We start from the raw sequence: 55,524 nt of genomic DNA, 5'->3' as shown, positions 1-55,524 counted from the left end.
TCCTTTATTCAAATAATGCCGGAATTCCGTTCATCAAGGTATAGATTCCCATCCACGCCATAGCGACCACGATGACGACACCGAAAACAGTCATCCATAGAGGATGCTTGTAGTCGCCGACAATCTTCGCTTTATGCGCGGCAATCAGCATAACACCAAGGGCAATCGGTAAAATCAAACCATTCAAGGATCCCACAAGCACCAATACCAGAACGGGCTGGCCGATGATGACAAAAACAGAGGTGGAGATGACAATGAAACTGATGATCAATAGACGATTGTACTTTTCCAGCACCGGACTGAATGACCGGATAAAGGATACAGATGTGTAGGCAGCTCCAACAACTGATGTGACTGCAGCCGCCCACATGACGACGCCGAAAATTTTATAGCCAACGTTGCCGGCGGCCAATTGGAAGACGGAAGCAGGCGGATTGGCAGGATCCAACGAAAGGCCTTGTGACACAACGCCGAGCACCGCCAGAAACAAAATAATGCGCATGAATGAAGCGATACCAATCGCATAAATGGAGCTTCTGGTCACTTCGGGCAAGGCTGCTCTGCCGGTCAGGCCTGCATCAATCAGCCGGTGTCCGCCTGCAAAAGTAATGTAGCCGCCGACGGTTCCGCCGACGAGCGTGACAATGGCAAAGATGTCGATGGTATCGGGCACGAAAGTTTTTGCGATCGCTTCGCCGACAGGCGGCTGTGCAGTGATCATAACGTAAACGGTCAATGCGATCATGACAAATCCAAGAATTTGAGCAAAACGGTCCATCGCCCGCCCAGCTTCTTTTACAACAAAAATGCCGATAGCGAGCAAGCCGCTTAAAACAGCCCCGACTTTCGGATCGATTCCGAACAGCACATTTGTGCCAAGCCCAGCGCCGCCGATGTTGCCGATATTAAAAGCAAGCCCGCCCATGACGACCAATAAAGCCAGGAAATAACCCAGGCCAGGCAAAACGTCGTTGGCGATATCCTGCGCCCGTTTGCCGGAGACGGCGATGATGCGCCATATATTCGTTTGGGCACCGATATCAATGATGACAGAAATTAAAATAACAAATCCGAAAGAAGCCAATAAAGTTTCCGTAAAAACTGTCGTTTGTGTCAGAAATCCAGGTCCGATGGCGGAAGTCGCCATCAGGAAAGCGGCACCCAGCAAGACGCTGGCATTGGTATTTTTCATCTTCTTCGCATTCTTCATTGAAATCCTCCTCGGCTTGTATTAAACGAATTCACTCACTTTAACAATATCAATATCGGCTCCTTTCAAACATTTTGAAATCTGTCTGGCGAACTCGAGTGCGTTAACGCCGTCTCCGTGAATGCAGATGGTTTCTGCCTGCAGCTCGGCATCGCTGTTTTCAACCGTCGCCACTTTATTTTCCTTGACCATGCGAATGACCTGGTCGATGGCAATCTGTGGATCGGTGATCAAGGCGTTGCTCTGGGTCCGAGGCGTCAGCGAGCCGTCCGGTTGATAGGTGCGGTCTGAAAAGACTTCATTGGCTGTACGAAGTCCGATTTTCTCGCCAGCTTTGATGATTTCACTGCCGGAAAGCCCGAACAGCACCAGTTCCGGATCGATTTTGTAGACAGCTTCTGCAATGGCTTCTGACAAAGCCGCATCTTTTACCGCCATATTGTATAAGGCACCATGTGCTTTGACATGCTGCAACTGTCCGCCTTCGGCTTTGATAAAGCCTGATAAAGCGCCGATTTGATAAACGGTTAAGTCGTAGGCTTCCTGAGGAGACAGGGCGATATTGCGGCGGCCGAAGCCGACCAGGTCCTGCAAGCCAGGGTGGGCGCCAATACCAACATTTTTTTCGAGGGCCAATTGAACGGTTTTGCGCATTGTCGAAGGGTCGCCGGCGTGGAAGCCGCAAGCGATGTTCGCAGAGGTAACGTAATCAAGAATTTCCTCATCATTGCCCATCCGGTAAGCACCAAAGCTTTCGCCCATATCACAGTTCAAATCCACTTTATAACTCATGTCCATTCCTCCCGTTTCAACTTAATCGCGGCTTTTATTTGCCGAATCGATTGTTCTTGTTCAATCCAACGCTGTTGTGCATCTGCCAGGGAAATTTCTTTAAAGCGCAATTGCTGTCCCGGCTTCAGCTGGCTGATGAGCGGCAAGTCAACAGACGCAACCTGTCCGATCTTCGGATAGCCGCCAGTCGTTTGGCGGTCTGCCAGCAGGACAATCGGATTGCCATCCACCGGTACTTGAACAGAACCGAAAGCCACCGCTTCTGAAATCAATTCCGCCGGATTTTCAAGAGCCAGATGAGGACCTTCCAACCGATAGCCCATGCGGTCAGAATTGGATGAGACGGCGAAGGCTTCTTGGAAGATCCGTTTTTTGCTGATGTCATCGAATAAATCAAATTGTCGCCCGGCCATCATCCGAATGACGGGTTCTTCAAAATACCTGACAGGCGGCAGCAACCAATCTGAGTCATTGTCAGCTTCCTGCAATAGTGAAGAAAGCCGTTGCCTGCTGATCTGGCCAACCGGCACTTCGTCGCCTTTTTCCAGAGAGCGCCCTTGAAACCCTCCAATCCCGGCCCGCATGTACGTAGAGCGGCTGCCCATGACTTCAGGAACATCGATGCCGCCGGCAATTGCCAAATAACAGCGGGCGCCTACGCGAGGCTCACCAAAAGTCAGGGTATTGCCTTTTTTAACGGACAGCATCCTCCACATTGGAGCAGCTTGGCCATCCAGTTTCGGGCTCAAATCGCCGCCGCATAGCGCGATGACCGTGTCTTCGATGAATTCAATTGCAGGTCCGACGAGTGTGATTTCAAGTGTGGCGGTCTGTTCTTTATTGCCGACCAGTAGATTGGCCAGGCGATGAGCATAAGGGTCCATCGCGCCGCTGGCGATGACGCCATATTTCTGAAAACCGCTCCGGCCGAGGTCTTGTACAGTGGTCTGCAAGCTGTTTTTAAGGATTTTCAGCATTCGGATCCTCCTTCCATGCGTGGTAGTCTGTTTCAGAGATTTCCCAGAAGACCACTTTGTCTCCTGCCTGCAGCAGGCTCGGAATGTCATTTTCCGGCCGGAATAACCGAAGCGGCGTTCTGCCGATCAGCTGCCAGCCGCCCGGTGTTTCAATCGGATAGACACCAGTCTGCATGCCGGCGATGCCGACTGTCCGTTCCGGGATGCGGAGTCGTGGGGAATCGCGCCTTGGGGCCGCAATTTTTTCAGACATGCCTCCGATAAAAGGAAAGCCGGGCGCAAAGCCGATCATGTGGACCGAATAACTGCCGGAAGTATGGATGTCAATGACCTCGCGCGCAGTCAAGCCATTGTGTTGTGCCACGAATTCCAGGTCGGGTCCGAATTCACCGCCATAACAGACAGGAATTTCAACGGTTCTGGATTCGACAGCCAACTCTTCCCCCAGGTGCGCCAGAAGTTCCGCCAGCTCTTCTTGTACCTTGCTGTATGTTGCTGCGCAAGGATCGTAGAAGACAGCTACCGTTATAAATGCAGGGATAAATTCAATCATCCAATTGGGTGGCCGGCTTTCCAGCAAAGTGGACAGTCTTCGTATTTTTTTTTCTGTTTCTTCATTGATTTCAGTGCCCAGTTCAATGACAATCGCCTGATCACCCAGCGGCGAAAACGAAGTATTCATCTGCTCGCCTCCTTAGACTGACTATTCTTACTTTTAGTTTAGTATAAGGCTTTTGGAAGCGGCTGGAAAGGAGAGATATGGGTTCTCCAAATAACGTATTAACTGTATCGGAAAGTATTTTAAGTGAAGTGGAAAGTATTCAGGCCGAATCAGAAAGTATTTGAAGTGAAATGGAAAGTATTCAGGCTGAATCAGAAAGTATATCCACTTAACTGGAAAAATCACAGCCACCCCGCAATAAAAAAAGTTCCAAAAAAAGAAGCCGCTCAATCAAGAGGGGCTCCTTCAACAATTATTCTTCAATTTCCACTTTCTCAGTCACATCGGCACCATTAAAGAATTCTGCTGAGATTTCGGCGATTGTGCCGTCCTCCAGCATTTCTTCGATGACGCGATCCACATTCTCGGCAAGTTCGGTATTGTCTTCGTTCATCACAACACCCACTTCAGAAGGGCTGTACTTGAGGTTCGGATGGATGGTGATGTCCAGTTCCGGAAAGGCTGCAATCGCCAATGTCTGCAAATAATAATCGTTCAGAATGACATCTGTCCGTCCAATGGCGACGTCGCGGAGATAGGTTTCATTTGTCGCATTGTCATAGACAACTTCCTCAGCGCCATACTCGCGTGCGGTCTCCATGTAAACGGAAGTCGAAGCACCAGCGGCTTTTTTGCCTTCCAGGTCTTCTAAGGTTTCGATGCCGGACAAATCGTCTGAACGGACGATTGCAGTGCCATAAGAATACTTAAACGGTGTGGAGAAAAGAAAATTGTCCTTACGGTCTTCCGTGATTTCAATGTCATTGGCTGCGATGTCGACTTGTCCGGTTTGGACAGACGTCAGCATTTCATCAAATCCTAGCTCCGTAAATTCAACTTCCAATTCAAGGCGTTCACCGATTTCTCGTGCCACTTCCACTTCGAAGCCGGTCAATTCATCCGATCCTTCTTCCCGATAGGAAGTAGGAAACAAGGTGCCTGATGTGGCAACGATCAGGCTGCCTTTTTCCTGGATTTCATCCCAAGCGGTCGTTGTTTCTTCAGGAGCTGTATCTTCGTTATTTCCACAGGCACCTAAGAGCGACAAAGTCACTAGGCCGGCTATGATTGACGCATTTTTTCGGGAAAAGAATATTTTCACGGGGTCTTCCTCCTCTATTATGATTGCACCTAAAAGATAGCATTCTAAGAGGGCAGGGGCAACGGTTTAATTCACCAAATAAAAAATCAGATAATTTAGACTAATAAATTGACCAGTGTGGTCGAATGTTGTATTCTGTAGTCGACCAGAGTGGTCCAAAGAAATGAAAGAGGGCATGAACATGGAGAAATTTGAGAACCTCGACCCCAAAAAGCAACAGAAAATCCTTGATTCAGCATTGATGGAATTTGCCGAAAATGGATTTGGGCAAGCTTCAACCAACCGCATCGTCAAAAATGCCGGTATCGGAAAAGGGATGTTGTTCTACTATTTTAAAAACAAAAAGGACCTTTACGAGTACTTGGTCGACTACAGCATGAATTTCATCATCAATGAATATTTCAGCTTAGTGGATATCAATGAAAGTGATTTTATTAAACGAATGAGGGATGCGGCGCAAATAAAAATGAAGGCACAGCTGGAAAACGAGCATATCTTCAACTTTATGGGAACGTTTATGTTAACGAAAGATCTGGATCTTCCTCCACATCTTCAGAAGCGTTATGAGCATTTGCAGCAGCAGGGTTATGCATTGCTGTATGAAGGAATCGACAAAACGCTTTTCAGAAAAGATGTCGACGTTGACAAGGCATTCAATTTAATCCGTTGGGGAGTAGATGGCTACCAGCAAAATCTCCTGCAACAGCTGCAGGGGAAAAAAATGACCGAACTGGATTTGAAGCCTTACTGGGATGAATTTTACGAATATCTCGATATTCTGAAGAAAAGCTTCTATACGAATTAGGAGGGAAACTCATGGCAGTCTTGAGAACGGTTGATCTGACGAAAAAATTCGGAGATTTTGCAGCACTCGACGGCGTGAACATTGAAGTGGGCGAAGGGGAAGTTTATGGCTTTATCGGTCCGAATGGAGCAGGCAAGTCGACCACACTGCGCGTGCTGCTCGGTATTTTAAAAGCGACGGACGGACGTGCAGAAATTTTTGGGAAGGATTCCTGGAAGGATGCTGTGGAAATTCATAAACGCGTAGCTTATGTTCCAGGAGATATCAACTTATGGCCGAACTTGACCGGAGGAGAGGTCATTGATCTGTTCGTTAAACTGCGCGGTGGCAATAATCTGGACCGGCGAGAGGAACTGATCCGGAAATTCGACTTGGACCCGACGAAAAAATGCCGGACCTACTCCAAAGGAAACCGGCAAAAAGTGGCATTGATTGCGGCATTCTCGTCGGATGTGGATTTGTATGTATTAGACGAACCGACTTCGGGCCTCGATCCGCTCATGGAGCGTGTGTTTCAGGAATATGTAGTGGAAGCGAAAAAACAGGGCAAGAGCATCCTGCTGTCGAGCCACATCCTGTCGGAAGTCGAAAAACTCTGTGACAAAGTGGCGATTATCCGCGAAGGAAAAATCATCGAAACCGGAACGCTCAAAGAATTGCGGCATTTGACTGGGACGATTCTGCTGGTAGAAACCAAAGAGCCGATTGTGGGATTGGAAGAGCTGAAAGGAGTCAGTGGCATCCAGCAGAAAGGCAGCGCTTTGTCTTTCCAGGTCGACACAGCGGAAGTGGATCATGTCATCCGTTACATCAGCCGCTTTGGGGTGAGCCGCATTGAAAGTTCACCGCCGACGCTGGAGGAATTGTTTATGCGCCATTACGAGGGAACCGCTGGAGCGGTGGAATCAGGAGCAGGAGGCGAACGGTAATGACCAGACATCTGTTTGACGGAACCGGAACCTTGATCCGTTTTGTTTTACGGCGCGACCGTTTGCGTCTGCCCATCTGGCTCGTCTCATTTGCGGCCATTTCGGCAATTGTCGCCCTGGCTTTCGTTGGTTTGTATCAAAATGCGGAGGAAAGGCAGGCAATGGCTGAAACGATGCGCAATCCCGCGATGACTGCGCATGAAATGCTGCTGATGACAGCGGTTGTTGTCGGCTTGATGAATATTTTGCTGGTCATCCGCCATACACGTACAGATGAAGAGGATGGCCGCATCGAATTGATCCGTTCCTTGCCGGTGGGCCGATTGTCGAATCTGTCATCAACGTTGCTCGTAATGACCGGTGCCAACATTGTCCTGGCGTTGCTGACGGCTTTTTCACTGGCTGCTTTAGGGATTGAGAGTGTCGATCTGCAAGGGTCGCTTGTCTATGGGTTTGCACTAGGCGCTGCCGGTCTGGTTTTTGCCGGCGTTGCGGCTGTCTGTGCACAGTTATCTCCCAATGCCAGAAACACACTTGGGCTGTCGATTGCCATATTGTTGCTGGCTTATATGGTCCGAGCGATTGGGGACGTCGCAAATGAAACCTTGTCCTGGTTGTCGCCGCTTGGCTGGATTTTGCGGTCTGAGGCCTATGTCAATAATTATTGGTGGCCAATTTTGCTGACAATTGCTGGAGCCTTGCTGCTGATGGCTTTGGCTCTGTACTTGAACTCGATCCGTGACCTTTGTTCTGGCTTTTTGCCTTCGCGGGCGGGAAAAGCCAAAGCTGCCCGATCCTTATTGAGTCCGTTTGGGCTGGTATTTCGGCTTCAGCGGACTGGATTCATCGCCTGGTCAGCAGGGTTGCTATTAATCGGGGCGTCTTATGGTTCGGTTTTGGGCGATTTGGAGTCGTTTTTTGAAGACATTGACCTGATGCAGCAAATGATTGTTCAGTCGGAAGGCTTTTCACTGACAGAACAATTCATTCCGGTGCTGATGGCCGTCATGGCGATTCTCGGAACCATTCCTGTATTGATGGCGGTATTGAAACTGAAAACAGAAGAAAAAAATGACCGGCTTGAGCATATTTTAAGCCGGTCCGTTTCCAGAAATCACGTGCTGGGCAGTTACTTGACGATGGCTGTTTTGACAGGTTTTGTCATGCTTTCTTTAGCAGCACTGGGTCTTGGATTGGTCGGCAATGCCATGATGGAGGAGCAGCTTCCATTGGGGATGTTTTATGGCTCGGCGCTGGCCTATTTGCCGGCGATGTTTGCCATGGTCGGTGTGGCGGTGCTGTTGCTCGGATGGGCTCCAAATTTAACCGGTGCCGTTTGGCTGTATTTAGCTTTTTCGTTTTTTGTCATTTATCTGGGCGGCTTGTTCCAATTTCCCGAATGGGTAGGGAAGTTGACGCCGTTCGGCTATGTGTCTGAGATACCGATTGAAGAGATGAATTACCTGAACGCGGCGATGCTGACAGTTGTGGCGATTATTTTGACGGCAGTCGGCATCACCGGATTTAATCGCCGGGATATTGGAAGGTAGCCGCCAATTGAACAGCAATAAAAAGACCTCCTTTCCGATTGTGGAAAAGGGGGTCTTTACGTTTTACAAAAGCAAAAGCCAGGCAGCGACCGGTCCCAATAAAGCGCCAAATACTGCGCTTAATGTCATCGCAACAGAACTCATCGATGCTTCCTGCTGGCCGTATTCAAAGGCTTTGGCGGTCCCCATGCCATGGGCGGAAGTGCCGAGGCCGATGCCGCGGCCGATCGGCGAATCGATATGCAGCCACTTCAAGAGAGCAGGGCCGAAGATATAGCCGGTGAATCCAGCTACCATAACAAAAACTGCGGCGAGCGAAGGGATTCCGCCGAGGTTGCTGGCAACTTGCATGGCAACCGGCGTGGTCAGTGACTTCGGCAGGACGGTCAAAATCAGCTCTTCTGAAAAGCGAAAAAGCTGAGTAAACAAAATGCCGCTTGCCATGCCGACAACAACACCCGCAGCAATACCTGAAAGAATCGGCAGCATATTGTTGAAAAGCAGATCCCGTTGTTTATATAGTGGAATCGCGAGTGCGACTACTGCCGGCCCCAGCAATGTGCCGATCCAGTTGCCGCCCATCATATATGTATCGTATGGGATATTGCCCAACACTAAAATAAGGACGAGGATGGCTGTAGATGCAAGCACTGGATTCAGCAAAGTCTTTCTGTACTTTAAATATAAAATATTGGTCAGCAAATAAATACTGACCGTCAAAACCGCAAAAAAAGCAGCAGTCAGATTGAATTCCATGGTCAAGACCTCTCCTTTCGGTCAGTGCTTGCCTTGGCGGCATACTGGCTGACCCTGCCCGCAACCGCCATTGTCAGAAACGTGCTGGCAATGACGATTGGAATCAACAGCATGCCTTTGCCGGAAAACAATTCCCCGTATTCAACAACCCCGACGGTAGCCGGGATAAAGTAAAGAGATAAAAAAGCCAATAGGAAATGAGCGCCTGACTCAATCCATTCAAGCGGATAGATTTTCAGCATAAGTGCAATAAACAGCAGAAGAAAACCGATGATGCTGCCCGGCAATGGAATATTGAAAACACCTTGCAACGCTTCGCCTAATAAATAAAAACCCGTAATAACGACAAGCTGAAGAATGATTGAGATTATTTTCAAAGAGAACACCGCCCTCCAAATAGATGCAAAAAGTAAATTCGGCTCTTTCCATATTAAGTTATTTTACAGGATTCCAGTCTAAAAGCGAGAGCGGATTCGGATATCTCTTGCATTTTCAGAAAATAACAGAAAATTTTCCGTACAGTCTTTTTAACTTTGGGCAGTGGGGTATAAGAAGGGAAAAGCAGCAGTCTGTGGCAATGATGCATAAGCAGGACCTCTTGCTGGTTCTGTTATTGAAGAGAGGTGAAGTTATATGGACAGCGAAAAGAACTTGGCTGAACAGCTGGAGCAACAGGCTTTAAAAGGTCTCAACAAACAAATAAAAAGAATCCAGCAAGCTGGCCAAAGTTTATACCATTACACGAGCTTGACCAGTTTAATGGGTATGATGGAAACCAACCGTTTATGGATGAGCAAAGGGACTTTTCTGAACGACTCCAGCGAACTGGTCTATTTTTTTGGCATTTTAAAAACTGTACTGGACAAAATGGAAGTTTCGGACAAAGGGAATCTATGGGCTATGTTTATTGAACAGCTGCAGCAGGCTTTGGATCATTTTATGAAAGAAATTGAAGAAAGCGGTTTTGAAGTCTATGTTTTTTCAATGTCGCAAACAGAAGATTCATTGGCTCTTTGGTATAACTACGCAAAAGGTGATGGCTATAATATCGGCTTTTCTGCAGAGGAGCTTCTTGGGAAAATCAATCATTATTTAGTGGATGCCGGCTTATTGCATGGTCTTGTGGTCTACAGCAGGCGGGAGCAGGAAACCATCTTGGAGGATTTGCTCGTGGAAAGTTTTGAACTTATCAGCGAATATGAAGAGGAACAGATGAACTCGGTATTAGCCGATCATTTCTTTTCGGTGATGGCATCATGTGCAATCTTTTTTAAAGATGCCGCTTTCAAGAGTGAAGAGGAATACCGAATTGCAATCATCAGCCGAGGAGAACTGGACGGGAAAGTGAAATTCCGGGCACGGAATGGGGTGATTATTCCTTATATTGAGGTATCGTTTGAAGAGAAATTACCCATCAGCCATATAACGATTGGCCCTAAGAACAATATCGATATTGCCAAAAGCGGCATTGAACATTATGTAAGGAGCAAGGGGTACGACCTGGAAACCCTTACCGTCAGTAAATCCGTTGCGGCTCTCAGGTATTAAAAATAAAAGGGAGTGTTAGTATGTATCCGGAATTAGCAGGAAAGACAGCGATTGTGACAGGGGGATCAAAAGGGATCGGCAAAGGCATCGCAGAGCGTTTCGGCAAAGAAAAGATGAATGTCGTAGTCGATTACCTGACAGATGCTGAAGGGGCGGAAGAGGCGGCCCAGGCAATACAGAGGCAGGGTGGGAAAGCGGTCACGGTGCAAGCGGATGTCTCGACAGAAACAGGCATCAAAAGCTTGATCCAAACGGCACTCGATCATTTTGGCTCGGTAGAGGTATTGGTGAACAATGCAGGTTTCAGTGAACCTGCACCTTCTGATGAATTGGCATTGGAAACGTGGCAGCGCGTACTGGACGTCAATCTTACAGGAGCTTTTATTGCCAGCAGGGAAGCGTTGAGCTGGATGAAGGCAAATAAAGTCAAAGGCAGCATCCTTAATATTTCGAGTGTTCATCAAGTCATTCCCAAAGTGGAGAATGTTCACTATAGCGTCACAAAAGGCGGTTTGAAGATGTTGACAGAAACATTGGCGCTGGAATATGCAGAACAAGAAATACGGATTAATAGCATTGCACCTGGAACCATCACGACACCAGGAAATCCGACACAAGAACAGGATGCAGAAGAAAAAGAGAAGACGCTGCAGAAAATCCCGATGAAAAAGATCGGGAAACCGGAAAACATCGCCGCAGCCGCAGCCTGGCTTGTTTCTGATGAGGCTGCTTATGTCACCGGAACTACCTTATTTGTAGATGGTGGCATGACATTATATCCTTCTCAATTGTTCTAGCAGTAATTGCTTACCGCACAGGGGGACTTAGTCTGTGCGGTTTTTTATGCACGCTTAAGTATATATACTATATTGAAAAAATAACCATTTAACTCCGGATTTCGAAATAGACAGAATTTAAAAAAATCTTTGATTATAATGCTTGCATTTTAAGCTAATTGTTGTATTATTACTTTATGCAATATATCGCATACATTTTTTTAAAAGAGAATGTATTATACTAAAATTATAGATACAAGTACACGAGCCAACGGATTTAGAATTTAGGAGGAAATAGGAATGGATAGTAAATTGTCGTTTAAATCATATGCAGTTGTAGGGATGATGTTGTTTGCGCTGTTTTTTGGAGCAGGAAACTTAATCTTTCCCGCGCAGCTTGGACAATACGCAGGAACAAACGTCTGGATCGCGATATTCGGATTTCTGATTACAGGTGTCGGTCTGCCATTGCTAGGTATATTAGCGATCGGTTACTCGAAAAGTAATGACTTACAAGATCTTTCAAGCCGTGTTCACCCTGTCTATGGGTTGGTCTTTACGGCAATGCTTTACTTAACGATCGGACCCTTCTTCGCTTTGCCAAGAACAGGCGCTGTTTCATATGAAGTTGGAATTGCACCGTTTGTTGGAGAAGGAAATGCCACAATTGCTTTATTGGTCTTCTCTTTAGTCTTCTTTGCAATATCATTGCTCGTATCATTGAATCCGTCAAAAATGGTCGACAGCATCGGCAAGATCCTTTCGCCTGCGATTCTTGTGACCTTGGGTGTTTTATTGGTTACATCGTTCGTTAATCCGATGGGAGCTAAAGAAGCGCCACAGCCGGCTTATGCAAACGATGCCTTCTTTACAGGCTTCACTGAAGGCTATAACACCATGGACGCACTCGCTTCCTTGGTTTTCGGGATCATTGTCATTTCTGCAGTCCGTAAATTGGGTGTGAATTCGCCTAAAGGCGTCTTAACCGCGACTTTAAAAAGTGGGGTTGTAGCTGCTGCTCTTTTGGCCATCGTCTACACAGGAATTGCTCTGCTCGGTTCAACAAGTACGGCAACTTTAGGACTGATGGAAACAGGGGGACCTGTTTTAAGCGGCGCTTCGGGCCATTATTTCGGTAATTTCGGTTCCAGTTTATTGGCCGTCATTATCATTCTGGCGTGTTTGACAACTGCTATCGGCTTAACTGTTGCTAACTCGGAGTTTTTCCATAAGTTGACGCCTTCCATCAGCTATAAAACGTATGTTGTGATTTTCTCTGTCTTTTCGTTAGTTGTCACTAATGCTGGGCTTTCGAATATCATCACTTATTCAATCCCGGTATTGATGTTCCTTTATCCACTGGCAATTGTCTTGATCATCCTGGCTTTCTTGTCGCCATTATTCAGACATGCTCAGTTGGTGTACGTATCGACAATCGTTGTCACATTCTTTATCAGCATTGTTGATGGATTCAAAACCCTAACTTCTTCGTTGGGAGTCGATAATCCCGCTTTGCTTCAATCAGTAATTGACTTCTATGCCGCAGTCCTGCCTCTTTACGACAAAGGGCTTGGCTGGTTCTTGCCAGCGTTGATCGTCATTGCCGTCACCACGGTAATCGCACGCAGCAAAAAAGAAGTGAAAGTTCAAGTTGCTCAAAACAACGCCTAATATCAATAACTATAGGCCGTTCCAAAAATCGGATCGGCTTCCATATAAAAAGCTGTTACAAAAGCGAAGAGGCTTTTGTAACAGCTTTTTTCAATTAATTTAAAAGCTTTTTTCGGTAGTCAATTCTTCGATGGTCCGGATCCAATTGGATTTCATCAGCTGAGTCACTTTTTCCGGATCTTTCTCTTTTAATGTCTGGATAATCTGGACATGCTCGTCATATGAGCTTTTCGTCAGCATCAGCGAGTGATGAAAAAACTGTCTTCTGACATGTGATTGGAGGCTGCCGAGCATGGTATGGATATATGGATTTTGAGCGGTGTCAACGATGATCTGGTGAAACTCCTGATCAATTTTCAAAGCTGAAAATCCATCCTGGCTGTCGATGGCTTTAATGAATCGCTCATTGGTTTCTTCCAATAAGTTGAAAATGTCTTCATCAAGATTTGGAATGGCCAATTCTGCTGCAAGTGCCTGCAGAACAGCGAGGGGAGGCAATAAGTTTTTGAGATCGTCTTTTTTCACATTCGTGACGCGTGTCGCTTTTCCGGGAAACATCTCGACAAATCCTTGAACTTCCAATAATTGAAGTGCTTCGCGGATAGGGGTACGGCTTAAACTCAATGCCTGGGCCAAGTCTGTATCAACCAACTTTTCTTCGGGCTGTAAGGTGCCATCGATGATCCACTGCTGCAATTGAAGATAAGCGCTTTCCTTCGCTGAGACGCGGACAGGCTTCGTATAATTTACGGGAATAGGCATTGCAAGCTCTCCTTTTTTACTGCAAAATTTATGACACGGAAACACGCAATGGGATTGGGAACCTCCCAATGAATGAATATCTCTTAATACCATTATACACCAATTCAGACTATCTATGAAATATTTTATGCAATATATCGGTAAATGACATCGAAATACCTCTATCCCTTCGTTTGTCAGATTTCAAATAGGGAATAAGGAGTGCAATAGCAGATATACCAATGGAAGAGGAGGAATTAGGATGCTGACGTTCATTCCGAGTCAGGATTCACAGACTATTGCTTTCAAAATTGAGGGAACAATAACCAAGGAAAATCTGCAAGAGCTGGAGCGGGAGATCAGTGAACGGTTTTCTAAAGACCAGCCCTTCAATGCTTATGCCGTGATTGGGCAAGTGAAGGTGCCGACGATCAACGCATTGATGGAAGAAGTGAAAATCGATATGAAGCGTTGGAGCCAGTACAATAAGTTGGCTGTTGTCAGCGAAAAAAATTGGCTTGTCACCATCACCGATCTTGGTGATTTGTTGCTGGGCATCGAAGCAAAGCATTTTAAAGCGAGGGAAGCCGAGCAGGCTTGGAACTGGATCAGAGCCTGATCAGCTCCACCACTAATTAGAGGAGGGGAACTATGTTATCATTTGTGCCAAGTAAAGACATAGAAACCATTGCGATTGAATTTGAAGGGGCGGCTACAAAGGAAGATGCATTGAAGATCAATAAAATCATTCAGGAAAAGTTTGCCGATAAGGGAAAGTTCAATATTTATGCCATTATAAACGAAACGGACGGCATTCCTTTCACAGGGCTTGAGCAAAGTATGCAAGTGAATATGGATGCCTGGAATCAATTCCATAAATTCGCTGTCATCAGTTCTGCGCATATGCCGGGCCATGTAGCGGAAATGGAAAACCTGCTTCCGAAACTTGAAATCAAGCATTTTCAACTGGATGAAATGAACGAAGCCTGGGATTGGATTCAGGAATAGGAAAAAAGCGTTTTGCAGATTTTGTGCAAAACGCTTTTTTAGGAGGAGAAACATGACGTTATTCCTCCACATGAATCAAATCTGCTTTGACGATATGAAAAATGCTCAAAACGATTGTTTTTCCATCCATATTTTCTACAGGGAAGAGGCTCAGAGCAACACCGGAAAAATGGTCTTCAAGAGGCCCTTCAATGCGGATGTTCTCCAAGTATTCCCCTGTTGTCAACAAAATATTGTAGACATGGAACTTCTGCTTCATGGCAATCCCTCCTATGCGCAGTTTTGGAAAAATCACATGGCCAGGGTGGGAATCAGGACAGCTATCGTATACACTAATTATAAAGCAAAACGGTGTTTTACAGATAGGATGAGAGACGATGAAATCGGAAATTTCAATTAAAGTAACGGATAAATACAAGGCGGAATATGCCAAAGGCTACCCCTTGATCACTAAAGAGGCCCTGGAGAATCCGGAAGCCTTGCAGAACGAGGGAAGCATTTTAAAGCTGACCGATAAGCAAGGGCGCTTTTTGGCGAAAGGCTATTACGGCCTGCAAAACAAAGGTTTTGGCTGGATTTTGACGCATGATGAAAGTGAAACCATCGATCAGGATTTCATGGAACGCAAGCTGGCGACGGCTATCGGCCGCAGGCAAGCATTCTACAGCAATCTGGAAACGACGGCTTTCCGGGTGTTCAACGGTGAAGGCGATGGGTTTGGTGGACTGATCATTGATTATTACGCCGGCTTTTATTTGCTCAGCTGGTACAGCGAAGGGGTATATACCTTCAAAGACGAGATCATTGCAGCGCTGCAGAATGTCACGGAATGCAAAGGCATTTACCAGAAAAAACGATTTGATACAAAAGGCCAGTACATCGAAGAAGACGATTTCGTGACAGGCGAGCGCGGGGAGTTCCCGATGATCGTCAAAGAAAACGGTGTGAATTTTGCTGTTTACTTGAACGATGGGGCGATGACCGGCATATTCCTGGACCAGCGGGATGTCAGAAATACCATCAGGCAGAAATATGCCAAAGGCAAGACCGTGCTTAATACGTTTTCGTATACCGGTGCTTTTTCGGTAGCGGCGTCACTTGGCGGTGCTGCTAAAACGACGAGTGTCGATTTGGCGAAAAGAAGTTCGAGCAAGACAATCGAGCAATTCAGTGTCAATGGCATTGATTTTGAGACACAGGACATCCTGGTCATGGACGTGTTCAATTATTTTAAATACGCCAAACGAAAAGAATTGAAGTTCGACGTGGTCATTTTGGATCCGCCAAGCTTTGCACGTTCAAAAAAATACACGTTCAGCACTTCCAAGGACTATACGAATTTAATGAAAGAAGCGATTGCCATTACTGAAAGAAATGGCGTCATCGTCGCTTCGACCAACAGTGCCTCTTTTGGAATGAAAAAATTCAAAGGCTTTATCGATAAAGCCTTTAAAGACCTTGGAAAGAAATACAGCATCGTTGAGGAATTCACTTTGCCAAGTGATTTCCGTGTGCAAAAGGAATTCAAAGAAGGCGATTACCTGAAAGTGCTTTTTGTGAAGTTGGGCTAAGAAAGCCAGAATGGGATTTGTGTTTGTGACGAAAATTTGCGGGTGATGCGAAACGCTTCTCCATTTCTTCCCTTAATCCCTGTACAGTCATCTGCTGCAATTCTATAATAAAAGCAGATTGTGAGGGATAGTGAATGTTTAAGAATGCGTTAGGGACATTTCGTTTCATGGGCGTGCTGGAAGGCAGCTCTCTATTGATTCTGCTTTTCATTGCCATGCCGTTAAAATACTTTTTTGAGTTTCCGGAAGCCGTCAGTGTCATCGGACCGATCCATGGAGCTTTGTTCAGCATCTACATCTTGATGACTGTCTATATGACCTTCATCTACAGATGGCCTTTCCGTTTCTCGGTTGGTGCCGTCGCTTCAGCGTTTTTGCCGTTCGGCAATTTCATTTTAGACAAAAGGCTTGAAAATTGGCAGCAGTTGAAAACAGCGACTGTGTAATTGCTGATGTAACTCGGGCACCAAACACCTGCAGGTTTTTCCTGCAGGTGTTTTTATTTGGGGTTATCGAAAGACGTTCAACTCCTCTATAATGAAACTATTGAAATTTACAGATTTGCATTGGAGGTCACATCATGGCGAAAGCGATAAGTTCTTCTTCTTTAGCCGGAAATCCTGTTTATCCGGTGATGTTTGCGATTGGCGGCTGCCATTTGCTGAATGATTCTTTACAGGCCGTGATTCCTGCCATGTTCCCAATACTTGAAGCGGATCTTGGTTTGACGTTTACGCAACTGGGTTTGATTGCGTTTGTACTCAATATGGTAGCCTCTGTCCTCCAGCCGGTTGTAGGGTTCATTAGTGACAAGAAACCAATGCCCTACGCGCTGCCGCTCGGCATGACGAGTTCATTTTTCGGAATTGCAGGGTTGGCGTTTGCGCCGGAATATTGGATGATTCTTGTTTCAGTTATTTTCCTGGGGTTGGGTTCGGCTATTTTCCATCCGGAAGGCTCACGTGTTTCCTATATGGCAGCCGGCTCCAAACGCGGCTTGTCACAATCGATTTATCAGGTGGGAGGAAACTCCGGCCAGGCACTGGCCCCATTGATCAGCGCATTCATCCTGGTTCCACTCGGCCAGATAGGAGCGGCTTTGTTCCTCTTTGTTGCAGCGATCGGCATTTTTATCCTATCGAAAATCTCCATTTGGTATAAGCAGCAACTGGAGAAGGAAAAGCTGCAGAAAGTGAAGAAAGTATTATTGTCTTCATTGCCTGAGATGACCAAAAAACAAGTGGGCGTGGCGTTGGCGCTTTTGATGATCATTATTTTCGCCCGTTCATTCTACGTCACCAATATGACGAGCTTTTACATATTCCATTTGATCGAGTCTTACGGGCTGACAATCCAGCAGGGACAGCTGTATGTCTTCCTATTCCTTGGCGTCGGGGCAGCAGGCACGTTTTTCGGAGGGCCTATGGCAGACAAAATTGGACGGAAGAACGTCATTCTTCTTTCCATTTTGGTGCCGATCCCGCTGGCCGCTTTCCTGCCGTATATTCCGCTTTACGCTGTACTGATTTTCCTGGCATTGATCGGTTTTTTCATTATGTTGAGTTTTTCCGTTACGGTTGTCTACGCGCAAGAGCTTGTGCCGAGCAAAATTGGCACGATGGCTGGTTTAACGGTTGGTTTGGCCTTCGGGATGGGCGCAATCGGCGCAGTAGTCATTGGGATTTTAATGGATGCCATCGGTGTCTACGAAACAATGGTCGTCGTTTCATTCCTGCCAATCATTGGAATAGTTGGCCTATGGCTGCCGCGTGACCGGAAAATAGTCTCGGCTTCATAAAAGAGAAATTTAAATAAGGGGGATACTGTATGACGATGAAATTGCCGGAAGTGCCGACAGCAATAAGAACGGAGCGTTTGCTTTTGCGGATGCCGATGCCTGGAGATGGAAAAATTGTGAATGCAGCAATTCAGGCCTCACTTGATGACTTAAAGCCATGGCTTGGGTTTGCGCAGGCGGAACCTTCTCCGCAGGACACGGAAATCAATCAGCTGGAGGCGCACTTGAACTTTATAAAAAAGGAAGTTTTGCGTTACCTGGTTTTTGATAAAGAAACAGGGAGCTTTATCGGCTCCACTGGCTTCCATGCTATTGAATGGGATGTGCCGAAAATGGAGATCGGCTATTGGCTGGATTCGAGAGCTACTGGAAAAGGCTATATGGCAGAAGCGGTTTCTGCATTGACTGAATTGGCTTTCTCAACTTTTAAATGCAAGCGCCTTGAAATTCAATGTGACACAGAAAATCGGAAAAGCCGAGCGATTCCAGAAAAACTGGGCTTTGTACTGGAAGGTGTTTTGCACAACGATGAACGATCAGTAGACGGCAAAAGGTTAACGGATACATGCATTTACGCTAAATTCACTTAACCCAAAACGAATAGGGGCTTTAAAGATGAAGAAGAAAGACAAAAATCAAGACGCCGGTCTGAAACCATTCATTTCATTGCTGTTGTCACTGAAGATTCCAAAGCTTGCCCTGACAATTGGGTTGCTGACAAGTTTAATCACCACACTCGTGGGCCTTGTAGTACCGCTGTTGACGAAAAACCTGGTTGATGGCTTTTCCTTTGATTCGTTGAGTGTGCCGCTGATTTTCGGAATCGCTGCGGCATTTATTGTTCAAGCCGTCATCAACGGGGTTTCGATTTACTTGCTGAGTATGGTCGGACAACGTGTGGTAGCGGGCTTGAGGGAACGGATGTGGGCACAATTGATCCGTTTGCGTGTCAGCTATTTCGATCAGCACTCGAGCGGCGAAACGGTAAGCCGTGTGGTGAATGATACAGGGATCGTCCGAAATTTAATCACAGACCACTTCCCGTCCTTCATCACAGGAATTATTTCAATTATCGGGGCAGTGATTATTTTAATCATTCTGGATTGGAAAATGACCTTGGTCATGATGCTGTCGGTACCGCTGACGATTGCTGTGATGATCCCCCTAGGCCGCCAAATGGCCAAGATTTCACGGAACCTGCAGGATGAAACCGCTCAGTTTACAGGTCATGTCCAGCAGACTTTGGGAGAAATCCGTTTAATGAAATCTTCGACAGCTGAAGAAATTGAAGAAAACAAAGGGGTACAAGGCATTCAAAAGTTATTTGCTCTTGGTATGAAAGAAGCGAAAATCTATGCGTTGATAGCACCTTTGATGTACCTGGTGGTTATGGTAGTCATTGTATCGATTATCGGCTATGGCGGGATCCGTGTGGCCAATGGCGAAATGTCGACGGGATCGTTGGTGGCGTTTCTATTGTATCTCTTTCAGATTATTGTTCCGATGGCAACCTTTGCCCGGTTTTTTACAGAGCTTCAAAAAGCCAAAGGCGCTACTGAACGAATCATTGGAATTTTAGAGTTGCCTTTGGAAGAACAGCAACAGAAGCCCGCGCTGGATATTGCCGGGAAAGCGCTGCAGGTGGAAGGAATAAGTTTTGCCTATGAAAACGGGGAACAGGTTCTAGAAGATGTATCGTTTGAAGCGCAGCCAGGGGAAATGATTGCCTTTGCAGGGCCAAGCGGCGGCGGAAAAACTACTGTGTTTGGTTTGGTCGAGCGATTTTACGAACCTTCATCCGGACTCATTTCTATTGGGAATATCCCCATCAATGAAATATCAATCGCTTCCTGGCGAGATCAGATCGGCTATGTATCTCAGGAAAGTGCCATGATGGGCGGCACAATCCGGGAAAATCTCACCTATGGCCTGCCGGATTCAGAAACGATTCCAGCCGAAGAACTTTGGCGGGTGGCTCGCATGGCTTATGCGGAAGATTTTATTCGCAGCTTCGCCGACGGATTGGATACGGAAGTCGGAGAACGCGGCGTCAAGCTATCCGGCGGACAGCGCCAACGGATTGCCATCGCACGAGCGTTTCTGCGTGATCCGAAAATCCTCATGATGGATGAAGCAACGGCCAGCCTGGACAGCCAATCAGAAGGGATTGTGCAGCAGGCATTAAGCCGATTGATGGAAGGGCGGACGACGCTGGTGATTGCTCACCGGCTGTCGACGATTGTCGATGCTGATAAAATTGTTTTTATTGAAAAAGGGCATGTGACAGGAATCGGAACACACCGGGAACTGACCGCTTCACACTCACTTTACCGTAAATTTGCTGAGCAGCAATTAACTTGATTGAACCGCTTGACCTTGACGCAACGTTAAGGTGTATGGTGGATGTATCAGGAGGTGTAGAAATGGAATATACTGTGCAAAAACTCGGGAACCTGGCAGGAATCAGTACCAGGGCTTTACGTTATTACGATGAAATCGGACTCTTGAAGCCGGCAAGAAAAAGCTCGTCGGGATACCGGATCTATGGCCAGCCGGAAGTGGATAAGCTGCAGCAAATCCTTTTCTACCGCGAACTTGGGCTGGAGCTGGAACAGATAAAGAACATCGTCAACGATCCCGGTTTCAACGGTTCTCAAGCTTTGGAAGAGCACCGTGAAAAACTTCTCGCCAAACGCATGCAATTGGACCTCTTGATCATCAATGTGGAAAAAACCATTTCCGCAAAAGGAGGAGAAAGCATCATGGCCGATAAAGAGAAATTTGAAGGATTTAAGCAAAAGCTGGTAGATGACAATGAACAGCAATATGGCGACGAAATACGCGATAAATACGGCGACGATGTAGTCGATCAATCCAATGCCAAAATGCTGAACATGAGTGAAGAGAAATACCAGGCGTTTACACTTCTGGAACAGCAGGTGTTGGACCGTTTAGCAGATGCAATCAAAACAGGTGACCCATCGAGTGAGCTGGCGCAGCAAACAGCTGAATTGCATCGCCAATGGCTTGGGTTTACATGGCCATCCTACAGCAAAGAAGCGCATATGGGGCTGGCGGAGATGTATGTGGCAGATGAACGGTTTGCAGCATACTATGACAAAGTGCAGCCGGGAGCCGCACAGTTCCTTAGGGATGCCATTGCTGCCTACACGGCTCAGGATCAGTGAACATCAAAACACAGCCAATCCGACGGAATCGGGTTGGCTGTGTTTTTTCGTCTAGATTTAATGAACGTGCGTAAATGTTGCCGAGTGTGCACAAAGTTGCTTTAACGTGCACAAGTTCTGCTGAACGTGCACAAATCCAATGAAGCGTGCGCATATTTTCTCAAACGTGCATAAGCCTATAATGAGCTGAACGGCCGACCCCACTTTTCATGATGTCCAGCTCCAGCGCTACATGGGCGCTTCCGCTTTTCTGGTTTACAAACTATTAACAAACCTTTACACCCCTGTTATAGCTAATCCTTCTCAGCTTGGTATACTGAAACCAATTAAAGCTGCTACCGACGATTCGGTTTAAACGAAAAGGAGAGGTTTGCATGCAAGGTTCGAAAAAGAAAGCACCGATTGTGAAAGTCATGTCATTTAACATTGCTCATGGATTAGGGATGGATGGAATAGTAGATCTGGAGAAGACCGCTGAAGTCATTGAGGATTCCTGTGCTACAATCATCGCTTTACAGGAGGTTGACCGTTATTTTTCCGACCGCAGTTCGTTTGTGGACCAAGTAGATTGGTTGAGCCAGAGATTGAATATGCATGCAGCCTATGGCGCCAACATGAATTTTGCTGCTGAAGATTCAGAGCGCCCGAATCGCCAGTACGGCAATGTGATTTTAAGTAAGTATCCGATCAAGTACGTCGAGAACCATCTGCTGACACAGGTCTATTGTCCGTTCGGCAATAACGAACAGCGGGGAATTTTAGAGACCGTCATTGAAGTAGATGGCATTTATTTAAGTGTCTTCAATACGCATTTGGCATTGAAAGACGATGAATTGGCTGTCAGTATCGATGAAATTCTGGCGATTACCGGGAAAAGCCGTTTCCCGCGCGTACTCGCTGGAGATTTCAACGCACCATCTTCAAATGTTCACATGCAAAAGCTGAACAAACAGTTTAGAGATGCTTTTCTGAAAATGAAGAGAGGGGATGCTTATACATATCCTGCTCCTTACGTGGACAAAGAGACAACAGAAGTTTTTTGGCCAGCAACGCGAATCGATTATATTTTTTCGGACAATGATGTAGAAGTCGTCCAAGTAGCGGCTATTGAAACAGCGGTTTCTGATCATTTGCCGATTGTCGCAGATATGGTTCTGGCAGATGTGAAAGTGGGCGTCAAAGGCCGTAGCCAGAAAGAACGTGCCAAAGTCTAAGCAATTGCCATCATAAATACATGTATGTAAAAACCGGAAGCTCTAGTGGAGAGCTTCCGGTTTTTGGTGTCCGTAAATTTGTTTGCCGGACTGGAATTCGCGCCTGCAAAGTTTGACCAGTAAATAAACCAGCGGCGTATCGGCTGCGGCAACGAGCCATTTAAACACGTATTGTGTAGCAATCATCCCGAGCAATGCACTGGTCGGCATAGTTCCGTAAAATGCGATGGTAATGAAAATGGTGGTGTCCACCAATTGGCTGGCCATCGTTGAGGCGTTATTGCGCACCCACAATTTAGATTCGCCATGACGCTGTTTCAATTTATGGAAAATGGTGACGTCCAGGTTCTGGCTGATGAAATAAGACACAAGACTGGCTAAGGTAACGCGGAAACCTGCAGAAAAAATGGTTTCAAACGAAGCCTGGTCTGCAAAAAATGGAGCAGAAGGCAAATGGATGGCAAAGAAAATAAATGCTAATGCGCAAAGCTGTGTGACGAAACCGGCGGTGACGGTCTGCCGTGCTGCTTCTTTGCCATATACTTCTGCAATGGTATCGGTGATTGGAAACGTAAAGACATAGACGATGACGGCGGCCGGCAATACAGCCCATTCACCGATGCTGAACAATTTGACTGCTAAAATATTCGATAAGATCAATAAGCCGACAAAGGCGCCGTTCAAATAAAGCAACATGTTCGGTGCCTCCTACCGGTTGGTGATCGTTTCAGGATTCATGTCATGATTCATCATCCGGTACGATGCCATTTCTTCGTATTTTGTTCCTGGCTTGCCGTAGTTGGTGTAGGGATCGATGGACAATCCGCCGCGCGGCGTGAATTTTCCCCATACTTCGATATAGCGGGGGTCCATCAATTTGATCAAATCATTCATGATGATGTTGACGACATCTTCGTGGAAATCTCCATGATTCCGGAAGCTGAATAGGTAAAGTTTCAATGATTTGCTTTCCACCAATGCTTTATCAGGGATGAAGCTCAAGTAAATGGTGGCGAAATCAGGCTGTCCCGTTTGGGGGCAAAGCGACGTGAATTCGGGACAATTAAACTTCACAAAATAATCGCGGGTATGCAGATTATCGATCGGTTCGAGAATATCCGGATCGTACTCAAATTTGTACTTGGTTTGTTGATTGCCGAGCAATGATAGATGCTCAAGTGTGTCTTCGTTTCTTCCTGCCATGAAAACGGCCTCCTTTTAGATGGCCGGCTTGAAAGAGGGCTATAAAAAACGGACAAAAGAAAAAGCCAAATCGCATGTGGATTTGGCTGAGTTTCGACAATCCATAGTTTTTTATAGAGGGTGAAATGCTATGAACCTCTCCCGTCGCCGGGTTATTTACTTATACTAACCTATCCTATAAGACTTGCTATTCGTTGTCAAACAGCTCTTTTTGGTAAAATAGCAGCAAGAAGACGGAGGCGAATGTGAAATGGGACACGATCATAACCATAATCATTTTGAAACAGCCAGGAGCGGCAACAAAAAAGCATTGATCCTGGCGCTCGGCATCACAGCGGGCATCATGCTGCTGGAATTTTTCGGCGGTCTTTTTACCAACAGCCTGGCGTTGATTGCCGACAGCGGCCATATGCTTTCGGATACGGTTTCGCTGGCGCTCAGCTTGTCCGCTATCTGGTTTGCCGGCAAAGCGGCTTCTGCGAAAAAAACCTATGGGTATTACCGCTTTGAAATCATTACAGCCTTTATCAATGGCGCGACTTTATTTGTCATTGCCGGTTTTATCATTTATGAAGCCATCGGGCGTTTTTTTGAACCACCGGAAGTACAGGGGGGCTGGATGCTGGTAATTGCGGCAGTAGGCCTTCTTGCCAATCTATTGAGCGCCTGGGTGCTGAACCGCAACGCAGATGTCCATGGCAACTTGAACATGAAGAGTGCTTATATGCACGTCATTGGAGACGCACTGGGCTCGGTAGGCGCGATGGTGGCTGGGATATTGATTCTTCTGTTTGACTGGACAGTGGCCGATCCCATTATTTCAGTAGTTGTTGCTTTATTGATTTTGCGGAGTGCCTGGGGCATCATCCGGAACAGCCTCCATATTTTGATGGAGGGAACGCCTCACACCATCGATGCCAAAGAAGTGAAGGCATTGCTTATTGAAATTGAAGGGGTTTTGGATGTCCATGATCTTCACGTTTGGACGATTACGTCGGGCCTGGATCTATTTACTTGCCATATTGATGTAGCGAAAGAAACTGACGAGCAGCAGGTCCTTCAGAAGGCATTGAAACTGGTCCATGATCATTGCGGAATCGAGCATGCCACTATTCAAATTGAAAAGGCGGAGTCAATGCATCATTCATTGAAAGTTTGAATCTTGTCGGCTGGCTGGTCTGAATAGCGGGTATTTGTAGTGATAGAAAATATGATTTTCTCGGCAATTTGCCTCATCTCACAGTGAGGCCCTTAGATGTTCATGGTACACTAGAGCTAAAATAGTGGGCAGAAAGGAGCGGTAAGGATGTCAGCAGGTTATGGCAATGAATTGCAGGCGCAAGCTTTGCAATGGGTACAGACACAGCTTGGAAGCACTGCAGAAATTATGGGCGTCAAGCCGCTGACAGGCGGAACTTCTTCCATATTGTTTGAACTGGCTGTCGAAGAAAACGGCGTTTCGCTTTCGTATGTATTGCGGCTTTTCCATAAAATAGATTGGTTGGAGAAAGAACCGGATTTAGCAAAACACGAAGCGGAAAGCCTTCAGTTTGCTGAACAAGCTGGCCATCCGGTCCCTCATTTAATTACTTACGATGAAACGGGCGAAAAAAGCGGATTGCCGGCAGTCTTGATGACGAAAGTGTCTGGTTCTGTCATATTGCAGCCGTCTAACGATGAAAAATGGCTGGATGGCCTGGCAGCTGCTTTAGCTGAAATCCATCAAACCAAGGCAGAGGGCTTTCCTTATGAATATTTTTCCTACAATAATGCATTTTTGCTGGAAAAACCGACCTGGTCCAAGATCCAGAACGATTGGATGCGTGCTTTTTATATTGTGGCAGAAAGCCGCCCTGAAGCTCAGGAATGTTTTATTCACCGGGATTTTCATCCCGCTAATGTACTGTGGGAAAACAAAGAAATCAGCGCTATCGTAGACTGGGTAAATGCTTGCCGGGGGCCGGCGGGAATTGATGTAGGCCATTGCCGTGTCAACTTGGCGCAGCTTTACGGAATTTCAGTCGCCAATGATTTTTTGGCGGCTTACCAGAGACATGCCGGGAATTCATTTACTTATGATCCGTATTGGGACCTTTTATCGCTGATTGATACATTAGATGGATCACCAGTTGTGTATCCCGGCTGGAAAGCCTTTGGCATGAAGGGCTTGTCCGATGAATTAGTCCGCCACCGTCTGGATGATTATTTAATGAGTCTTCTCGACCGTTTCGACGATTATTGAGCTGCAGAGCGGCAGCGACCAGTTTACTTCCAGGTTTGATTTCTCCGATAAAGGCAATATATAGGATAAGTGAGTTTTTTGAGGAGGAAATTGGATGAAGGATGAACAGCTGAAGCAATTAAAAAAACAATTGGAAGAACAAGTGGCATCGCTGGAAGAGCGCGTTGAACAAGATGAAGAGTTTGAGACAACGGAACTTTCGAATTATGACAATCATCCTGCAGATAACGCCACCGACCTGTATGACCAGGAACGTGGAATGGCGTTGACGCAGTTTAAAGAGGAAGAGCTGGAAGAAGCGAAAACGGCTTTGGCAGCAATTGAAGACGGCACGTATGGCAAGTGTTCGGTATGCGGCAAAGAAATACCATTTGAGCGGCTTGAAGCATTGCCGACCGCATTGACCTGTATCGATCATGCAGATCAGGAGGTCGATTTGGAAAGCCGTCCGCCGGAAGAAGATGTGCTGCAAGCTTCTACAGGACAGCCAGTCAAGAAAGAAGACGATGGCATCCGTGATTACCAGGACAGCTTTGAAGATGTAGAGGACTTTGGCTCCTCTGACACCCCGCAGGATCAGCCTGATGAAGATCCGCAGGATTTCTTTAAAGACGACAAATAAAATAACGTAAATTTGCCCCCTGCCTTTATTGCCAGGGGGTTTATTTCCCGGGAAATGAGCGATGAGGAGAATGGATATGGACAAATTAACTCAGCAATTCTATGAATTGGAATCCAGCCACCTGAAGCCGGAAGTAAGGGTTTCGACAGACAAGCTCGGCGAAATACTGGACGACGAATTTTATGAATTTGGCAGTTCAGGTGGACTGATTAAACGCTCGCATTACGATGAAGACCATCCCTTAAATCCGGATCCGATGGAAATAAAATCTTTTACCGTACATGAGCTGGGTCCGGCTGCTGTTTTGACTACGTATCAAATCCATAATCAAAAGACGGGAAAGTTGACCAACCGCAGTTCGGTCTGGAAAAAAAGAGAAAGTGGCTGGAAATTATTTTTCCATCAAGGAACGGTTTCGACAAACGAAGTGTTTCAATAAAGGAAAAAGAGGATATTTAGGTAACAGAACTATTTTTGGTGGAGGAGGAAATAGATATGGAACATGCCATTGTGTTATTTGATGGAGATTGCAACTTTTGTGATTCAAGCGTTCAGTTTATTATAAATCATGACCCGGCCGGCTATTATCAATTTGCTTCATTGCAAAGTGAAATTGGCCAGGAACTTTCCAAGAAGTACAAAGTGCCAGATGATGTGGATAGCGTAGTCTTGATAAAAGATGGTCAGGCTTACGTGAAATCCGAAGGTGCTTTAATGATTTCCAATCATTTGACCGGCCTTTGGAAATTGGCCTATTACCTGAAACCATTCCCGCGCGCAATCCGTGATGGGGCTTATGATATCGTAGCCAAAAACCGTTACAAGGTATTCGGCAAGTTGGACAGCTGCATGTTGCCGCCGCCTCATATCCGCAAGCGATTTTTAGATAAATAAGAAAAGCGGAAGCGCCCGTGTAGCTCTGCCGGGCATAAGACAGACCAGCAAAGTGGCGTGTTTTCAGCCGCACAGCACGAAAAGTGGAAGTGCCTATCCAGCTCTGACAGGTGTAAGACGCTCTGGCGAAGCAGCATGTTTTCAGCTGCATAGCCAGAGTGGTTTACATCCCGAAGAGCTAGGCACTGCAACTGGACACGGGTTGGCTTATGACCCAAAGAGCTGGTCGCTGGAGTCTGGACAATCAGAAAAGCGCAAGCGCCCGTGTAGCTCTGCCGGGCATAAGACAGACCAGCAGAGTGGCGTGTTTTCAGCCGCACAGCTGGGTTGGCTTATGACCCAAAGAGCTGGGCGCTGAAGTCTGGACAATAAGAAAAGCGCAAGCGCCCGTGAAGCTTTAAAGAGCATAATTAAAGATACCCCGAAGCGGAGGTACTGCGCTTCGGGGTATCTTTGGGTATACGGGAATAATGGGAACAATATTAATGGAAGTTGGATATCCGCCAATATTGGCTGGCAATCGGTCCGGCCATATAGGCAAGACCTTCACTTTCAGTTAAGTGAATTCCGATCCATTCGCCATCGTCGCTGTCCTTCAAATACACTTCGTGGTTTGGTGATTGGTCGTGGATTCCAATGATGTCATATGTGCCATCCCGGTAAAAGGCAGCGGATACTTCGTAATCGATATTCGGTGACGTGGTAATGGGATTGCCGACGCTGTGTTTTAAAGTGATGGACACTTTATGGCCCGTTTCCTCTATCTTTTCCAACTCGATTCCTTCAGCAGAGGCGACATCCGCTTTGCTGAACTTTTTACGCCAATTGTATCCAATCGTCGGACCGACGTCTTTATCGTAGGCAAATGATGACTCTTCTTCTTTCAAGTCCACCGTGAAATTGACCTGCGTCCGGTAATGAAGGGAGTCAGGATCAAAGTCTCGGCCATCTCCTTGGAAATATGGGAAAGGAGACAAGAGGTTCGGGTTTTTCAATATCAGGTCCGGCAGGAACGTATGATAGCGGAAGTGCCAAACCGGATAAGCTTTTGGTTTTTCTTTATCAGAAAGCAAATTATCCAATGGGGCGATTATTTTGGTCAGCCAGAAATCTTCCATCGCTGCTTTATCCCGTGAGGAATTCCAGTTTAATGCACCAAAGACTTTTGCCACTGTAAACTTTTCTTTCCTAAAACTTTCTTCTGACTTGGCTACTGGACGTTTGCCGCGGATCCAGTAAGTGAACTCCTGGTCCATCGGGACTTGCCGGTCCGTGTATTGGTTTTTTTCCACCGTTTCTAAAAATATGCCATTCTGATAGATGTCGAATTCAGTAATGCCTTCAATTTCTCCCCATGCTAAAGAAATCCGGTTTTCAGAAACAATCGCCGTCAAGACAATTTCTTCAAGACGGTTGATGCTGTCCTGTTTGCGGTTTTCTGTTCCGGTATGCAACTTGATTTTATCGGTCCATTTCCCTGAAGAATCCAGTCGTTCAATGGTGTAGGTGTACAATTCGCCTTTCTTTAATCCTTCGTCCTTGAACAAATTTTGAGTGCCGGTATAAACGACTTGATCTTCTTTCTTAACGCGGCAGACGTCCTCTGTTGCTGTCCATCTGAAATAAATCATGGTATCGGATTGTTCCAACACCAGAATATCCAATTCATTTGCCATATTCCCACCTCCACATGCTATTGTTATGCATATACCCGTTTTGAAACAAAGATGAACCCATGAGAAAGCGGCCAAGATATTTGTTACACAAATTAAATATATACAAATGGGGTTTAACTGTATAATTAAGGTAGGTATTCATACATATTTGAGATAAACTGGTTTTTGTTGGATAACTTCTGAAATCCTAATCGATATAAAAAATAAATAAAAGCATTCGTTTTCCTATAGTAATAGCTTTAGAATTTAGCTCACTGCACTAGATAGATTGAATAAAACGGATGGGGGAATGAAGGTGGAAAACACTCAAAAAGAGCGTAATTTTAGTAACTTCGATGAAGCGGCGGCATACATACTTCAGTTGTTAAGCAAGCAGATCGGAATTAATTCCTTATTTATCGCGAAGAATGACGGAATCACCAATCACATCATTAAAGCACTCAACAGCGATAAGGCCTTAATTGAAGAAGGCAGTTCCATGCCGCTCCCTCATTCCTTCTGCAGTTTGAGCATCAATCACGGCCCGAAGGCTTTAGTGATTGAGGATGTTTCTGAAAATGAGCTGACACGTTCTATGGGCATTGCGGCGAATTACGGACAAGGAACGTTTGTCGGTGTTCCGGTGTATTACAACGATGGTACTGTCTACGGAACAATATGTGGACTGGACGATCAGTATTACAAGCTCTCTGAAGAGCAGCTCTATACGTTTGAAATGATGTCGACATTATTGACCTATGTACTGGAACTGGAAAAAGCGAACCACCAAATTCAGACATTAACAGCTCCAATCGTCCCAGTAACAAAAGGAGTGGCGATTGTACCGGTAATCGGCGAAATTACAGCTCCGCGTGCGCAAGTCATCATCGAGCATGTACTTGAAAAATGCAGCCACGAACCGATGGACTATTTGATCATTGATGTGTCAGGGGTTCTGCAAATCAACACTGTCGTAGGGGAATACTTGCTGAAGCTCGTGAATATTCTTAAAATAATTGGCGTGACGCCAGTTATTACAGGCATTCAGCCGTTCATGGCAATAAAAGTTCCGCATTTTGCGGCGGCGCTGAAAGGCGTTTTGATCGAAGCTAATCTTGAATCGGCCTTAAAGCAGTTAGGATTTGTTTTGATAAAAGAATGTAAAGAAAAATCAGACCTTCGTTGAGGAGGTCTGATTTTTTGGAGATAAGTTGCGCAAGTTAACTTTCTTTGTCAAAAAATACATGTTTCAATTCCCAGGAATCGCCGATTTCGAGCAAGCCAAAGGAATATTGTTCTTGTCTGCGCTTATCGGTTGGAGAACCTGGGTTGAACAAAGTAATGCCTTCAACTTCACGCATGATCGGTGTATGCGAATGCCCGAAAACGATGATATCGACGTCATCATTAGCGAAGGTATCGAATGCCTGCTTCTCTGTAGGTTTGCGGTCACTGTCGCCATGAACGACGCCGATTTTTAAATCGCCGAAAGTGAAAATCTTTTTGCGGCCGAACTTGTCGAGAATATCCCATGGATCGACATTGCCGGTGACGCCATCGATGTCTGCATAGGCTGCCAGCTCGTGATAAACATCCATCGTTTGCCAATCGCCTGCATGGATAATAAAGTCAGCTTCCTGACAAGCATCCACCAGTTTTTGCGGCAACTTCTTGGCGCGGAATGGAACATGTGTATCTGACACAATAACGATTTTCTTCATCTGAACGCCTCCAGTCTATTTCTTTCTTTCACTTTACCAAATAAACTCTCCCGCGTCGAAACCCAACCGATAGCCAGCCAGGGTTAAAATTTCAGTAAATAGGGAAGTGAATACAATAAGCCGAATTCGAAATGCTGAAGACAAACGGAGGGATAACCATGAAAAAAAGTACGACAAAAAAGTTTTTTTATACTGGAGCAGCTATGGCCAGTAGTTTTCTTTTAATGACTGTCTACAAAAAGAACAAATCTAAAAAGATCTGGGTTTACGAAGATAACGATATGAGAAACAGTGCAACGGTAGACACTGAAGAAAGCGTCAATGCCGACACGGATGATGCAGAAATCGGATTGACCCAATTGGATTCTGCCTCTCGCTCTGAATGGCAGGCGAATGGATTTCCTCAAACGCATAAAGAGCTGGCAGAATTGGAAAGTAAATAACCGTGTGGCCCCAATGCAAGTGCTGGGGCCATTTTTTGATAGAGCTTTATAAAATCTAAAACTTAAGGAGGAAGAGGGGTATGGAGAACAAAAGGAAAGTCGTTTGTTACATCGCTGAAAGCCTTGATGGCTATATCGCGACAGAAGATGATTCTCTCGAGTGGCTGTTTAAATCGGAAGTGGAGGGTGGCGGAGATGCTGGATACGCTGAGTTCATGGAAAACATCGATACGGTCATTATGGGGCGCCGAACTTATGATTGGGTAATGGAAGCTGAAAACGGCAACTATCCTTATCAGGAATTAACCAGCTATGTCTTTACTTCTTCAACTCCTCAAGAAAATTCAAACGTGATATTTACAAACCAAGAGATCCCAAGCTTTTTGGAGGACCTTAGAAAAAAACCTGGAAAAGATATATGGGTAATTGGAGGCAGCAAGCTGCTCCATGAATTCATAAAAGAGGATTTGATTGACGAATGGATTATTTCAATTGCTCCTGTATTGATTGGAAAAGGCATTCCTTTATTTCAAACATTCGATTTTGAACTCCGTTTACTATTAAAAGAAGTAAAAATGTATGGCCAGTTTGCCCAATTGCATTATGAAAGAGCATGAGCATGGTTGAAAGGGCTGCAGCGAGCAGCCTTTTTTAGTTTCATTTTTTTATGTGTAAATACCTAATATTTAGAAAAGATAATGCCTCTTTTTTTATCAAACAACAATAAACTACTACTTTTGGCTATTCTTTCACTAAATAACAAGTAGTTACGAGGGATTGAATTCTTACTATTCCAATTATATACTATTAAAAGGAATCATTTGTTGATTCCTGGAATAGAAGGGAGAGAAAGCATGAAGAAGTTAAAAGTAGCAATATTCGCCTTATTCACGATTTTATTCTTAGGTTTTTCTCAAACCTCGGTAGAAGCACATTCTCCAGACCTGCATGAAGGAGTTTCCGGACAGGACGTAACAGAACTCCAGTCCACCTTGAAAAAGTTAGGCTACTTCCAGACAACTCCAACAGGTTATTATGGATCGATAACTAAAAATGCAGTTATTCAGTTTCAGCGTGATTTCAATGTTCCGGCTACAGGATTTACTGGATCATTAACACGGGCGAAACTTTCAGATGTTGATATGATGGCGCGTGTTGTACACGGAGAAGCGCGCGGTGAAAATTACACAGGACAAGTTGCGGTAGCGGCTGTTATATTGAACCGCATCGATTCTTCGTTATTTCCCAACAGTACATACAATGTGATTTTTCAGCGTAATGCATTCACTGCCGTAAACGACGGACAGTATGGATTAAAACCGAACTCGACAGCTTACCAGGCAGTAAAAGCGGCTGTTAAGGGCTGGGATCCTTCACTTGGAGCCACTTATTATTACAATCCGAGCGGTGTTACGGACACGTGGATTTTCTCGCGTACAACCATCACCAAAATCGGAAAACATGTTTTTGCAAAATAATTTCCAGCATCGCCCTGAAAAAACAGGGCGATTTTTTTATGGTGTAAGTATAAAAGAAAAAAAGCGTTATACTTAGAAAAGGAACATTGAGAGGTGGAAGAAGAATGACAAAAGAAAATGCACAGCAATTGCCGCCAAAAACCTGCACGATCGAAAAGCTGGTAACGAACAAACGGGATGTAGAAAAAGTCTTGTCAGGTACGAAGTCTGCTACTCGCCGAAATGGCCGTTATGCCGATATCGGTGAGACTACGGTATTGAATGATAAAAAGATTATGGTGGATGACGTATATCAGCAAACGCTTGGCGAATTGACAGATGAAATGATCATCCGGGAAGGCTATGCGACGGTCGAAGAATACAAGCAATCCATCTTGTCTTTCCATCCCGGAATGCCCTGGCTTCCGGAGATGACAGTTTGGGTTCATGAGTTCCATTTGGTAGAAGAGTAAGTATCCCATGTACACATTCGTTCTCTATGCCCATATTTTAAGTGCCGTTTTGTCGATCGGCCCATTTTTTGTTTTGCTTCCTTTAGTGAAACGAATGGAGGCGGCAAGCGGCAACGTATTAGACGCGCATATCATTACGTTTAAGTCAGCTACACGGCTTGTAAAACATGCCGGACACGTGCTCGTTGCTACAGGCATCCTGCTGATTTGGCAAGGGCCGTGGCAGTGGTCGACTTCATGGATTGTGTGCACGCTGGTGGTTATGGTCGCATCGATCTTTTTCCTAGCCCGTGCCTTTACACCGATTCTTCGCCAATTCGGCGGAGGTGCAGATCACACGTTGCTGGTTAAAAAATTAAACCGCTCGTTGTGGATTTATATTTTATTGTTATTATTAATGCTCTGGTTCATGGTCGGCAAGCCGATGTTTTGGTAACGAAAAGGACGACCCCGCTCATTTAAGAGCAGTGTCGTCCTTTTTGTCAGCCTTTGACAGCGCCTGCCGTCATACCGGCAACGAAATAACGCTGCAAGAAGACATAAGCGATGACCATCGGTGCTGAAGCGATAATGACGCCTGTAAAGAGCATCGGGTAGTTGGTTGAGTATTCGCCCTGGAACTCCAGCAAAGCAAGCGGCAGGGTCTTGTAGGCGTTATCGGTGATGAACAGCAACGGATAGAGCAAGTCGTTCCAGTGCATCACAAACAGGAAAATGGCTGTAGCTGATAAGGAAGGCAGCGACAACGGAATCGCCACTTTGGTGTAGATTTTCCAGTTGCCGGCACCGTCTATGGTAGAAGCTTCAAATAATTCCCTTGGCAAGGTCTTCATGAATCCAGTCAGAATAAAGACTGCAATCGGCAACGTGGTAGCGATATTGACGAGAATGAGCCCCAGCAAACTATTGGTCAGGCTGAGATCAAGCATCAGCGAATAGAGCGGAATCATACTCACTTGTGCCGGTACCATCATGCCGAGTGTGAACAAAATGAACAAAAAATTGCCGAGCCAATTATTGAGGCGGGTGATGCCATAGGCAATCATCGAAGCAAAGAACAGCGTCAAAGACACCGAAAACAAGGTGACGATTGTGCTGTTCATAAAATAGCCGGCCATCGTCTGTTCCTGGAAAATCGCTGCATAATTCTCAAACTGAAGGCCGGACTCGGGCAACCCAAGTGGATTTCTAAAAGTTTCCTGAATCGTCTTCAAAGAAGTCAAAACGACGATCAGCAAAGGAACCAGAATCAGCAGCGCATAGATGAGTAAAGAAAATCTACGGAAGAACAAGCTGTTGTCCTCCTTTCTTAAAGCTTAGAAGATAAAACATTTACGCAGAATTTAGAAAAAGTTTCTCGGGCCATAAGCCACTCTGTTTGTGCGGCTGAAAACATGCCATTTCGCTGGTCTGTCTTATGTCCGTCAGAGCTACACGGGCGCTTCCGCTTTTCTATGTCCAGACTCCGGCAGCCAGCCCCTCGAGTCGCTTCAGTCTTACCAGCAATGGCAAAGAACGCCATTACCGGTAAGACTTCCAGCGCTTGTCGGAGGCCCCCAGGATGCGGGTCAGCTAACCGTTGCGACAGGAAGTCGCATTCTTAGGTTAGCTTCTACTGACGGCTGCCTTCGCTTTTCTAGTAAGAAATCCTATCAGAACGCAATGCTTTAAATTGCAGGAACGTAATGATGGCGATGATGATCATGAAGATGACCGAGATCGCACTAGCGTAGCCGAATTGGTAACTTCTGAAGGCGATATCGAAAATGTAAGTAGCCACAATTTCAGTTGAATTATTAGGGCCGCCTCCGGTCATCGCAAAAACCAGGTCGAATGCTTTGAACGATTGGATGGTGGTGTAGGCCACAACAATCGTTGCAGAAGGAGCCAGCAACGGCCAAGTGACTTTGCGGAAAGTCTGCCATTTGGTGGCGCCTTCGATTTTTGCCACTTCGTAAAGTTCGTCCGGAATCGCCTGCAATCCTGCCACGAAAATGATGAGCATTTGCCCGGCGTGGAACCAAATTTGCGTAACTGCCAAGGAATAGATGGCGATATTTGAGTTGCCGAGCCAGTTTTGTGCTAGGAAATCAAGGCCGACGAGCTCCAGCGTCTGATTCAGGATGCCAAGGGAGGGGTCGTAGATGAACGACCAGATAAAGGCTACTGAAACGGACGACAGGATGGTCGGAAAGAAATACAGGGCACGCAAGAAAACCGTAGTCTTGTTATTTTTTAGGACAATCAAGGCGAATGCCAGTGCAACGAGCGTCTGGAAGACAACAACCACGAGCATGAATTTCAGGTTGTTTCCGATGGTTTTCCGGAAAATGGTATCTCCTGTAAAGGCGCGCTCGTAATTATCGATTCCGACAAATTGGAAGCTCGAGCTTAGGCCGTCCCAATCCGTAAACGAATAGAACAAGGCGCTGACTGTCGGATAAACAAAGAAAACTGCATATAGGAAAAGCCCGGGCAGAAAGAATAAGTAGATGGATTTAGAAATTTTCATCCCGTTATTCCCTGTTTTCGTCTACGAGTTGTTGTGCTTCTTCAGCAGCCGTCATCGGGTCTGCTCCACCCAGAACATTTTCGATCGAGCTGAGGACAGCCGCTTCGATTTGGGCATTGGTGATCAAGAAGCGCGGCTGGAATCGGGTTTTTCGTTCATCAATCCAATATGCAGTGTTTTTCAATACTTCAGATTCGTATTCAACATCGTTGACTGTCAGATGCTGGCCGGTTTCATTGGCATATTGGGAAGCAATTTCAGGCTGGCTTAAAAAATTGATAAACTCTTTTGCCTGTTCTTTTTTCTCCGATTTGCTGTTGACTGCCAACATGAAAGTTGCTGTATTGATGCCTTCATACACGGCTTCGCTTTCTTCCACAGTGATTGGCGCCATCAAGTCGAGCTGAAGGTCCGGGTTCAACCCAAGCAAGGCCGACATGTGATAAGAACCTGTAGCGAGCATAGCGGCTTCTTCATTGGCGACCATGGCCATCGCCGAATCCTGGCTGGTACCAAGTGCGTCCGCTTGAATATAGCCTTTTTGCTCAAGCAGCTGGAAATCTTCTAAAGTCTTGACCCACCATTCGTTGGTCAGGGATTCTTCACCGTTTTGAAGCTTTTCAAAAATATCTTCATCCGGTGCATTATTCATCATCATGCTGTTCATAAATTGGTTGGGGCCAATATCTGCTCCGGGAAACGCGATAGGTGTGATGTCGTTTTCCAAAAGAGTGTCGGCCATTTCCTGGAATTCAGTCCAGCTTTTCGGCACTTCCAAGCCAAGCTCTTCAAACATGCCTTTATTGTAAACCGGCATATTGAAAACCAGCTGATAAGGAAGGGCGAATTGGGTGCCGTCTTTTTGTCCAACGCTGATCAGTTCTTCATCGAAATTGGAGACGAACTCCTCATCGCTTAAATCTTCGAATAACCCTGCACTGGCAATAGCTTCAAATTGAGCGCCAGGGAAAGAGGTGAAGACGTCACCTGTTGAGCCGTCCTGTAATAGGCGCTGTCCCGTAGCCTGATATTGCTCGGATGGATAAATCGTCATCTCTACAGTAATATTAGGGTTTTCGTCTTCGAACTGGGCAATGATATCATCCAATACTGCTTTATCTTCGCCTCTCCAATGGATAAAGCTGATCTGGGTGCTGTCTTCGCCACTTTCATTGCTGGTATCGCTGGTGCTTTCACCTGCACATCCTGCAAGCAACAAACTTAAAGATAAAACTCCTGATGACAACAATGCATACTTTTTCATCGTCCGTTCTCCTCCCTCTATTGTGAAAGTTAAAATGCTTACTTCATTTATACCCCAATCTATCCTGTAAATACAGAATTATCTAATTAAGGGCTGTTTTTAGTTGACAAAACCGGCTGGATTGCATAAGATAGGCACAACCTTTTTTGTACGGATTGCGGTTGAAGGCGTCGGGAGCGACTCCGCCGAATTCCAGTTGAGCAGAGTATAGCAGAGCTAAATCGATGAATAAGAAAAGTAGCGCAGATCAACCTCTCAAAGAGAGCCAGTGGCAGGTGGAAACTGGCGGGGTATCTGAGTGAATGGGCTTATGAGTGATTCTTTGAACAAGCAGTAGAAGAATCCGTCTTCCCCACGTTATCGGGGTTCAAGTGAAAGCTGTGTCAGCTTTAACATGAGGTGGTACCGCGGTCAATCCGTCCTCTGCAAGGAACAATTCTGTTCCTGCAGAGGGCTTTTTTGTTTTCAATTAAGGTAAGCGCATTAAAAGTGTAAGCAGGGCAATCTCGCAGTCTAGAAGATTGCCTGCGCTTTTCAGAAAAGGAGACGAGCCGAGATGAGTAAAAAGATGAAGAAGAGAAAGATCAATGGAGATTCTTTGACGCCGATTGCGGTGTTTAACCGATTGGCAGGAGAACGCAAATGCCTGCTGGAAAGTTCATTGAAGACCAGTGTTACAGGACGTTATTCCTTTATTGGAGCAGATCCTTCAACCGGCTATATTGGCCACGGCCAAACTTTGAGGGAAATCGATTTTCACACAGGTGCCGAAACCATGCACCAAGGAAAGCCACTTGAGCTGATCAAAGGACTCATGCCCCGCTATGAAGCGGAAGTGGAGGGGCTGCCATTTACCGGTGGGGCTCTCGGCTATATTGGCTATGATGCCATTCAGGTATACGAACCGATCCAGGCGCCGAAAGAAGACAGCCTGCAAATGCCGGATATCCACTTGCAGGTCTATGAAACCATTGTGGTATTCGATCATGTAAAAAACGATGTGACCATTTTATCGTTTGAAGACAAGCTGGATGAAATTGAACAGCAATTGTCGGTGCCGGAACAATCGGCATCAACCGACCAGCAATCCCTGCAATTCAATTCCGGAACCACAGACGCCCAGTTCCGAGAACAAGTGGAACTGGCAAAAGACCATATCCGCAAAGGCGATGTTTTTCAGCTGGTCTTGTCACAGCGATTGTCAGCGAGCTATAAAGGCGATGCCTTTACGCTGTACCGTACATTGCGTAAGCAAAATCCATCTCCTTATCAATTCTTCATTGATTTCGACGGCTACGCCATAGTGGGAGCTTCGCCTGAGAGCCTATTGACGATCCGGGGCAGCCATATGGTGACCAACCCGATTGCCGGAACCCGTAAGCGCGGAAAAACGGCAGTTGAAGATGCCCGCTTGGCTGAGGAACTGGCTGGCGATGAGAAAGAACAGGCGGAACATAAAATGCTGGTGGACCTCAGCCGAAACGATGTGGGCCGGGTCGCGCAAATTGGATCTGTGGAAGTGCCGAAGTACATGGTTATCGAGAAATACCAGCATGTTATGCACCTGGTTTCAGAAGTGACAGGTGAACTTGACAGAAAAATGCATCCGCTCGATGCCTTGGTATCCTGTTTGCCGGCTGGGACAGTCTCAGGAGCTCCCAAAGTGCGGGCGATGCAATTGATTCAGGAATTTGAAGAAGAGCGCAGAGGGGTCTATGGAGGAGCAATTGGCTATTTTGGCTTTAATGGAAATTTAGATGTCGCATTGGCGATCCGCACTTTCGTGGTCAAGGATAATATGGTCCATGTCCAAGCGGGAGCGGGCATCGTCTTTGATTCGGATCCGCAGGCTGAATACGAGGAAACGCTCCATAAAGCGCGTTCACTGACGGAGGTGTTCGGATGATTCTCCTCATCGATCACTACGATTCATTTACTTATAATATTTATCAAGCTGTGGCTGCCATGGGAGTGGAAGTCGAAGTAGTGCGCTATGGTGTTTTGACACTTGATGAAATCAAAGCAAAAAATCCGGAAGCCATCATCTTATCGCCGGGGCCGGGCCATCCGCTGGAATTGCCGGAATCAATCGAATTGATTCAGCAGTTGCATCGCTCACTCCCGATTCTGGGTATTTGTTTGGGCCAGCAGCTGATTGGAGCGGCGTTTGGCGGAAAGGTTGTTCAGGCGCCTTTTATCCGCCATGGCAAAGTCTCACAAGTTTCACACAACCAGCAGGAATTGTTCAGATCCATGCCGTTGCCCTTGCCGGTCATGCGCTATCATTCGCTTGTATTGGAAAAGGAAAGTTTGGCAGGTTGCCTGGAGGTCCAATCACGCGCACTTGATGACGACACAATCATGGCCGTCAAGCATCGGGATTACCCGGTATTTGGGATCCAATTCCATCCCGAGTCCATCGGCACCCCGGATGGTGTGGAATTGATGAAGGAATTTGTTGCGCAGGTACGCCAAAAAGCAACCAGTAACCGATAGCATACAAAAACCCCCAAGCGCTGCAGCTTGGGGGTTCTGTTATGTCTTCATGAGCCACATTTATAAGCGGATCAATGGCATTGTGCAGCAGCGGAACGCACCGCCTGATTTGATGATTTCAGAAAAATCAACTTCAATCACATGAAATCCGCGTGCCGTCAATTGTTTGTTGACCTGGTGGTTCTGTGGTTGGCTGAAGACTTTGCGGTCACCGATGGACAATACATTGGTGCCAAGCGCAAATTGCTCTTGTTCGTTGACCCGAATCAACGTATAACGTTCAGCGAGCATCTGGACCGTAGCCATATCGAGTGCCTCCGGGAAAATTAGAGCTTCTGTCGGCGACAAAACATTGAATACGCAATCAAGGTGCAGGTACTTCTCGTTGAAAGAAATAGGAATGACTTCGAAGTCCGGCAACTCTAGCTGCAGGTCGCGGATGGCTTTTTTGGAAGTCCGGCTGCTGACGCCCACAAACACAGTATCCCGGTCGATGATGACATCGCCGCCTTCAATGCGGTGGCCCGCCAATTGCTTGAAGCTGATTTCATGTGCTTCCATCCATTTCTGGAGTTCCTGTTCTTCTCCTTGGCGGATTTCAGAAGCCATTTCACTGATAAAGACGGCAGAGCCCAAAGTGAATCCGATATCCCGTGTAAATACCTGTTCAGGATACTTTTCGGAAGGCTCGATCAAATCCGTGTGAATGCCTTGATCCTTTAATGCCTGAATAAATGCATTATGCTGATGGAGTGCTTTATCCACGTTGATGTTTTCGTCCTTGTAACGTTTTTGGACATCATTGATGACATCTTTTATTTCCATATAGCGCGGCGGACAAAGCAGGACGTGCCGGAGCGGATCGTATTCACTTTGGCATTGTGCAGATGAATTTTCGATTATAGATGATGACATATTGGCTCCTCCAAAAAACATAGTTGTTAATCTGTATTCCTGTTTACTGGAAAATCAAAACATTTTTGCTTTAGCGTTAGGCAAAATCGTGAGAAAATAAAAGTGGTGAGGAGAGGAAGGGGATCAAGTGATGAAAATCATTCAACAAGAAGTGGCCGAAGATCGTGACTTTATCCGAAAAAAAGTCATTGAACACAATAATGCAAGTCTGCCAAAGGAAAAAACTTTTCCATTCGAACAAATAAGCTTTATCGTTCGCGATGAGTCAGAAGAAATCATTGGTGGATTGACGGCTACCGGCTTTTGGCGCCATCTGCATATCGATTTCCTTTGGGTGGACCCGGAAGTAAGAGGGCAGCGAATCGCCGCACAGCTGATGGCTAAAGCGGAGGATTATGCGCGAAGCAAAGGGCATCGCTTGATGATTGTTGATACATTGAGCTTTCAAGCTCCGGAGTTTTATAGAAAACAGGGCTTCACGGAATTTGGGGCAGTCAACGATTTCCCCGAAGGCCATAGCCACTATTTTTTCGAAAAATGGCTGGTGGAACCAACTGCCTAACAGTATGCAAAGAAAAAAACGGAAGCCCAAGGGCCTCCGTTTTCCTTATTGTTCTTGATAAAATACTTTGTCTACATTGTATTTGGCTTTTTCAGTGTTGATCAAATACGTTTCGTAGATATCGCGTTCCATTGGATCTTCAACGATCGAAATGGTGATGCGGTATACTTCTTCACGGTGATTTTTCAATGGTGATACCGAATCTTCAAAATGTTTTTTCACGCGTTGGCGAAGTTTGCGGGCTTTTCCGACAAACAACAATTCTCCGCTATGATTGAAAAATTGGATGATGCCGCCTTTATCACGTGGAATCTCGTGCAGATCGATAAAGCCGTATAGCGGTTTGATGACGGCTTCGTCTCCTGTAATTTCCTGTTTGCGCTGTGTAATCGTCACATCAGCTTTTGGTGGTTGGATATTAATCATGCTTATCACGTCCTCTATTATCGTATTGCCTATTTTAACACAAAAAAGAGCGGAAATCCATCCGCTCTTTTTTATCTGCCATTCGGGTCTTTCTTTAAATAGTGTTTAATTGGTCGCTTGCAGACTGATCGCCTTGCAGCACTTCAAATACTTTGTTGTAGGTGTTGCGGCGATCTAGGACATCGACCAATACATGGGCGACATCTGCTCGTGGAATCGATCTTCCTTCCATAGAAGAAAAGCCTTCAAGAGACACTTCGATCTTCTCGGACTTTTCTTCATCTGACAGCGCTCCGGGACGGACGATCGTATAATCCAAGTTGGTTGTCTGCAGAAGCTCATCCGCTGTGCGTTTTGCGACAAGATATGGTTTCATCGATTCACCGCCGGCGTCAGGATCGTTCGAACCCATGGACCCCAACTGGACAAAACGTTTGACGCCTTTGTCCTGTGCATATTGAGCTGCTTTGACGGAACCCCATAAATCGATGGTCAAGGTTTTGTCAGCTCCTGTTGATGGGCCGGATCCTGCCGCGAAAATGACAGCATCCACGCCTTCGAAGGCATCGCTGAAGTCTTTTTCCAAATCTCCCAGCACTACCTTGGACGCACCAAGTTCCTTCAATTTATCTATTTGTTCTTCTTTACGGACCATAGCAGTCGCTTCGTGGTTTGACTCGGCTAATTCTTTGACAATGTTGCGGCCGACTTGACCGTTTGCTCCGATTACTAGTACGTTCATTCGATATCCACTCCTTTAATTGTCTCGACTCTTTTAAAGTTCCCTTATTGGAGTACATTAAACGTTTTTTCGTCATTGAACTGTCCAAAAGGGACCAGACAAGCTAGAATAGAAGAACGGAGGTGTTACAATGCAAATTACAGATTACGTATTTCACAAAATTAATGATCCTACAGGAATTATGGTGGGTGACCGCTACGAATTTTCGTTGAATGTTGAAGTGGATGAAGATGATGAACTATATACGGAAGGCGGTTTGGAACTGCGCGTCATTATTGCTGCAGAAGAAACCGGAGCCCGCATAGCACATTATAATTTTATCGATAAACAGACAAGAAGTGCATTGGAGTTCGGACTTGAAGACGAGGAAGAGGAAGAAATCCTCGCTTATTGTTCAGAAAAACTGGCATGACGAAAAAACATCCCACTCAATTTTGAGTGGGATGTTTTTGATTAGATTTTAACTTCAACTTCAGCAGTTTCTTTCAATTCTTCAATGCGGCTGAATACCGCTTCCTGAGTTTTTTGCTCTTTCAGGGACTGGCGGATTGTCGCTTCCATTTCTTTAAAAGCAGGAGCTTCTTGTTCAGAGGTCTCGACAAAGCCGTCATAAGCTTCTCTTACCTCCTCGTCAGTAACTTCAGCTGCTTCTACTTCTTTTGCAATATATTGTTCATACAGTAATTGTTCGCGAAGCTGGCCTTCCATATCGTCCAATGTGAATCCTGTTTGCTTCAAAGCATCACCCATCGCTTCTTCCGATTCAAACTGGCCTTTAAGGTCTTCCAAGCGTTCTTCAACTACTTTTTCATCAGCTTTATACCCTTTTTCTGCAGCATCCTGCAAGATCACTTTATTGCCCACCAATACAGCCAGTGCCTGCTCTTTTACAAGCTCGGCTGTTTCGCCCGATGTCCCGTGCCCTTGGGTTGCCAATGAAGTTTCCAGCTGGCGCGCCACACTGTTATAGACTTTTCCCAGGATTTCTTCTCCGTCGACAACAACCACAACTTCTTCTTTAGCTGGATATTCTATGGGAGATTCTCCTGGAGCCTCATCAGCCGTTTCCGGATTTTTGTTTTCTTCCGGTGCAGTTTCTTCTTTATCAGAACAGGCGCCCAATATCAGCAATAAAAGAACGGGAGCGAATGCGAATTTCATTTTCTTGAGCATGTTAAGTCTCCTTTTTCAACGTATTCTGTGTATCAGTAAACCATATTTCATTATATGGCACAAATAGTTAGTTAGCGGTGTTTAAATAATTCCGCAATTCTGTATAATGGAGAAGAGCAGCTGCCATCCCAGCGATGCGTTATAATAGCTGCAATGAAAAATCATGTACTTAAAACCCGCTAGCTACTTTAAAGTGAACCGAAAAGTGGCCAGATTTGGACATCTGGATAGTTTGTTCGGTTGATATGAAAGTGGATGGTGGTATAATTATGGGAATATATAAATAATGATGCATAACTTACATCTTTTGGAGGAATCCCCGATGACCAAATCAACTACTATTAAAGCACGTAAAACTTTAGACAAAATCCAGCCGTACTCGCCTGGAAAGCCTATTTGGGAAGTACAGAAAGAATTAGGATTGGATCGTGTCATTAAATTGGCTTCCAATGAAAATCCGCTCGGCCCTTCTCCAAAAGCAGTAGCTGCCATCCAACAGGGATTGGCGGAATTGAATCGCTATCCTGATGCGGATGCCAGCGATTTGAAAAAGGCTATTGCCAAGGAGTTCCAAGTAAATCCTCAGCAAGTCATCCCGACAAATGGAGCAGACGAATTGATCACCTTGATTTCGGAAGCATTTCTTGAAGCAGGCGATGAAGTGATCGTTCCTTCGCCATCTTTCAGCGAATACGATTTTGGGGCACACATTATGGGTGCAACCGTGATGCCGGTGGAATTTTCGAAAGGCTTCGAGTTCGATGTGGATGCAATGATTGCAGCTGTGACGGATAAGACCAAAATCATCTATGTTTGCACACCGAATAACCCGACAGGCACGTATATGTCCAAAGCAGATCTGGATAAATTGGTGGAAGCGATTGATGATGTATTAGTGGTCATTGATGCGGCTTACAGCCATTTTGCAGATGCTGTAGATTACACGAACGGCATCGAATACATAAATGCGGGCTACCCGGTGCTGACCCTGCAAACTTTCTCGAAAATTTATGGCATTGCCGGAGTGCGTGTCGGATTCGGGATTGCTTCCGAATCCATCATCCAGTCGATTTTAAAAGTGAAAGAGCCGTTTAACGTCAACACATTGGCTCAAATTGCAGCAACTGCTGCCATTGAAGACACGGAACATGTAACGACTTCACAGAATGCCAATAAAGCTGGCCGTGAACAATTGTACAAAGCCTTCAATGAATTAGGATTGCCGTATATCGAAAGCATGGCCAACTTTGTATTGGTGCAAATCGGTGAAAACGGTGAAAAACTCTACAAAGAGCTGATGGCGAAAGGTGTTATTGTCCGCCACGGAAAAATTTGGGGACTGCCTGATTACGTAAGGGTTTCTGTTGGAACGCAGGAAGAAAACCAATTCTTTATCGATACCTTAACAAGCTTAGTCGCTAAACAAGCTTAAAAAGGGGCTGTCCCATAAGTCTCTAAAATAAAACAGCCGGAGAGAAAGGCTTTCTCTCCGGCTGTTTTTTTGATGGGGGAATACGTTTTCTCAGAGCAGTTGGCTGATGAGAATGGAGGCGGCGACTCCAGCGGCAGAAGCCGTGCCCGCGGAACGCGTCCGCCGCAATGGACATCAGCCGGGTCTTTTGGGACAGCCCCTGTTTGTGGACAAACTCTAAATGATGGAAACGCGTGTTTAAGGAAGAGGATAAACGGGAATTTTTGGAGAAAATGACAGTAAGGGATGGATGCTATGCTTTATGATTGCGCAATAATAGGAGGGGGTCCTGCGGGGCTGAATGCAGCATTGGTACTAGGGAGATCCAGAAGAAAGACTTTGCTTTTTGATGATGACAACGGACGCAATCTGGTGACTCGGGAGTCGCACGGCTTTATTACACGGGATGGAATTGAGCCGGAAGAATTCAAGCGCCTTGGCCGAAAAGACATTGCCAAATACGATTGCGTTGAAATCAAAGAGCAGCGCATAGTGAGCGTTAACCGAATAACCGAAACCCATTATGAATTGGTTACAGAGAATGGAGATATATTTCACAGCATCAAGATCATCATTGCAGCCGGTTTGAAAGAAGAGCAGCCGAATATACCGGATATAGAGAAATTTTATGGCACCAGTTTATTCAGCTGCCCGTACTGCGATGGATGGGAACTGCGCGATCAGCCGCTTGCCGTGATTGCGGATAAGCAAGTATTCGAATTGGCTAAAAAAATTTATACCTGGAGCCGGGACCTGATCGTCTTTACAAATGGAGAAGGGCGATTGGAAGAAGAAGACAAGCAAAAATTGCTTCGGAAAGGAATAAAAGTAGTGGAAGACATCATTGATGGACTGGAAGGCGATAATGGACAGTTACGCAGCGTCAGGCTTGAAGACGGTACATTGATTGATCGAGTGGGGGGATTTGTCACACCTTTATGGAGCCATGCTACTCCGTTTGCAAAAGACTTGGGCTGCAAGTTAAGTGAACATGGCGGCATCTTAACGGATGACTATGGGCGCACAAATGTCTGGAACGTTTACGCAGCAGGCGATGCATCCTTAATCGTTCCTTCCCAGCTGGTGATTGCAGCGGGCGAAGGAAGTGCAGCTGCTATTGGCGTGAATGGGGATTTAGTGAACGAATACTTCGACACAGAGTAACAAGTTTAAGAGATCTTTATGAACTTTTGGAATGCTAAGTACTGGAGAATAAAAAGAGCCAGTGCAGTCAGGCACAAGTTCATGTAATACCATAGGCCGTTCCCAAAGAAATCCAATGGTGACGCAGTTGTTGGGCGCTGCATCAAGTAAAGGTAGTTGGAGTCGGTTAAAGGGTTGATATAAAACCCGATAAATGCTGCATAAACAAGAAGCAGTGCATAGACGGAAAAGACGGAGCGTAAGTGAATGGCAGTGGGATTGGATAATGCCAGAAACAGGCAAGCCCAAGGAATAGCGGTATGGTGGACAAAGAACTTCCAGAAGCGGAAATGTTGATAGTCATAAGGCAGTTCAGGGGTGATCAATGCTAAAAAGGCTGGAAGGATGCCAAGATAAAATGAGAGCTGTATCCATAAAGGCCGCATGGTCAACAAACCGATCATGGCTGTGATGGAAGCGATCCCGCACAAATGCAAAGGCATTTGTCCGCTGAAACTCCAGACGCCATTGGTGATTGCCCAATAATGGTAAGAGAATTCAGATGCCAAAAGAAGGGCCAGCAATACCCACCGCAGTGATTGAAACAGCCGTTTTTTTTCTCTTAACAAGGCTCTGGCAGAAACGAGTGTAACCAGCCCAATAGCAGCAATCGCTAATGCCAGCAGGTGGCTCAGGGAAAACGGTACAAAAGAATAGACGGATGTCGCGCCAAACCAAGTTTCCATAGTAGCCCTCCTGGATAGAGAAATTATTTTGCGAATAGTTTAGCATGCTGCTGGCCAACTGGTCCATTTTCTTAAGGACAAATAACCGTATGTTTTGCTTAAAACCCTCTCTATACGATAAACTTCAAGAAAAGGATCTGTAGGAGGAATGCCGGCTTGGACCAAACAAATTTATTGTCGTCCATCACTTACATCGACACGGAGCGCTCTATTGAGGCTGGCGAAATGAAAATCATCGAAACTGAATGCAATATCCATTTGTACGAAGATATACTGGTGACTTCTGCGACGAAATTTCAAGTTTCGAATGTATGGGACATTTCCTATAAATCATTTTCTGCTGAGACCAACTTACTGTATCTGCATACGCATCGGGGGGTCCTGACTTATAAAGTCTATACAGACCCGGATAAATTCGTGAAGACGTTTAAAAAACTGAAAAACGAGAATTACTAAAGAAGACAGGTTTTTCCTGTCTTCTTTTTCAACCTCAGAATGCTGAACAAAAGTATGGCTAGTTCTAGAGGAAGGGAGAAAAGAAAATGGAGGACACGATTAACATTGCGGATCAGTGGACGGATAAAGTAAATCAAAGAGACATTAATGGCGTACTGGACGTCTCAGATCCCCATATCGAATTGATTGGCCCAAGAGGCATCGCAGAAGGGCATGACATTTTGCGGCAATGGATCACGGAGTCCGGCATCAAGCTGGAAACTCAAGGGCATTATGCCAAAGGAAACGAAGTAATCTCCGTTCAGAGAGCGACCTGGGAAAACCAGAATGGCCACGTTACAATTTACACGTTCATGGAAATCAAAAACGGTAAAGTGCATCGTCTGGGCAGATACGACACCCTTGATGATGCATTGGGGCAATGCCAGTTGAATGAAGAAGATAAAATTAACTAATGGAAAGGACGGGGAATTTCCCCGTCCTTATTTAATATAAAATTCTTGCTAAAAAAATGGCGAAGGAAAGGGCATGGGAGCTAATTGGCAGATAAGGAATGCTGATTTACAAGCTGTCGGAAATGATCTGTCTGCTTAAAATTTGGCGGCAGCCAACGGAATTGATTTTTAAGTTTTCGGACTATTAAATAAAATTTTCTGAAAAACCATTGATTTTTCAAAAAAATTGAATTATACTTTCCTCAAACCACTTACTAAACCGGTTTAGTGCGAGGAGATACAATGAAAAAAATAACAATGCAAGACGTAGCTTTAAAAGCGGGAGTGTCTAAAAGCACTGTTTCCCAGTATATAAATAATCGTTTTGAGTTTATGGGGGCGTCGACAAAACTACGAGTTGAAGCCGCTATCAAAGACTTAGGTTATATTCCAAATCAGGTAGCGAAAAGTTTGAAACAGAAAAAAACCGGAACTATCGGAGTGATCGTAGCAAACATTCTGCACACGTTCTCAACTGAAATTATTCGCGCCATTGAAGACGAATGCGAAAGGAATGGATTTCACCTTTTCGTCTGTAATGCCGACGATCAGCCGGAAAAGGAACGGGCTTATATCGACATGCTGGTGGCAAAGCAAGTGGACGGCTTGATTATTTTTCCGACCAACGGCAATTACGATTATTACAAGCAATTAAAAAATGCAGAGTTCCCCATTGTCTTCGTCGACAGAATGATCAACGAAGCGATTTTTCCGACCTTGTTGCTCGATAATGAAAGCGCTTCAAGAATCGCTGTAGACCAATTGGTCAAAAAAGGGAAGAAGAAAGTAGGTTTGGTTTCCACTTCCATCACACAACATGTAACACCGCGGATTGAACGCATCAACGGGTACAAAAAAGCGATGGCAGAGTACGGACTCGAAATTGAAGAAGACTGGATTATCGCACAAGATAAACAGGAAATCGGCAATCGGCTCCAGCATTTGTGGGATTCCGCTAATCGGCCTGAAGCATTTTTTGCGACTAACGATTTGGCTTTGATTGAATTGCTGAAATTCATCAAGAAAAATGGACTGTCTATTCCAGCGGATATCGGTGTGATTGCTATCGATGATTCACCGTTTCTGGCAATTGCAACGCCGCCGATTTCTGTTATCAGGCAGCCGACTTTTGAAATTGGGCAAGATGCTGCACACACCCTTCTCGAATTGATTGGCAGCAAAGATTTTAAAGAAGAATATGAAGAGCGGCGTTATCTTCCAATTTTGGTTGAAAGAGAATCTGTATAAATTAAGGGAGGTGAGAGTTTGCCTAAAGAATTTGGCGTATTAACAATTGGGGATGCCATGATTACCATGAATCCTTCTAGCACAGGGCCGATGAAATACGTAACACAGTTTGAACGCAAGGTCGGCGGTGCTGAAATGAACTTTGCAATTGGCTGTGCGCGATTGGGGCTTAACAGCAAGTGGATCAGCAGGTTAGGCAAAGATGAATTCGGCCGGGTGATTTATAATTTTGCTCGCGGCGAAGGCGTTGATGTTTCGTCAGTGGATTTTGTAGAAGGCATACCGACATCAGTGAACTTTAAAGAAATTCATGCTGATGGATCGGGGAAAACATTTTATTACAGAGACCCTTCTCCCATTTCGTTTCTTTCAGAAGAAGACATCACGGAAGAATTATTCGAAGGCATCCACGTAGTTCATTTAACGGGGGTTTACTTAGCTCTCAGAGAACAGAATATGGCAATAGCCCAAAAAATTCTGGCTATCGCGAAACGAAAAGATATCCTCGTTTCTTTTGATCCCAATATCCGTTTGAAACTATGGACCATCGAGAAAGCGCGTGAAGCTTACGAAACCATTTTCTCGGACGTGGATATCCTGCTGACAGGACTGGATGAAATCCAGATGATTTCGGGGAAAGAAACGCTAGAAGAGTTAGTCGGGTATGCAGAGCGCTTTAAGATCCGGGATTTTGTCATTAAAGACGGAGATAAAGGATCGATGCTCTACAGAGAAGGGCGATGGATTAAAGCACCTGGATTTTCTGTAACACCTGTCGATACGGTAGGAGCAGGAGATGGCTTTGATGCAGGTTATATATACGGAACGCTGAATCAGTTCGACGAAGAATCCTTATTGCGCTTTGCCAATGGAGTTGGAGCTCTCGTCACTACAGTCACTGGAGATAATGAAGGCTTGCCGTATTTGGAGGAAGTCGAAAACTTAATCGGCAATATAAAATCCGTAGAACGATAGGAGGAAGTCCATGGCAACTGTAACGGTGGCTTTTACAGAAGTCCAACAGTTAATCGGAGAAAAACTTGTAAGTGCAGGCGTCAGTGAAGAACAAGCTGCCAAAATTGCTGCCATTCTTATCCACGCGGATTTGCGTGGCGTGAATTCGCATGGGGCATTGCGAACAGAACATTACATGAAACGGCTCAAGGCCGGCGGAATTAATCCAACACCCGATATTTCATTCAACAAGACTGGTCCAGTGACGGGTGTGGTTAATGGAGACGATGGTTTTGGGCATGTTGTGGCAGATATCGCCATGGACCATGCCATCGAGATGGCGAAAGAAAACGGAGTGGGCATGGTGACAGCCATGAACAGCAGCCATTGCGGAGCGCTCAGCTATTTTGTTCAAGAGGCGACTGAACAGCAGCTGATTGGCATCGCAATGACGCATACCGATAAAATTGTCGTCCCATTCGGAGGAAGAGAATCTTTCCTCGGAACGAACCCAATTGCATACGGTGTTCCCGCCAAAACTGAGAAACCATTCATTTTGGATATGGCCACATCAAATGTTGCTTTAGGGAAGATTCTTCAGCACAAAGAGGAAGGCAAGGCTATTCCGGAAGGCTGGGGAGTGGATAAAAATGGAGCAACGGTGACCGATCCTGCTGAAGTGGTTTCTTTGATGCCATTCGGGGGTCCGAAAGGCTCTGGTTTATCGATGATTGTAGATATTTTTTCTGGTCTGCTGGCAGGCATGGCATTTGGCCCTCATATTAATCCGATGTATGAAGAGTTGGAAAAGAAACGGAAATTGGGCCACTATTTCTGTGCAATCAATCCTTCTTTCTTTACAGATTCCGAAATCTTTTTGGAGCAGATGGATAAAATGATCCAAGAGATTCGAGAAGTTCCGGCTGCTGAAGGTTTCAGCCGTGTCCTGGTTCCGGGAGAAATTGAACAGGAAAACGAAGAGCGTAATCGGAAACAGGGAGTTCAGATTGCGGCAACTACTTATGAGTATTTGAAAAACCAATAAAAAACAAAGGGGAGAATAGAAATGAAAAAGAAATGGTTAACAGGTGTATTTGCATCGGTACTGGTATTGGGAGCTTGTGGATCAAATGATGGGGCAGAAGAAGGCGGCGGTTCAGGTTCAGGAGATACAATCGAGTGGCGATTCGGCCATTTAGCTGATGAAAATCATATTTGGCATCAAACAGCTTTGAAATTTGAAGAATTGGTTGAAGCAAATTCAGATGGCCAAATGGAAATCACTATTTATCCCAATAACTCACTTGGCGGCGAAACGGATACTATCAACTCTATCCAGGCAGGAACAGCCGACATGGTTATTTCAGGGGAAACCCTCCAAAACTGGGCTCCTAATGCCGCATTGATGGCAGTTCCTTACGCGTTCCGCGATCTGGATCATGTGAAGTCAGTGGTTGAAGGGGACATCGGTGAACAAATCAAACAAGAAATCAGTGATGAAGCAGGATTGACGGCTCTTTACTACCATACACGCGCTCCACGTAATTTAACATCAAACGAGCCAATTACTTCTCCTGATGACTTGAGCGGATTCAGCATGCGTGTGCCAAACGTTCCTTTGTTCCTGGATGTATGGCAGGCTGCTGGCGCTTCTCCTCAAGTAATGGATTTCAATGAAGTCTTTACAGGCTTGCAGCAAGGGGTAATCGATGGCCAGGAAAACCCGGTTGATTTGATTCAAAGTGGTGGATTGGCTGAAGTACAGGATTACGTAAACCGCACTGAACATGTCTATTCTTGGATCTACATCCTAGTAGGCAACGAGCAGTATAATGCATTGTCTGATGACTTGAAAAAAGTGGTTCAAGATGCTGCTGCAGAAGCTCAGGCTATGGGTGAAGAATTGTATGAAACTGAAATTTCGACAATTGAGCAGGAATTGACAGATGCCGGCATGGAATTTGTTGATGTCGATCAGGATGCTTTCCGCGAAGCCATGACACCGGCTGTCGAAGCTTCATTGTCTCCGGAGCAATTGGAATTGTACGAACAGATCCTTGCAGTTGAATAATATATAAGCATGGCATGTTTGGCTATAATGGCCGAATATGCCTTTCCATTAGGGAAGGAATGAATTCAGATGACAAATTTCCGGAAATTAATTGACGCCACACTCGCCTTTTTGACAGTGCTCAGCTTTGCTGGCGTTATCATTATTGTCACCATCCAGATTATTTCACGTTTTGCACCGTTTTCCTTCATCTGGACCGAAGAGCTGACGCGCTACCTTTTCTTATACGGCATTGCTTTCGGTGCCCCCTTGGCTTTAATGAGAAATGAATTTATCAATGTGGATATGATTCTCAACAGAATGCCCGATAACTTTCGGAGATACTACGAAATCATCATATATTTGGCCATCATCTTATTAAGTCTGGTAATGGTCGTTCAAGGATATAGTTTTACATTGTTAGGGGATAATCAACGATCGGCAACTATGCCTTTTCAAATGTCAGTTGTGCATGCTTCTCTATTGATCATGAGTGTATTCCTGGTGTTTTATGCAGTTTTGAAAATTATCGATTTGATCAAAAATAAACAGGATTACAGCCAGAACTTTGGAGAGGATGATTTCTAATGGCTACTTTACTTTTTGTATCCTTCATCGCATTAATTTTTCTGGGAGTTCCAGTGGCTTTTAGTCTTGGACTGGCTTCCTTTATCTATCTGATGTTGGCAGGTATCCCTCTCAACATCATTCCTCAACGGATGTTTGGAGGGCTCAACTCATTTGTTCTGCTTTGTATTCCAGGATTTATCCTGGCAGGCAACTTAATGAATGCGGGCGGCATAACCAATCGGATCATCAAGTTCGCCAACGACCTTTTTGGGCATATCCGTGGCGGTTTGGGACTTGCCAACGTCGGGGCTTCAATGGGCTTTGCAGGGATCTCGGGAACAGCACTTGCGGATACCGCAAGTATCGGTTCTATTCTAATACCTGCGATGAAAAAAGAAGGATACGGAGCAGGATTTTCCGCTGCTGTAACAGCTTCTTCTTCTACTGTGGGCCCTATTATTCCGCCTTCTTTGCCTATGATCATCGTAGGTACATTAGCTTCTCTATCCATTGGCGATCTATTTTTAGCTGGTGCACTTCCGGGCATTCTATTGGGGCTGGGGTTAATGATTCCAACGTATATTATTTCAGTAAAGCGGAACTATCCGAAAGGTGACCGTCAATCTATTAAAACCATTTGGAAAAGCTTCACTGGTGCTTTTTGGGCATTGCTGATGACATTCATCATTCTTTACGGAATTTTAGGCGGTTTCTTTACGCCGACAGAAGCTTCAATTATTGCTGTTCTTTATGCCTTTGTCATTGGTATTTTTGTCTATAAAGAATTGCCGATTAAAAAAATACCGGAAATTATGCTTTCTTCCATGACGGCGACAGCATCCATCATGTTGCTTGTCGGATTTGCCAACTTGTTTGGCTGGATTATGGTGCGCGAACAGATTCCACAGCTGGTCGCGGAATCGATTCTTGGCATTTCAACGAATGCCATCATCGTTATTTTATTGATTAATTTGCTGTTGCTTTTTGTAGGTACGTTTATGGAAACAATTGCGGCATTGGTCATCCTATTCCCTGTGTTATTGCCGGTCGCACTGACAGTCGGAATGGATCCAATCCAATTTGGTGTCATGATGGTATTGAACTTGGTAATTGGCTTGGTGACGCCACCTGTAGGCGTCTGTCTCTTCGTCGCTTCCCAGATCGGGAAGGTATCCATTGGGAAAACAGCAAGGGAATTGGTGCCTTTCCTCGGAGTCAGTTTAGTCGTGCTTATGCTGGTCGCTTTTGTACCGCAAATTACATTGTTCTTACCAAGTCTATTTGAATAGGTGGTTGTTAAAATGAAAGCAGTACAAGTTCCAGAAGCTCATAACATGCAAATTATCGATCAGGAAACCCCGAAAATTCAGAACAGCGACGAGGTATTGGTTAAAGTGAAACGCGTAGGAATTTGCGGCTCTGATATGCATATTTACCATGGAACAAACCCTTTGGCCACCTACCCCCGTGTCGTTGGACATGAAGTGGCCGGCGAAGTGGTCAAAGTGGGAAGTTCTGTGGAAACGCTGGAAATTGGAGATCACGTAGTCATAGAGCCGATCAATTACTGCGGTGAATGTTACGCTTGCCGAAAAGGCCGTCCGAATGTTTGTGAAAAATTATCGGTTTTTGGTGTTCATGAAGATGGAGGCATGCGCGAATTTATAGTGTTGCCTGAAAAGCAGCTCCATGCCGTCGATAAAGAGTTGGCCTGGGATGAAACGGTCCTGGCAGAGCCCTATACAATCGGCGCGCAAGCGGTATGGCGTGGAGGGGTTGAAAAAGGGGATACGGTTCTGATTCAGGGCTGTGGGCCTATCGGCATCTGTATTTTGAAATTGGCTAAAGTCGCAGGAGCCACAGTTTACATGACAGATCTGAGTGAAGAACGAATGGCTTTTGCGAAGGAAAGCGGTGCTGACGAAGTCATCAATGCGGGCACTGAATCCGTCAAAGAGCGCGTACTTGAGCTTACGTCGAACGAGGGGGCCAATGTCGTCATCGATGCGGTATGCCTGCCTGCTACTGTTGAACTTAGCATCGACCTTGTTTCGCCTGCAGGCAATGTCGTTATTCTGGGGTTTGATGAGCGGCCATCGGCAATTCCGCAATTGCCGATTACCAAAAAGGAAATCACCATTGTCGGTTCAAGACTGCAAACGAATCAGTTTGGAAAAGTGGTAAGCCTCTTGAACAGTGGAAAACTAACGTCGGGTGGTTTAATTACGCATAAGTTCTCATTGGACGAGGTACAGGAAGCATTTACATTTGTTGAAAATAATCCGGACAAAGTGAGAAAAGCATTAATTGTCTTTGAATGAGGAGAGTTGCAGATGATTCCAAAAATGGAAGTATATCAACAAATACTGGATGCTAAAATCGTTGCTGTAATACGCGGCAAGGACGCAGAGGAAGCGATAGCTGTGGCTGAAGCTGCAGTGGCTGGTGGCTTAACGGCCATCGAATTGACCTACACGACACCGAATGTTTCACGGGTCTTCGAAAAACTGGCGGGTTCGCAGGCGCTTATTGGCGCAGGAACGGTTCTTGATGCAGAGACCGCTCGCCATGCGTTGCTGCACGGTGCTGAATTTGTCGTCAGTCCAAGCTTTAATTCGGAAATTGCCAAAGTCTGCAATCGCTACAATGTGCCGTATTTGCCGGGTTGCATGACGATCAAAGAGATGGTCGAGGCGACTGAGTGGGGCTGTGACATCCTGAAGCTGTTTCCAGCCAACGGATTCGAACCTTCCTTTATTGGTTCGGTCAACGGACCATTGCCGAAAGTGCGCATCATGCCAACAGGCGGCATCAATATTAAGAACATGAACGCCTGGCTGGATGCCGGAGCTGTAGCAGTCGGCATCGGTACTGATTTAACGAAAGCGCACCGTTCATCTGGAGAACAAGGCGTTACTCAATTGGTTGAGGACTATCTCAAAGAATTGGCTTAAAGAAGGAGGGCTCTTATGAATATCACATTTCGCTGGTATGGCCGCGGCAATGATAGCGTGCAATTAGAACAAATCAAGCAGATTCCAGGAACCAAAGGAATTGTTTGGGCGCTTCACCACAAGCCGGCTGGAGAAGTTTGGACAAAGGAAGAAATCGATTCAGAAGTTGAGTATATTAAATCTTATGGTTTCCATGCTGACGTGGTAGAAAGTGTCAATGTCCATGAATCCATTAAATTGGGCAATGAAGAGCGCGATCAGTATATTGAAAACTACAAAGA

64 protein-coding genes, 1 riboswitch and 1 other annotated feature (1 of these 66 cut by a window edge) are annotated in these 55,524 nt (G+C 45.6%); of the genes, 43 read left to right on the top strand and 21 right to left on the bottom strand.

The window, feature by feature from the left end:
* Window positions 1-4 precede the first annotated feature (4 nt).
* The 5 genes from QMA04_RS13515 to QMA04_RS13495 form a co-directional block, all read right to left on the bottom strand.
* Window positions 5-1,210: an NRAMP family divalent metal transporter gene (locus QMA04_RS13515; protein ID WP_191715170.1), complete on the bottom strand. Its 1,206-nt coding sequence runs from the start codon at window positions 1,208-1,210 to the stop codon at window positions 5-7.
* A 21-nt stretch (window positions 1,211-1,231) separates the two neighbouring features.
* The gene (locus QMA04_RS13510) at window positions 1,232-2,002 is read right to left on the bottom strand and encodes a LamB/YcsF family protein (RefSeq protein WP_290186375.1); all 771 of its coding nucleotides are present in this window, start codon (window positions 2,000-2,002) and stop codon (window positions 1,232-1,234) included.
* Window positions 1,999-2,979 (bottom strand): 5-oxoprolinase subunit C family protein, encoded by a 981-nt coding sequence (locus QMA04_RS13505; protein ID WP_290186374.1) that lies wholly within the window; start codon window positions 2,977-2,979, stop codon window positions 1,999-2,001. The genes QMA04_RS13510 and QMA04_RS13505 overlap by 4 nt, the downstream gene beginning before the upstream one ends.
* Entirely contained in the window at window positions 2,963-3,661 is a 699-nt protein-coding gene (gene pxpB / locus QMA04_RS13500) for a 5-oxoprolinase subunit PxpB (RefSeq protein WP_290186372.1), read from the bottom strand. The genes QMA04_RS13505 and pxpB overlap by 17 nt, the downstream gene beginning before the upstream one ends.
* 292 nt (window positions 3,662-3,953) lie before the next feature.
* On the bottom strand, window positions 3,954-4,796 hold the full coding sequence (locus QMA04_RS13495) for a transporter substrate-binding domain-containing protein (protein WP_483313722.1): 843 nt from the start codon (window positions 4,794-4,796) through the stop codon (window positions 3,954-3,956).
* 187 nt (window positions 4,797-4,983) lie between these two features.
* Here QMA04_RS13495 and QMA04_RS13490 point away from each other — a divergent pair, with 187 nt between their 5' ends.
* From QMA04_RS13490 to QMA04_RS13480, 3 genes are read left to right on the top strand one after another with little or no spacing between them, the layout of a single operon-like run.
* Window positions 4,984-5,607: a TetR/AcrR family transcriptional regulator gene (locus QMA04_RS13490; protein ID WP_290186370.1), complete on the top strand. Its 624-nt coding sequence runs from the start codon at window positions 4,984-4,986 to the stop codon at window positions 5,605-5,607.
* A gap of 11 nt (window positions 5,608-5,618) precedes the next feature.
* Window positions 5,619-6,536 (top strand): ABC transporter ATP-binding protein, encoded by a 918-nt coding sequence (locus QMA04_RS13485; protein WP_290186369.1) that lies wholly within the window; start codon window positions 5,619-5,621, stop codon window positions 6,534-6,536.
* Window positions 6,536-8,086: an ABC transporter permease gene (locus QMA04_RS13480; RefSeq protein WP_290186368.1), complete on the top strand. Its 1,551-nt coding sequence runs from the start codon at window positions 6,536-6,538 to the stop codon at window positions 8,084-8,086. The genes QMA04_RS13485 and QMA04_RS13480 overlap by 1 nt, the downstream gene beginning before the upstream one ends.
* Window positions 8,087-8,149: 63 nt before the next feature.
* Here the strand turns inward: QMA04_RS13480 and QMA04_RS13475 are convergent, their stop codons facing one another.
* Together QMA04_RS13475 and QMA04_RS13470 are read right to left on the bottom strand one after the other, a co-directional pair.
* The gene (locus QMA04_RS13475; RefSeq protein WP_290186367.1) at window positions 8,150-8,842 is read right to left on the bottom strand and encodes an LrgB family protein; all 693 of its coding nucleotides are present in this window, start codon (window positions 8,840-8,842) and stop codon (window positions 8,150-8,152) included.
* A gap of 2 nt (window positions 8,843-8,844) precedes the next feature.
* Window positions 8,845-9,228: a CidA/LrgA family protein gene (locus QMA04_RS13470; protein WP_290186366.1), complete on the bottom strand. Its 384-nt coding sequence runs from the start codon at window positions 9,226-9,228 to the stop codon at window positions 8,845-8,847.
* A 247-nt stretch (window positions 9,229-9,475) separates the two neighbouring features.
* On the opposite strand from QMA04_RS13470, the gene QMA04_RS13465 reads away from it, so the two are divergent.
* The 3 genes from QMA04_RS13465 (at window position 9,476) to brnQ (ending at window position 12,837) form a co-directional block, all read left to right on the top strand.
* Window positions 9,476-10,390, top strand: coding sequence for a DUF2971 domain-containing protein (locus tag QMA04_RS13465; RefSeq protein WP_290186365.1), 915 nt, complete (start codon window positions 9,476-9,478; stop codon window positions 10,388-10,390).
* A 20-nt stretch (window positions 10,391-10,410) separates the two neighbouring features.
* A complete protein-coding gene (locus QMA04_RS13460) occupies window positions 10,411-11,187 on the top strand; it encodes a glucose 1-dehydrogenase (RefSeq protein WP_290186364.1) in 777 nt (258 codons plus the stop codon).
* A gap of 279 nt (window positions 11,188-11,466) precedes the next feature.
* Window positions 11,467-12,837, top strand: coding sequence for a branched-chain amino acid transport system II carrier protein (gene brnQ / locus QMA04_RS13455; protein ID WP_191715182.1), 1,371 nt, complete (start codon window positions 11,467-11,469; stop codon window positions 12,835-12,837).
* A gap of 99 nt (window positions 12,838-12,936) precedes the next feature.
* Here brnQ and QMA04_RS13450 read toward each other — a convergent pair whose 3' ends face one another.
* The gene (locus QMA04_RS13450) at window positions 12,937-13,599 is read right to left on the bottom strand and encodes a GntR family transcriptional regulator (RefSeq protein ID WP_290186363.1); all 663 of its coding nucleotides are present in this window, start codon (window positions 13,597-13,599) and stop codon (window positions 12,937-12,939) included.
* A gap of 241 nt (window positions 13,600-13,840) precedes the next feature.
* Between QMA04_RS13450 and QMA04_RS13445 the strand changes: the two genes are divergently transcribed.
* Together QMA04_RS13445 and QMA04_RS13440 are read left to right on the top strand one after the other, a co-directional pair.
* Window positions 13,841-14,197 (top strand): SpoIIAA family protein, encoded by a 357-nt coding sequence (locus QMA04_RS13445; RefSeq protein ID WP_290186362.1) that lies wholly within the window; start codon window positions 13,841-13,843, stop codon window positions 14,195-14,197.
* A 32-nt stretch (window positions 14,198-14,229) separates the two neighbouring features.
* Window positions 14,230-14,586, top strand: a complete 357-nt coding sequence (locus QMA04_RS13440) for a SpoIIAA family protein (protein WP_290186361.1) — start codon at window positions 14,230-14,232, stop codon at window positions 14,584-14,586.
* 58 nt (window positions 14,587-14,644) lie between these two features.
* On the opposite strand, the gene QMA04_RS13435 is transcribed toward QMA04_RS13440, so the two are convergent.
* Window positions 14,645-14,845 carry a hypothetical protein gene (locus QMA04_RS13435; protein ID WP_290186360.1) on the bottom strand — a complete coding sequence of 67 codons (201 nt, stop codon included), beginning with the start codon at window positions 14,843-14,845 and terminating at the stop codon, window positions 14,645-14,647.
* A gap of 118 nt (window positions 14,846-14,963) precedes the next feature.
* Here QMA04_RS13435 and QMA04_RS13430 point away from each other — a divergent pair, with 118 nt between their 5' ends.
* From QMA04_RS13430 to QMA04_RS13400, 7 genes are all read left to right on the top strand, one after another.
* Window positions 14,964-16,157, top strand: a complete 1,194-nt coding sequence (locus QMA04_RS13430; RefSeq protein WP_290186359.1) for a class I SAM-dependent rRNA methyltransferase — start codon at window positions 14,964-14,966, stop codon at window positions 16,155-16,157.
* A gap of 134 nt (window positions 16,158-16,291) precedes the next feature.
* Entirely contained in the window at window positions 16,292-16,603 is a 312-nt protein-coding gene (locus tag QMA04_RS13425) for a DUF3817 domain-containing protein (protein WP_203340663.1), read from the top strand.
* A 134-nt stretch (window positions 16,604-16,737) separates the two neighbouring features.
* Window positions 16,738-17,955: an MFS transporter gene (locus QMA04_RS13420; protein WP_290186358.1), complete on the top strand. Its 1,218-nt coding sequence runs from the start codon at window positions 16,738-16,740 to the stop codon at window positions 17,953-17,955.
* Window positions 17,956-17,984: 29 nt separating this feature from the next.
* Window positions 17,985-18,545, top strand: a complete 561-nt coding sequence (locus tag QMA04_RS13415; protein WP_290186357.1) for a GNAT family N-acetyltransferase — start codon at window positions 17,985-17,987, stop codon at window positions 18,543-18,545.
* Window positions 18,546-18,570: 25 nt separating this feature from the next.
* Entirely contained in the window at window positions 18,571-20,316 is a 1,746-nt protein-coding gene (locus QMA04_RS13410) for an ABC transporter ATP-binding protein (RefSeq protein WP_290186356.1), read from the top strand.
* A gap of 62 nt (window positions 20,317-20,378) precedes the next feature.
* Window positions 20,379-21,143 (top strand): MerR family transcriptional regulator, encoded by a 765-nt coding sequence (locus QMA04_RS13405; RefSeq protein WP_290186355.1) that lies wholly within the window; start codon window positions 20,379-20,381, stop codon window positions 21,141-21,143.
* A gap of 374 nt (window positions 21,144-21,517) precedes the next feature.
* Window positions 21,518-22,357: an endonuclease/exonuclease/phosphatase family protein gene (locus QMA04_RS13400; RefSeq protein ID WP_191715193.1), complete on the top strand. Its 840-nt coding sequence runs from the start codon at window positions 21,518-21,520 to the stop codon at window positions 22,355-22,357.
* A 42-nt stretch (window positions 22,358-22,399) separates the two neighbouring features.
* On the opposite strand, the gene QMA04_RS13395 is transcribed toward QMA04_RS13400, so the two are convergent.
* The gene (locus tag QMA04_RS13395) at window positions 22,400-23,053 is read right to left on the bottom strand and encodes a queuosine precursor transporter (RefSeq protein ID WP_290186354.1); all 654 of its coding nucleotides are present in this window, start codon (window positions 23,051-23,053) and stop codon (window positions 22,400-22,402) included.
* 12 nt (window positions 23,054-23,065) lie between these two features.
* Entirely contained in the window at window positions 23,066-23,560 is a 495-nt protein-coding gene (queF, locus tag QMA04_RS13390; RefSeq protein WP_290186353.1) for a preQ(1) synthase, read from the bottom strand.
* Window positions 23,561-23,657: 97 nt separating this feature from the next.
* A riboswitch (PreQ1 riboswitch) is annotated at window positions 23,658-23,705 on the bottom strand.
* A gap of 105 nt (window positions 23,706-23,810) precedes the next feature.
* Here queF and QMA04_RS13385 point away from each other — a divergent pair.
* From QMA04_RS13385 to QMA04_RS13365, 5 genes are all read left to right on the top strand, one after another.
* Complete coding sequence (locus tag QMA04_RS13385; RefSeq protein WP_290186352.1) at window positions 23,811-24,719, top strand: cation diffusion facilitator family transporter; 909 nt, start codon at window positions 23,811-23,813, stop codon at window positions 24,717-24,719.
* Between the two features lie 147 nt (window positions 24,720-24,866).
* Window positions 24,867-25,802: a phosphotransferase family protein gene (locus QMA04_RS13380; RefSeq protein WP_290186351.1), complete on the top strand. Its 936-nt coding sequence runs from the start codon at window positions 24,867-24,869 to the stop codon at window positions 25,800-25,802.
* A 94-nt stretch (window positions 25,803-25,896) separates the two neighbouring features.
* A complete protein-coding gene (locus QMA04_RS13375) occupies window positions 25,897-26,424 on the top strand; it encodes a TraR/DksA C4-type zinc finger protein (RefSeq protein ID WP_191715198.1) in 528 nt (175 codons plus the stop codon).
* 76 nt (window positions 26,425-26,500) lie between these two features.
* Window positions 26,501-26,863 (top strand): nuclear transport factor 2 family protein, encoded by a 363-nt coding sequence (locus tag QMA04_RS13370; protein WP_191715199.1) that lies wholly within the window; start codon window positions 26,501-26,503, stop codon window positions 26,861-26,863.
* Window positions 26,864-26,919: 56 nt separating this feature from the next.
* A complete protein-coding gene (locus QMA04_RS13365; RefSeq protein ID WP_191715200.1) occupies window positions 26,920-27,318 on the top strand; it encodes a thiol-disulfide oxidoreductase DCC family protein in 399 nt (132 codons plus the stop codon).
* Between the two features lie 482 nt (window positions 27,319-27,800).
* On the opposite strand, the gene QMA04_RS13360 is transcribed toward QMA04_RS13365, so the two are convergent.
* On the bottom strand, window positions 27,801-28,994 hold the full coding sequence (locus QMA04_RS13360) for a DUF3238 domain-containing protein (RefSeq protein ID WP_290186350.1): 1,194 nt from the start codon (window positions 28,992-28,994) through the stop codon (window positions 27,801-27,803).
* A gap of 289 nt (window positions 28,995-29,283) precedes the next feature.
* Here QMA04_RS13360 and QMA04_RS13355 point away from each other — a divergent pair, with 289 nt between their 5' ends.
* Window positions 29,284-30,159: an STAS domain-containing protein gene (locus QMA04_RS13355; protein WP_203340651.1), complete on the top strand. Its 876-nt coding sequence runs from the start codon at window positions 29,284-29,286 to the stop codon at window positions 30,157-30,159.
* A 34-nt stretch (window positions 30,160-30,193) separates the two neighbouring features.
* Here QMA04_RS13355 and QMA04_RS13350 read toward each other — a convergent pair whose 3' ends face one another.
* Window positions 30,194-30,694, bottom strand: a complete 501-nt coding sequence (locus QMA04_RS13350) for a metallophosphoesterase family protein (protein WP_191715203.1) — start codon at window positions 30,692-30,694, stop codon at window positions 30,194-30,196.
* Window positions 30,695-30,852: 158 nt separating this feature from the next.
* Between QMA04_RS13350 and QMA04_RS13345 the strand changes: the two genes are divergently transcribed.
* The 5 genes from QMA04_RS13345 to QMA04_RS13325 all read left to right on the top strand — a co-directional run bounded on the left by QMA04_RS13345 (window position 30,853) and on the right by QMA04_RS13325 (window position 33,503).
* The gene (locus QMA04_RS13345) at window positions 30,853-31,137 is read left to right on the top strand and encodes a hypothetical protein (protein WP_483313721.1); all 285 of its coding nucleotides are present in this window, start codon (window positions 30,853-30,855) and stop codon (window positions 31,135-31,137) included.
* Between the two features lie 80 nt (window positions 31,138-31,217).
* A complete protein-coding gene (locus tag QMA04_RS13340; RefSeq protein ID WP_191715205.1) occupies window positions 31,218-31,754 on the top strand; it encodes a dihydrofolate reductase family protein in 537 nt (178 codons plus the stop codon).
* A gap of 237 nt (window positions 31,755-31,991) precedes the next feature.
* A complete protein-coding gene (locus QMA04_RS13335; protein ID WP_290186347.1) occupies window positions 31,992-32,615 on the top strand; it encodes a cell wall hydrolase in 624 nt (207 codons plus the stop codon).
* Window positions 32,616-32,719: 104 nt separating this feature from the next.
* Window positions 32,720-33,067 carry an ASCH domain-containing protein gene (locus QMA04_RS13330; protein WP_191715207.1) on the top strand — a complete coding sequence of 116 codons (348 nt, stop codon included), beginning with the start codon at window positions 32,720-32,722 and terminating at the stop codon, window positions 33,065-33,067.
* 7 nt (window positions 33,068-33,074) lie between these two features.
* Window positions 33,075-33,503, top strand: coding sequence for a hypothetical protein (locus QMA04_RS13325; RefSeq protein WP_290186344.1), 429 nt, complete (start codon window positions 33,075-33,077; stop codon window positions 33,501-33,503).
* Between the two features lie 46 nt (window positions 33,504-33,549).
* On the opposite strand, the gene QMA04_RS13320 is transcribed toward QMA04_RS13325, so the two are convergent.
* From QMA04_RS13320 to QMA04_RS13310, 3 genes are all read right to left on the bottom strand, one after another.
* Complete coding sequence (locus QMA04_RS13320; protein ID WP_191715209.1) at window positions 33,550-34,359, bottom strand: carbohydrate ABC transporter permease; 810 nt, start codon at window positions 34,357-34,359, stop codon at window positions 33,550-33,552.
* A 344-nt stretch (window positions 34,360-34,703) separates the two neighbouring features.
* Window positions 34,704-35,579 carry a carbohydrate ABC transporter permease gene (locus tag QMA04_RS13315; RefSeq protein WP_191715210.1) on the bottom strand — a complete coding sequence of 292 codons (876 nt, stop codon included), beginning with the start codon at window positions 35,577-35,579 and terminating at the stop codon, window positions 34,704-34,706.
* A gap of 4 nt (window positions 35,580-35,583) precedes the next feature.
* Window positions 35,584-36,843 (bottom strand): ABC transporter substrate-binding protein, encoded by a 1,260-nt coding sequence (locus QMA04_RS13310; RefSeq protein WP_191715211.1) that lies wholly within the window; start codon window positions 36,841-36,843, stop codon window positions 35,584-35,586.
* 215 nt (window positions 36,844-37,058) lie between these two features.
* Window positions 37,059-37,270 (top strand) — a binding site (T-box leader).
* Window positions 37,271-37,399: 129 nt separating this feature from the next.
* Between QMA04_RS13310 and trpE the strand changes: the two genes are divergently transcribed.
* Both trpE and QMA04_RS13300 read left to right on the top strand, forming a co-directional pair.
* Complete coding sequence (gene trpE / locus QMA04_RS13305) at window positions 37,400-38,749, top strand: anthranilate synthase component I (RefSeq protein WP_290186340.1); 1,350 nt, start codon at window positions 37,400-37,402, stop codon at window positions 38,747-38,749.
* On the top strand, window positions 38,746-39,339 hold the full coding sequence (locus QMA04_RS13300; protein ID WP_290186339.1) for an anthranilate synthase component II: 594 nt from the start codon (window positions 38,746-38,748) through the stop codon (window positions 39,337-39,339). The genes trpE and QMA04_RS13300 overlap by 4 nt, the downstream gene beginning before the upstream one ends.
* 60 nt (window positions 39,340-39,399) lie before the next feature.
* Here the strand turns inward: QMA04_RS13300 and QMA04_RS13295 are convergent, their stop codons facing one another.
* Complete coding sequence (locus QMA04_RS13295; protein WP_191715214.1) at window positions 39,400-40,254, bottom strand: dimethylarginine dimethylaminohydrolase family protein; 855 nt, start codon at window positions 40,252-40,254, stop codon at window positions 39,400-39,402.
* Between the two features lie 130 nt (window positions 40,255-40,384).
* Here QMA04_RS13295 and QMA04_RS13290 point away from each other — a divergent pair, with 130 nt between their 5' ends.
* Window positions 40,385-40,816 (top strand): GNAT family N-acetyltransferase, encoded by a 432-nt coding sequence (locus QMA04_RS13290; RefSeq protein ID WP_290186337.1) that lies wholly within the window; start codon window positions 40,385-40,387, stop codon window positions 40,814-40,816.
* Window positions 40,817-40,861: 45 nt separating this feature from the next.
* Here QMA04_RS13290 and QMA04_RS13285 read toward each other — a convergent pair whose 3' ends face one another.
* Both QMA04_RS13285 and QMA04_RS13280 read right to left on the bottom strand, forming a co-directional pair.
* Window positions 40,862-41,242 carry a nucleotide excision repair endonuclease gene (locus QMA04_RS13285; RefSeq protein ID WP_191715216.1) on the bottom strand — a complete coding sequence of 127 codons (381 nt, stop codon included), beginning with the start codon at window positions 41,240-41,242 and terminating at the stop codon, window positions 40,862-40,864.
* Between the two features lie 94 nt (window positions 41,243-41,336).
* The gene (locus QMA04_RS13280; protein WP_290186336.1) at window positions 41,337-41,984 is read right to left on the bottom strand and encodes an SDR family oxidoreductase; all 648 of its coding nucleotides are present in this window, start codon (window positions 41,982-41,984) and stop codon (window positions 41,337-41,339) included.
* A gap of 130 nt (window positions 41,985-42,114) precedes the next feature.
* On the opposite strand from QMA04_RS13280, the gene QMA04_RS13275 reads away from it, so the two are divergent.
* Entirely contained in the window at window positions 42,115-42,396 is a 282-nt protein-coding gene (locus QMA04_RS13275) for a DUF6509 family protein (protein ID WP_191715218.1), read from the top strand.
* A 41-nt stretch (window positions 42,397-42,437) separates the two neighbouring features.
* Here QMA04_RS13275 and QMA04_RS13270 read toward each other — a convergent pair whose 3' ends face one another.
* Window positions 42,438-43,157 carry a SurA N-terminal domain-containing protein gene (locus tag QMA04_RS13270; protein WP_191715219.1) on the bottom strand — a complete coding sequence of 240 codons (720 nt, stop codon included), beginning with the start codon at window positions 43,155-43,157 and terminating at the stop codon, window positions 42,438-42,440.
* Between the two features lie 322 nt (window positions 43,158-43,479).
* On the opposite strand from QMA04_RS13270, the gene hisC reads away from it, so the two are divergent.
* The gene (gene hisC, locus QMA04_RS13265; RefSeq protein WP_290186335.1) at window positions 43,480-44,589 is read left to right on the top strand and encodes a histidinol-phosphate transaminase; all 1,110 of its coding nucleotides are present in this window, start codon (window positions 43,480-43,482) and stop codon (window positions 44,587-44,589) included.
* 285 nt (window positions 44,590-44,874) lie between these two features.
* On the top strand, window positions 44,875-45,792 hold the full coding sequence (locus QMA04_RS13260; RefSeq protein WP_356781470.1) for an NAD(P)/FAD-dependent oxidoreductase: 918 nt from the start codon (window positions 44,875-44,877) through the stop codon (window positions 45,790-45,792).
* A 5-nt stretch (window positions 45,793-45,797) separates the two neighbouring features.
* Here QMA04_RS13260 and QMA04_RS13255 read toward each other — a convergent pair whose 3' ends face one another.
* Complete coding sequence (locus tag QMA04_RS13255) at window positions 45,798-46,517, bottom strand: YwaF family protein (protein ID WP_290186332.1); 720 nt, start codon at window positions 46,515-46,517, stop codon at window positions 45,798-45,800.
* Between the two features lie 156 nt (window positions 46,518-46,673).
* On the opposite strand from QMA04_RS13255, the gene QMA04_RS13250 reads away from it, so the two are divergent.
* The 11 genes from QMA04_RS13250 to uxuA all read left to right on the top strand — a co-directional run.
* On the top strand, window positions 46,674-46,973 hold the full coding sequence (locus tag QMA04_RS13250; protein ID WP_191715223.1) for a hypothetical protein: 300 nt from the start codon (window positions 46,674-46,676) through the stop codon (window positions 46,971-46,973).
* Window positions 46,974-47,059: 86 nt separating this feature from the next.
* Window positions 47,060-47,428, top strand: a complete 369-nt coding sequence (locus tag QMA04_RS13245; RefSeq protein WP_191715224.1) for a nuclear transport factor 2 family protein — start codon at window positions 47,060-47,062, stop codon at window positions 47,426-47,428.
* 282 nt (window positions 47,429-47,710) lie between these two features.
* Entirely contained in the window at window positions 47,711-48,715 is a 1,005-nt protein-coding gene (locus QMA04_RS13240) for a LacI family DNA-binding transcriptional regulator (protein WP_191715225.1), read from the top strand.
* Between the two features lie 18 nt (window positions 48,716-48,733).
* Complete coding sequence (locus QMA04_RS13235; RefSeq protein ID WP_290186328.1) at window positions 48,734-49,690, top strand: sugar kinase; 957 nt, start codon at window positions 48,734-48,736, stop codon at window positions 49,688-49,690.
* Between the two features lie 10 nt (window positions 49,691-49,700).
* Window positions 49,701-50,714, top strand: coding sequence for an ureidoglycolate dehydrogenase (allD, locus tag QMA04_RS13230; protein WP_191715227.1), 1,014 nt, complete (start codon window positions 49,701-49,703; stop codon window positions 50,712-50,714).
* Window positions 50,715-50,735: 21 nt separating this feature from the next.
* On the top strand, window positions 50,736-51,740 hold the full coding sequence (locus tag QMA04_RS13225) for a TRAP transporter substrate-binding protein (protein WP_290186325.1): 1,005 nt from the start codon (window positions 50,736-50,738) through the stop codon (window positions 51,738-51,740).
* 69 nt (window positions 51,741-51,809) lie between these two features.
* Window positions 51,810-52,307, top strand: coding sequence for a TRAP transporter small permease (locus QMA04_RS13220; protein WP_191715229.1), 498 nt, complete (start codon window positions 51,810-51,812; stop codon window positions 52,305-52,307).
* The gene (locus QMA04_RS13215) at window positions 52,307-53,578 is read left to right on the top strand and encodes a TRAP transporter large permease (protein WP_290186322.1); all 1,272 of its coding nucleotides are present in this window, start codon (window positions 52,307-52,309) and stop codon (window positions 53,576-53,578) included. Before QMA04_RS13220 ends, QMA04_RS13215 begins: the two co-directional genes overlap by 1 nt.
* Before the next feature lie 12 nt (window positions 53,579-53,590).
* The gene (locus QMA04_RS13210) at window positions 53,591-54,610 is read left to right on the top strand and encodes a zinc-binding alcohol dehydrogenase family protein (RefSeq protein WP_191715231.1); all 1,020 of its coding nucleotides are present in this window, start codon (window positions 53,591-53,593) and stop codon (window positions 54,608-54,610) included.
* Between the two features lie 12 nt (window positions 54,611-54,622).
* Window positions 54,623-55,243 (top strand): bifunctional 2-keto-4-hydroxyglutarate aldolase/2-keto-3-deoxy-6-phosphogluconate aldolase, encoded by a 621-nt coding sequence (locus QMA04_RS13205; RefSeq protein WP_191715232.1) that lies wholly within the window; start codon window positions 54,623-54,625, stop codon window positions 55,241-55,243.
* Window positions 55,244-55,258: 15 nt separating this feature from the next.
* A protein-coding gene (gene uxuA, locus QMA04_RS13200; protein WP_191715233.1) for a mannonate dehydratase crosses the window boundary here: on the top strand, window positions 55,259-55,524 show its 5' portion. Its footprint extends 793 nt past the window's final position; only the first 266 of its 1,059 coding nucleotides appear in the window; its start codon is at window positions 55,259-55,261; the stop codon falls past the right edge of the window.

Source organism: Planococcus sp. APC 3900 (assembly GCF_030407735.1).
Lineage (GTDB): Bacteria > Bacillota > Bacilli > Bacillales_A > Planococcaceae > Planococcus > Planococcus notacanthi.
The sequence above is the reverse complement of the archived record's forward strand: the minus strand, read 5'-3'. Positions and strand labels throughout refer to the sequence as shown.

Coding starts and splice junctions, on each gene's coding strand:
- brnQ (WP_191715182.1), top strand. CDS start 11,467: ATGGATAGTAAATTGTCGTTTAAATCATATGCAGTTGTAGGGATGATG.
- QMA04_RS13220 (WP_191715229.1), top strand. CDS start 51,810: ATGACAAATTTCCGGAAATTAATTGACGCCACACTCGCCTTTTTGACA.
- QMA04_RS13210 (WP_191715231.1), top strand. CDS start 53,591: ATGAAAGCAGTACAAGTTCCAGAAGCTCATAACATGCAAATTATCGAT.
- QMA04_RS13385 (WP_290186352.1), top strand. CDS start 23,811: ATGGGACACGATCATAACCATAATCATTTTGAAACAGCCAGGAGCGGC.
- QMA04_RS13300 (WP_290186339.1), top strand. CDS start 38,746: ATGATTCTCCTCATCGATCACTACGATTCATTTACTTATAATATTTAT.
- pxpB (WP_290186372.1), bottom strand. CDS start 3,661: ATGAATACTTCGTTTTCGCCGCTGGGTGATCAGGCGATTGTCATTGAA.
- hisC (WP_290186335.1), top strand. CDS start 43,480: ATGACCAAATCAACTACTATTAAAGCACGTAAAACTTTAGACAAAATC.
- QMA04_RS13240 (WP_191715225.1), top strand. CDS start 47,711: ATGAAAAAAATAACAATGCAAGACGTAGCTTTAAAAGCGGGAGTGTCT.
- QMA04_RS13255 (WP_290186332.1), bottom strand. CDS start 46,517: ATGGAAACTTGGTTTGGCGCGACATCCGTCTATTCTTTTGTACCGTTT.
- QMA04_RS13370 (WP_191715199.1), top strand. CDS start 26,501: ATGGACAAATTAACTCAGCAATTCTATGAATTGGAATCCAGCCACCTG.
- allD (WP_191715227.1), top strand. CDS start 49,701: ATGGCAACTGTAACGGTGGCTTTTACAGAAGTCCAACAGTTAATCGGA.
- QMA04_RS13440 (WP_290186361.1), top strand. CDS start 14,230: ATGTTATCATTTGTGCCAAGTAAAGACATAGAAACCATTGCGATTGAA.
- QMA04_RS13350 (WP_191715203.1), bottom strand. CDS start 30,694: ATGAAGAAAATCGTTATTGTGTCAGATACACATGTTCCATTCCGCGCC.
- QMA04_RS13450 (WP_290186363.1), bottom strand. CDS start 13,599: ATGCCTATTCCCGTAAATTATACGAAGCCTGTCCGCGTCTCAGCGAAG.
- QMA04_RS13485 (WP_290186369.1), top strand. CDS start 5,619: ATGGCAGTCTTGAGAACGGTTGATCTGACGAAAAAATTCGGAGATTTT.
- QMA04_RS13365 (WP_191715200.1), top strand. CDS start 26,920: ATGGAACATGCCATTGTGTTATTTGATGGAGATTGCAACTTTTGTGAT.
- QMA04_RS13400 (WP_191715193.1), top strand. CDS start 21,518: ATGCAAGGTTCGAAAAAGAAAGCACCGATTGTGAAAGTCATGTCATTT.
- QMA04_RS13290 (WP_290186337.1), top strand. CDS start 40,385: ATGAAAATCATTCAACAAGAAGTGGCCGAAGATCGTGACTTTATCCGA.
- QMA04_RS13430 (WP_290186359.1), top strand. CDS start 14,964: ATGAAATCGGAAATTTCAATTAAAGTAACGGATAAATACAAGGCGGAA.
- QMA04_RS13285 (WP_191715216.1), bottom strand. CDS start 41,242: ATGATTAATATCCAACCACCAAAAGCTGATGTGACGATTACACAGCGC.
- QMA04_RS13275 (WP_191715218.1), top strand. CDS start 42,115: ATGCAAATTACAGATTACGTATTTCACAAAATTAATGATCCTACAGGA.
- QMA04_RS13435 (WP_290186360.1), bottom strand. CDS start 14,845: ATGAAGCAGAAGTTCCATGTCTACAATATTTTGTTGACAACAGGGGAA.
- QMA04_RS13475 (WP_290186367.1), bottom strand. CDS start 8,842: ATGGAATTCAATCTGACTGCTGCTTTTTTTGCGGTTTTGACGGTCAGT.
- QMA04_RS13245 (WP_191715224.1), top strand. CDS start 47,060: ATGGAGGACACGATTAACATTGCGGATCAGTGGACGGATAAAGTAAAT.
- QMA04_RS13465 (WP_290186365.1), top strand. CDS start 9,476: ATGGACAGCGAAAAGAACTTGGCTGAACAGCTGGAGCAACAGGCTTTA.
- QMA04_RS13280 (WP_290186336.1), bottom strand. CDS start 41,984: ATGAACGTACTAGTAATCGGAGCAAACGGTCAAGTCGGCCGCAACATT.
- QMA04_RS13330 (WP_191715207.1), top strand. CDS start 32,720: ATGACAAAAGAAAATGCACAGCAATTGCCGCCAAAAACCTGCACGATC.
- QMA04_RS13460 (WP_290186364.1), top strand. CDS start 10,411: ATGTATCCGGAATTAGCAGGAAAGACAGCGATTGTGACAGGGGGATCA.
- QMA04_RS13360 (WP_290186350.1), bottom strand. CDS start 28,994: ATGGCAAATGAATTGGATATTCTGGTGTTGGAACAATCCGATACCATG.
- QMA04_RS13375 (WP_191715198.1), top strand. CDS start 25,897: ATGAAGGATGAACAGCTGAAGCAATTAAAAAAACAATTGGAAGAACAA.
- QMA04_RS13425 (WP_203340663.1), top strand. CDS start 16,292: ATGTTTAAGAATGCGTTAGGGACATTTCGTTTCATGGGCGTGCTGGAA.
- QMA04_RS13395 (WP_290186354.1), bottom strand. CDS start 23,053: ATGTTGCTTTATTTGAACGGCGCCTTTGTCGGCTTATTGATCTTATCG.
- QMA04_RS13490 (WP_290186370.1), top strand. CDS start 4,984: ATGGAGAAATTTGAGAACCTCGACCCCAAAAAGCAACAGAAAATCCTT.
- QMA04_RS13215 (WP_290186322.1), top strand. CDS start 52,307: ATGGCTACTTTACTTTTTGTATCCTTCATCGCATTAATTTTTCTGGGA.
- trpE (WP_290186340.1), top strand. CDS start 37,400: ATGAGTAAAAAGATGAAGAAGAGAAAGATCAATGGAGATTCTTTGACG.
- QMA04_RS13335 (WP_290186347.1), top strand. CDS start 31,992: ATGAAGAAGTTAAAAGTAGCAATATTCGCCTTATTCACGATTTTATTC.
- QMA04_RS13260 (WP_356781470.1), top strand. CDS start 44,875: ATGGATGCTATGCTTTATGATTGCGCAATAATAGGAGGGGGTCCTGCG.
- QMA04_RS13355 (WP_203340651.1), top strand. CDS start 29,284: ATGAAGGTGGAAAACACTCAAAAAGAGCGTAATTTTAGTAACTTCGAT.
- QMA04_RS13270 (WP_191715219.1), bottom strand. CDS start 43,157: ATGCTCAAGAAAATGAAATTCGCATTCGCTCCCGTTCTTTTATTGCTG.
- QMA04_RS13510 (WP_290186375.1), bottom strand. CDS start 2,002: ATGAGTTATAAAGTGGATTTGAACTGTGATATGGGCGAAAGCTTTGGT.
- QMA04_RS13410 (WP_290186356.1), top strand. CDS start 18,571: ATGAAGAAGAAAGACAAAAATCAAGACGCCGGTCTGAAACCATTCATT.
- QMA04_RS13445 (WP_290186362.1), top strand. CDS start 13,841: ATGCTGACGTTCATTCCGAGTCAGGATTCACAGACTATTGCTTTCAAA.
- QMA04_RS13380 (WP_290186351.1), top strand. CDS start 24,867: ATGTCAGCAGGTTATGGCAATGAATTGCAGGCGCAAGCTTTGCAATGG.
- QMA04_RS13225 (WP_290186325.1), top strand. CDS start 50,736: ATGAAAAAGAAATGGTTAACAGGTGTATTTGCATCGGTACTGGTATTG.
- QMA04_RS13405 (WP_290186355.1), top strand. CDS start 20,379: ATGGAATATACTGTGCAAAAACTCGGGAACCTGGCAGGAATCAGTACC.
- QMA04_RS13415 (WP_290186357.1), top strand. CDS start 17,985: ATGACGATGAAATTGCCGGAAGTGCCGACAGCAATAAGAACGGAGCGT.
- QMA04_RS13505 (WP_290186374.1), bottom strand. CDS start 2,979: ATGCTGAAAATCCTTAAAAACAGCTTGCAGACCACTGTACAAGACCTC.
- QMA04_RS13345 (WP_483313721.1), top strand. CDS start 30,853: ATGAAAAAAAGTACGACAAAAAAGTTTTTTTATACTGGAGCAGCTATG.
- QMA04_RS13315 (WP_191715210.1), bottom strand. CDS start 35,579: ATGAAAATTTCTAAATCCATCTACTTATTCTTTCTGCCCGGGCTTTTC.
- QMA04_RS13480 (WP_290186368.1), top strand. CDS start 6,536: ATGACCAGACATCTGTTTGACGGAACCGGAACCTTGATCCGTTTTGTT.
- QMA04_RS13340 (WP_191715205.1), top strand. CDS start 31,218: ATGGAGAACAAAAGGAAAGTCGTTTGTTACATCGCTGAAAGCCTTGAT.
- queF (WP_290186353.1), bottom strand. CDS start 23,560: ATGGCAGGAAGAAACGAAGACACACTTGAGCATCTATCATTGCTCGGC.
- QMA04_RS13310 (WP_191715211.1), bottom strand. CDS start 36,843: ATGAAAAAGTATGCATTGTTGTCATCAGGAGTTTTATCTTTAAGTTTG.
- QMA04_RS13205 (WP_191715232.1), top strand. CDS start 54,623: ATGATTCCAAAAATGGAAGTATATCAACAAATACTGGATGCTAAAATC.
- QMA04_RS13325 (WP_290186344.1), top strand. CDS start 33,075: ATGTACACATTCGTTCTCTATGCCCATATTTTAAGTGCCGTTTTGTCG.
- QMA04_RS13420 (WP_290186358.1), top strand. CDS start 16,738: ATGGCGAAAGCGATAAGTTCTTCTTCTTTAGCCGGAAATCCTGTTTAT.
- QMA04_RS13295 (WP_191715214.1), bottom strand. CDS start 40,254: ATGTCATCATCTATAATCGAAAATTCATCTGCACAATGCCAAAGTGAA.
- QMA04_RS13515 (WP_191715170.1), bottom strand. CDS start 1,210: ATGAAGAATGCGAAGAAGATGAAAAATACCAATGCCAGCGTCTTGCTG.